The organism is Methanoregula sp. (assembly GCF_028712425.1).
GTDB lineage: Archaea > Halobacteriota > Methanomicrobia > Methanomicrobiales > Methanospirillaceae > Methanoregula.
The window spans coordinates 1-55,727 of record NZ_JAQTQD010000011.1 but is presented as its reverse complement, the minus strand read 5'-3'; the positions used below and the strand labels follow the sequence as shown (position 1 = coordinate 55,727).

At 55.9% G+C, this 55,727-nt stretch carries 57 protein-coding genes and 4 tRNA genes (1 of these 61 running past the window's edge); 27 read left to right on the top strand and 34 right to left on the bottom strand.

What is annotated here, in order from left to right:
- On the top strand, positions 1–258 hold the 3' portion of the coding sequence (locus tag PHF39_RS07695; protein WP_300222545.1) for a CBS domain-containing protein. 876 nt of this gene lie to the left of the window's left edge; only the last 258 of its 1,134 coding nucleotides appear in the window; its start codon lies off the left edge, out of view; it ends in the stop codon at positions 256–258.
- Positions 259–419: 161 nt separating this feature from the next.
- Here PHF39_RS07695 and PHF39_RS07690 read toward each other — a convergent pair whose 3' ends face one another.
- Genes PHF39_RS07690 through PHF39_RS07680 form a run of 3 tightly spaced genes read right to left on the bottom strand, consistent with a single transcriptional unit; the run spans position 420 to position 4,194 of the window.
- On the bottom strand, positions 420–2,063 hold the full coding sequence (locus PHF39_RS07690; protein WP_300222543.1) for a radical SAM protein: 1,644 nt from the start codon (positions 2,061–2,063) through the stop codon (positions 420–422).
- Positions 2,060–2,680, bottom strand: coding sequence for a 6-hydroxymethylpterin diphosphokinase MptE-like protein (locus PHF39_RS07685; protein ID WP_300222541.1), 621 nt, complete (start codon positions 2,678–2,680; stop codon positions 2,060–2,062). The genes PHF39_RS07690 and PHF39_RS07685 overlap by 4 nt, the downstream gene beginning before the upstream one ends.
- A gap of 41 nt (positions 2,681–2,721) precedes the next feature.
- Positions 2,722–4,194 carry a DHH family phosphoesterase gene (locus tag PHF39_RS07680; RefSeq protein WP_300222538.1) on the bottom strand — a complete coding sequence of 491 codons (1,473 nt, stop codon included), beginning with the start codon at positions 4,192–4,194 and terminating at the stop codon, positions 2,722–2,724.
- 163 nt (positions 4,195–4,357) lie between these two features.
- Between PHF39_RS07680 and PHF39_RS07675 the strand changes: the two genes are divergently transcribed.
- Positions 4,358–4,431 (top strand) — tRNA-Lys (locus PHF39_RS07675).
- Between the two features lie 288 nt (positions 4,432–4,719).
- Positions 4,720–9,150 carry a PAS domain S-box protein gene (locus tag PHF39_RS07670; RefSeq protein WP_300222535.1) on the top strand — a complete coding sequence of 1,477 codons (4,431 nt, stop codon included), beginning with the start codon at positions 4,720–4,722 and terminating at the stop codon, positions 9,148–9,150.
- 16 nt (positions 9,151–9,166) lie between these two features.
- Here the strand turns inward: PHF39_RS07670 and PHF39_RS07665 are convergent, their stop codons facing one another.
- Positions 9,167–9,886, bottom strand: a complete 720-nt coding sequence (locus PHF39_RS07665) for a C39 family peptidase (RefSeq protein WP_300222531.1) — start codon at positions 9,884–9,886, stop codon at positions 9,167–9,169.
- A gap of 146 nt (positions 9,887–10,032) precedes the next feature.
- Here PHF39_RS07665 and rbr point away from each other — a divergent pair, with 146 nt between their 5' ends.
- Positions 10,033–10,605, top strand: a complete 573-nt coding sequence (gene rbr, locus PHF39_RS07660) for a rubrerythrin (RefSeq protein ID WP_300222528.1) — start codon at positions 10,033–10,035, stop codon at positions 10,603–10,605.
- Between the two features lie 85 nt (positions 10,606–10,690).
- Here rbr and PHF39_RS07655 read toward each other — a convergent pair whose 3' ends face one another.
- Positions 10,691–11,503, bottom strand: coding sequence for a winged helix-turn-helix transcriptional regulator (locus PHF39_RS07655; RefSeq protein WP_300222525.1), 813 nt, complete (start codon positions 11,501–11,503; stop codon positions 10,691–10,693).
- A 13-nt stretch (positions 11,504–11,516) separates the two neighbouring features.
- Complete coding sequence (locus PHF39_RS07650) at positions 11,517–12,233, bottom strand: hypothetical protein (protein ID WP_300222522.1); 717 nt, start codon at positions 12,231–12,233, stop codon at positions 11,517–11,519.
- Between the two features lie 372 nt (positions 12,234–12,605).
- On the opposite strand from PHF39_RS07650, the gene PHF39_RS07645 reads away from it, so the two are divergent.
- From PHF39_RS07645 to PHF39_RS07635, 3 genes are all read left to right on the top strand, one after another.
- On the top strand, positions 12,606–13,310 hold the full coding sequence (locus tag PHF39_RS07645) for a hypothetical protein (protein ID WP_300222517.1): 705 nt from the start codon (positions 12,606–12,608) through the stop codon (positions 13,308–13,310).
- A 33-nt stretch (positions 13,311–13,343) separates the two neighbouring features.
- Complete coding sequence (locus PHF39_RS07640; RefSeq protein ID WP_300222514.1) at positions 13,344–14,555, top strand: hypothetical protein; 1,212 nt, start codon at positions 13,344–13,346, stop codon at positions 14,553–14,555.
- A 104-nt stretch (positions 14,556–14,659) separates the two neighbouring features.
- Positions 14,660–15,910 (top strand): hypothetical protein, encoded by a 1,251-nt coding sequence (locus tag PHF39_RS07635; RefSeq protein WP_300222511.1) that lies wholly within the window; start codon positions 14,660–14,662, stop codon positions 15,908–15,910.
- Positions 15,911–15,977: 67 nt separating this feature from the next.
- Here PHF39_RS07635 and PHF39_RS07630 read toward each other — a convergent pair whose 3' ends face one another.
- The 4 genes from PHF39_RS07630 to PHF39_RS07615 form a co-directional block, all read right to left on the bottom strand.
- Positions 15,978–16,649, bottom strand: coding sequence for a flavodoxin family protein (locus PHF39_RS07630; RefSeq protein ID WP_300222508.1), 672 nt, complete (start codon positions 16,647–16,649; stop codon positions 15,978–15,980).
- Positions 16,650–16,746: 97 nt separating this feature from the next.
- Positions 16,747–17,028, bottom strand: a complete 282-nt coding sequence (locus PHF39_RS07625; RefSeq protein ID WP_300222505.1) for a hypothetical protein — start codon at positions 17,026–17,028, stop codon at positions 16,747–16,749.
- Between the two features lie 440 nt (positions 17,029–17,468).
- Complete coding sequence (locus PHF39_RS07620; protein WP_300222502.1) at positions 17,469–18,680, bottom strand: hypothetical protein; 1,212 nt, start codon at positions 18,678–18,680, stop codon at positions 17,469–17,471.
- A 127-nt stretch (positions 18,681–18,807) separates the two neighbouring features.
- Entirely contained in the window at positions 18,808–19,503 is a 696-nt protein-coding gene (locus PHF39_RS07615; protein WP_300222498.1) for a hypothetical protein, read from the bottom strand.
- 65 nt (positions 19,504–19,568) lie between these two features.
- On the opposite strand from PHF39_RS07615, the gene PHF39_RS07610 reads away from it, so the two are divergent.
- Entirely contained in the window at positions 19,569–20,411 is an 843-nt protein-coding gene (locus PHF39_RS07610) for a winged helix-turn-helix transcriptional regulator (RefSeq protein ID WP_300222495.1), read from the top strand.
- Here PHF39_RS07610 and PHF39_RS07605 read toward each other — a convergent pair.
- From PHF39_RS07605 to PHF39_RS07595, 3 genes are all read right to left on the bottom strand, one after another.
- Complete coding sequence (locus PHF39_RS07605) at positions 20,376–21,326, bottom strand: hypothetical protein (protein ID WP_300222493.1); 951 nt, start codon at positions 21,324–21,326, stop codon at positions 20,376–20,378. The two genes, PHF39_RS07610 and PHF39_RS07605, sit on opposite strands and share 36 nt — an antisense overlap.
- 104 nt (positions 21,327–21,430) lie before the next feature.
- Complete coding sequence (locus PHF39_RS07600) at positions 21,431–22,633, bottom strand: YcdB/YcdC domain-containing protein (protein ID WP_300222492.1); 1,203 nt, start codon at positions 22,631–22,633, stop codon at positions 21,431–21,433.
- Positions 22,634–22,770: 137 nt separating this feature from the next.
- Positions 22,771–23,100 carry an AN1-type zinc finger protein gene (locus tag PHF39_RS07595; protein WP_300222490.1) on the bottom strand — a complete coding sequence of 110 codons (330 nt, stop codon included), beginning with the start codon at positions 23,098–23,100 and terminating at the stop codon, positions 22,771–22,773.
- Positions 23,101–23,193: 93 nt separating this feature from the next.
- Between PHF39_RS07595 and PHF39_RS07590 the strand changes: the two genes are divergently transcribed.
- Positions 23,194–23,583, top strand: coding sequence for a type II toxin-antitoxin system PemK/MazF family toxin (locus PHF39_RS07590; protein WP_300222488.1), 390 nt, complete (start codon positions 23,194–23,196; stop codon positions 23,581–23,583).
- 79 nt (positions 23,584–23,662) lie between these two features.
- Complete coding sequence (locus PHF39_RS07585) at positions 23,663–25,195, top strand: beta-ribofuranosylaminobenzene 5'-phosphate synthase (protein ID WP_300222484.1); 1,533 nt, start codon at positions 23,663–23,665, stop codon at positions 25,193–25,195.
- A 27-nt stretch (positions 25,196–25,222) separates the two neighbouring features.
- Here the strand turns inward: PHF39_RS07585 and PHF39_RS07580 are convergent, their stop codons facing one another.
- Positions 25,223–26,113 carry an ABC transporter ATP-binding protein gene (locus tag PHF39_RS07580; RefSeq protein WP_300222481.1) on the bottom strand — a complete coding sequence of 297 codons (891 nt, stop codon included), beginning with the start codon at positions 26,111–26,113 and terminating at the stop codon, positions 25,223–25,225.
- Positions 26,114–26,286: 173 nt separating this feature from the next.
- On the opposite strand from PHF39_RS07580, the gene PHF39_RS07575 reads away from it, so the two are divergent.
- Positions 26,287–28,095 (top strand): ABC transporter permease, encoded by a 1,809-nt coding sequence (locus PHF39_RS07575; protein WP_300222608.1) that lies wholly within the window; start codon positions 26,287–26,289, stop codon positions 28,093–28,095.
- Positions 28,092–29,171: an ABC transporter permease gene (locus tag PHF39_RS07570; RefSeq protein WP_300222478.1), complete on the top strand. Its 1,080-nt coding sequence runs from the start codon at positions 28,092–28,094 to the stop codon at positions 29,169–29,171. The genes PHF39_RS07575 and PHF39_RS07570 overlap by 4 nt, the downstream gene beginning before the upstream one ends.
- A gap of 66 nt (positions 29,172–29,237) precedes the next feature.
- Here the strand turns inward: PHF39_RS07570 and PHF39_RS07565 are convergent, their stop codons facing one another.
- Positions 29,238–29,717, bottom strand: a complete 480-nt coding sequence (locus PHF39_RS07565) for a hypothetical protein (RefSeq protein WP_300222475.1) — start codon at positions 29,715–29,717, stop codon at positions 29,238–29,240.
- A gap of 146 nt (positions 29,718–29,863) precedes the next feature.
- Between PHF39_RS07565 and PHF39_RS07560 the strand changes: the two genes are divergently transcribed.
- Positions 29,864–30,487: an RDD family protein gene (locus PHF39_RS07560; RefSeq protein WP_300222472.1), complete on the top strand. Its 624-nt coding sequence runs from the start codon at positions 29,864–29,866 to the stop codon at positions 30,485–30,487.
- Positions 30,488–30,610: 123 nt separating this feature from the next.
- On the opposite strand, the gene PHF39_RS07555 is transcribed toward PHF39_RS07560, so the two are convergent.
- From PHF39_RS07555 to PHF39_RS07530, 6 genes are all read right to left on the bottom strand, one after another.
- Positions 30,611–30,865 (bottom strand): SemiSWEET transporter, encoded by a 255-nt coding sequence (locus tag PHF39_RS07555; protein ID WP_300222469.1) that lies wholly within the window; start codon positions 30,863–30,865, stop codon positions 30,611–30,613.
- A gap of 66 nt (positions 30,866–30,931) precedes the next feature.
- Complete coding sequence (locus PHF39_RS07550) at positions 30,932–31,339, bottom strand: nuclear transport factor 2 family protein (protein ID WP_300222466.1); 408 nt, start codon at positions 31,337–31,339, stop codon at positions 30,932–30,934.
- 81 nt (positions 31,340–31,420) lie between these two features.
- Positions 31,421–32,023 carry an NAD(P)H-dependent oxidoreductase gene (locus tag PHF39_RS07545; RefSeq protein WP_300222463.1) on the bottom strand — a complete coding sequence of 201 codons (603 nt, stop codon included), beginning with the start codon at positions 32,021–32,023 and terminating at the stop codon, positions 31,421–31,423.
- A gap of 13 nt (positions 32,024–32,036) precedes the next feature.
- Positions 32,037–32,843, bottom strand: coding sequence for a class I SAM-dependent methyltransferase (locus PHF39_RS07540; RefSeq protein ID WP_300222460.1), 807 nt, complete (start codon positions 32,841–32,843; stop codon positions 32,037–32,039).
- A 163-nt stretch (positions 32,844–33,006) separates the two neighbouring features.
- Positions 33,007–33,363: a hypothetical protein gene (locus PHF39_RS07535; RefSeq protein ID WP_300222457.1), complete on the bottom strand. Its 357-nt coding sequence runs from the start codon at positions 33,361–33,363 to the stop codon at positions 33,007–33,009.
- 183 nt (positions 33,364–33,546) lie between these two features.
- Positions 33,547–33,619 (bottom strand) — tRNA-His (locus PHF39_RS07530).
- Positions 33,620–33,879: 260 nt separating this feature from the next.
- Here PHF39_RS07530 and infB point away from each other — a divergent pair.
- Positions 33,880–35,658 carry a translation initiation factor IF-2 gene (gene infB, locus PHF39_RS07525; RefSeq protein ID WP_300222605.1) on the top strand — a complete coding sequence of 593 codons (1,779 nt, stop codon included), beginning with the start codon at positions 33,880–33,882 and terminating at the stop codon, positions 35,656–35,658.
- 145 nt (positions 35,659–35,803) lie between these two features.
- Entirely contained in the window at positions 35,804–36,244 is a 441-nt protein-coding gene (locus PHF39_RS07520; protein ID WP_300222454.1) for a 30S ribosomal protein S6e, read from the top strand.
- 38 nt (positions 36,245–36,282) lie between these two features.
- Here PHF39_RS07520 and PHF39_RS07515 read toward each other — a convergent pair whose 3' ends face one another.
- The 5 genes from PHF39_RS07515 to hypB all read right to left on the bottom strand — a co-directional run bounded on the left by PHF39_RS07515 (position 36,283) and on the right by hypB (position 38,992).
- Positions 36,283–36,768: a hypothetical protein gene (locus PHF39_RS07515; RefSeq protein WP_300222451.1), complete on the bottom strand. Its 486-nt coding sequence runs from the start codon at positions 36,766–36,768 to the stop codon at positions 36,283–36,285.
- A gap of 135 nt (positions 36,769–36,903) precedes the next feature.
- Positions 36,904–37,365 (bottom strand): DUF2240 family protein, encoded by a 462-nt coding sequence (locus PHF39_RS07510; RefSeq protein WP_300222448.1) that lies wholly within the window; start codon positions 37,363–37,365, stop codon positions 36,904–36,906.
- Positions 37,362–37,784: a hypothetical protein gene (locus PHF39_RS07505; RefSeq protein ID WP_300222445.1), complete on the bottom strand. Its 423-nt coding sequence runs from the start codon at positions 37,782–37,784 to the stop codon at positions 37,362–37,364. Before PHF39_RS07505 ends, PHF39_RS07510 begins: the two co-directional genes overlap by 4 nt.
- An 87-nt stretch (positions 37,785–37,871) precedes the next feature.
- Positions 37,872–38,249, bottom strand: coding sequence for a 30S ribosomal protein S8e (locus tag PHF39_RS07500; protein ID WP_300222442.1), 378 nt, complete (start codon positions 38,247–38,249; stop codon positions 37,872–37,874).
- Between the two features lie 95 nt (positions 38,250–38,344).
- Positions 38,345–38,992: a hydrogenase nickel incorporation protein HypB gene (gene hypB, locus PHF39_RS07495; protein WP_300222439.1), complete on the bottom strand. Its 648-nt coding sequence runs from the start codon at positions 38,990–38,992 to the stop codon at positions 38,345–38,347.
- Positions 38,993–39,046: 54 nt separating this feature from the next.
- Between hypB and PHF39_RS07490 the strand changes: the two genes are divergently transcribed.
- From PHF39_RS07490 to PHF39_RS07470, 5 genes are all read left to right on the top strand, one after another.
- Positions 39,047–39,322: a signal recognition particle subunit SRP19/SEC65 family protein gene (locus PHF39_RS07490; protein WP_300222436.1), complete on the top strand. Its 276-nt coding sequence runs from the start codon at positions 39,047–39,049 to the stop codon at positions 39,320–39,322.
- Positions 39,319–39,972 (top strand): histidinol phosphate phosphatase domain-containing protein, encoded by a 654-nt coding sequence (locus tag PHF39_RS07485; protein ID WP_300222433.1) that lies wholly within the window; start codon positions 39,319–39,321, stop codon positions 39,970–39,972. The genes PHF39_RS07490 and PHF39_RS07485 overlap by 4 nt, the downstream gene beginning before the upstream one ends.
- Before the next feature lie 99 nt (positions 39,973–40,071).
- Positions 40,072–40,296: a Gar1/Naf1 family protein gene (locus PHF39_RS07480; protein ID WP_300222430.1), complete on the top strand. Its 225-nt coding sequence runs from the start codon at positions 40,072–40,074 to the stop codon at positions 40,294–40,296.
- A gap of 70 nt (positions 40,297–40,366) precedes the next feature.
- Positions 40,367–41,371 carry a transcription initiation factor IIB gene (locus PHF39_RS07475; RefSeq protein ID WP_048111065.1) on the top strand — a complete coding sequence of 335 codons (1,005 nt, stop codon included), beginning with the start codon at positions 40,367–40,369 and terminating at the stop codon, positions 41,369–41,371.
- Between the two features lie 78 nt (positions 41,372–41,449).
- Positions 41,450–41,521 (top strand) — tRNA-Ala (locus PHF39_RS07470).
- A 24-nt stretch (positions 41,522–41,545) separates the two neighbouring features.
- Here PHF39_RS07470 and PHF39_RS07465 read toward each other — a convergent pair.
- Positions 41,546–41,731 carry a hypothetical protein gene (locus tag PHF39_RS07465; RefSeq protein WP_300222425.1) on the bottom strand — a complete coding sequence of 62 codons (186 nt, stop codon included), beginning with the start codon at positions 41,729–41,731 and terminating at the stop codon, positions 41,546–41,548.
- A gap of 114 nt (positions 41,732–41,845) precedes the next feature.
- On the opposite strand from PHF39_RS07465, the gene PHF39_RS07460 reads away from it, so the two are divergent.
- A tRNA-Ala gene (locus tag PHF39_RS07460) sits at positions 41,846–41,917 on the top strand.
- Positions 41,918–42,008: 91 nt separating this feature from the next.
- Here PHF39_RS07460 and PHF39_RS07455 read toward each other — a convergent pair.
- From PHF39_RS07455 to PHF39_RS07440, 4 genes are all read right to left on the bottom strand, one after another.
- The gene (locus tag PHF39_RS07455) at positions 42,009–42,434 is read right to left on the bottom strand and encodes a hypothetical protein (RefSeq protein ID WP_300222422.1); all 426 of its coding nucleotides are present in this window, start codon (positions 42,432–42,434) and stop codon (positions 42,009–42,011) included.
- 96 nt (positions 42,435–42,530) lie between these two features.
- A complete protein-coding gene (gene thiL / locus PHF39_RS07450; RefSeq protein WP_300222419.1) occupies positions 42,531–43,397 on the bottom strand; it encodes a thiamine-phosphate kinase in 867 nt (288 codons plus the stop codon).
- Positions 43,390–45,354: a DUF460 domain-containing protein gene (locus PHF39_RS07445; RefSeq protein ID WP_300222416.1), complete on the bottom strand. Its 1,965-nt coding sequence runs from the start codon at positions 45,352–45,354 to the stop codon at positions 43,390–43,392. Before PHF39_RS07445 ends, thiL begins: the two co-directional genes overlap by 8 nt.
- Positions 45,339–46,193, bottom strand: a complete 855-nt coding sequence (locus PHF39_RS07440) for an RIO1 family regulatory kinase/ATPase (RefSeq protein WP_300222413.1) — start codon at positions 46,191–46,193, stop codon at positions 45,339–45,341. The genes PHF39_RS07445 and PHF39_RS07440 overlap by 16 nt, the downstream gene beginning before the upstream one ends.
- 109 nt (positions 46,194–46,302) lie before the next feature.
- Between PHF39_RS07440 and PHF39_RS07435 the strand changes: the two genes are divergently transcribed.
- Positions 46,303–46,983: a hypothetical protein gene (locus tag PHF39_RS07435; RefSeq protein ID WP_300222410.1), complete on the top strand. Its 681-nt coding sequence runs from the start codon at positions 46,303–46,305 to the stop codon at positions 46,981–46,983.
- Between the two features lie 19 nt (positions 46,984–47,002).
- Complete coding sequence (locus tag PHF39_RS07430) at positions 47,003–47,767, top strand: NAD+ synthase (RefSeq protein ID WP_300222407.1); 765 nt, start codon at positions 47,003–47,005, stop codon at positions 47,765–47,767.
- Here the strand turns inward: PHF39_RS07430 and PHF39_RS07425 are convergent.
- Positions 47,733–48,434 (bottom strand): glucose-6-phosphate isomerase family protein, encoded by a 702-nt coding sequence (locus PHF39_RS07425; RefSeq protein WP_300222404.1) that lies wholly within the window; start codon positions 48,432–48,434, stop codon positions 47,733–47,735. The genes PHF39_RS07430 and PHF39_RS07425 overlap by 35 nt on opposite strands.
- Before the next feature lie 102 nt (positions 48,435–48,536).
- Complete coding sequence (locus PHF39_RS07420; RefSeq protein WP_300222399.1) at positions 48,537–49,283, bottom strand: DUF128 domain-containing protein; 747 nt, start codon at positions 49,281–49,283, stop codon at positions 48,537–48,539.
- Between the two features lie 64 nt (positions 49,284–49,347).
- Here PHF39_RS07420 and PHF39_RS07415 point away from each other — a divergent pair, with 64 nt between their 5' ends.
- The 3 genes from PHF39_RS07415 (at position 49,348) to lysS (ending at position 53,386) form a co-directional block, all read left to right on the top strand.
- On the top strand, positions 49,348–50,298 hold the full coding sequence (locus PHF39_RS07415; RefSeq protein ID WP_300222396.1) for a hypothetical protein: 951 nt from the start codon (positions 49,348–49,350) through the stop codon (positions 50,296–50,298).
- 84 nt (positions 50,299–50,382) lie between these two features.
- Positions 50,383–51,723, top strand: coding sequence for an NAD(P)/FAD-dependent oxidoreductase (locus PHF39_RS07410; RefSeq protein WP_366144205.1), 1,341 nt, complete (start codon positions 50,383–50,385; stop codon positions 51,721–51,723).
- A 118-nt stretch (positions 51,724–51,841) separates the two neighbouring features.
- Positions 51,842–53,386, top strand: a complete 1,545-nt coding sequence (gene lysS / locus PHF39_RS07405; RefSeq protein ID WP_300222393.1) for a lysine--tRNA ligase — start codon at positions 51,842–51,844, stop codon at positions 53,384–53,386.
- Positions 53,387–53,399: 13 nt separating this feature from the next.
- Here lysS and PHF39_RS07400 read toward each other — a convergent pair whose 3' ends face one another.
- The gene (locus tag PHF39_RS07400) at positions 53,400–54,890 is read right to left on the bottom strand and encodes a transglutaminase-like domain-containing protein (RefSeq protein WP_300222390.1); all 1,491 of its coding nucleotides are present in this window, start codon (positions 54,888–54,890) and stop codon (positions 53,400–53,402) included.
- 107 nt (positions 54,891–54,997) lie between these two features.
- On the opposite strand from PHF39_RS07400, the gene PHF39_RS07395 reads away from it, so the two are divergent.
- Positions 54,998–55,582 carry a class I SAM-dependent methyltransferase gene (locus tag PHF39_RS07395; protein ID WP_300222387.1) on the top strand — a complete coding sequence of 195 codons (585 nt, stop codon included), beginning with the start codon at positions 54,998–55,000 and terminating at the stop codon, positions 55,580–55,582.
- Positions 55,583–55,727: the final 145 nt, after the last annotated feature.

The window sequence follows — 55,727 nt, the reverse complement described above, 5'->3', positions numbered from 1 at the left end:
GAGCGGGACACGCTGGTTGGCATGATCACGCTGGCAGACATCAACAAGACCTCGCCCATCGATCGCGAGGCCATGCAGGTGAGGGACATCATGACCCGCGAGATCATCACGCTCCCCCCGGAGGCCCCGGTCATCGACGCCCTCCGGATCATGTCGGCAAAGGATATCGGGCGGATCCCTGTTGTGGCTGACGGGAAGATCCTCGGGATCGTGACCCGGACGGACATCCTGAAGGTTACGGAACTCCGGCAGGTCTGAACTCCAAATACCCTCCCCTCATTTTCTCTCCACATGGTGCACTTCGGACCGGAGGTATGGTTGTGGGGCGCCGGGGGCCCGGCACAAGTACACCGCCCGACCCCCCTTCACCAGTTCAGGGGAACCCGCATGGCAGGGCCGGGGCCGTGCAAGAAAGAAGATCAGAATTTCAGCAGGCCGTCTACCGGAGAGTCCCCTGCGACCTTCCGGTATGCGGCAGGATCGGCAAACGGCCGCTTTGCAATAACGGCTGCCACTTTCTTCTTCCCCACACCCGGCAGCCACTTGATGGCTGACGCAGGCAGGGTATTGATCGCGATCGGGACGGGGAGAGCAGTAACCGACCGCATCCCCCAGTCAACGACAACGGCGTCGGTAACCGTCCTTTCAGGGAGCCGGAGCGGGATGCCGACAAGGATCGGGTAAGAGCCCGGCTGCCTCCCGAACGAGAGGTCCCCCGATACTTCGACCCGCACATCTCTGAGAACCGTGCCAATCGGGAATACCCGCCGGAGCATCGGCAGGTCGATCCGGTTCCGGACAAATTCCTTGAACTGCCGGAACCGGCGCTCGTGCTTCCCGAGCGTGTTGTCTGTATAAGCCCGGGTGCCTTCAAACGGCATCACCTGCCGGATGTTCACCCGCCGCACCGAGAGGCCGGCATCCAGGACTCGGGCGAGGAACTGCTCATTGAGATCATACGTCTCTTCCGTCTCCCCGGCAAGCCCGCAGACGAAGTTGAGGCCCGGGAGGAGTTCGGGGACATTGTTTCGGCGTTTCCCGCCTTCTTCGTTGACAATCCGGATAGCAGAGAATACCTCATCCGGCAGGGCTTTGAGGTTGTTTGCCCGGACAACCGCAGGATCGGCCGTCTCCATGCCGAACGCGGCAACATCACCCGGGGTGTGGTGCCGGATGATCGCCCGGAGCGCTTCCCTTGCCGCGTCCTCGTGCCGGGCAATGGTCTGCGGGTTGGTGTTGTCGATGTGGAGTGTCCTGAGTTCCGGTGCGGCAGAGCGGATCGCGGAGAAGAGGGCATCGAGTTTCTCCGGTTCCGGTGCGGGATACTCTCCCGTCCCGGCCCCGTACGCGAGGATATCCGGTTGCCTACCCACCCGGAAATGCCGGGCACCAGCGGCATGGAGTGCGGCAACCTCCCCGGCAACTGCGGCAATGGTCCGGTAGCGCGGCATGCCGTAGAACGGCTCCGTGCAGAACGAACAGCCGCCCGTTGCCCCGTGCGGACAGCCCCGGGCAGTCTCCAGCTCGCACATCACGAACGGGAAGTCGGGGTGTTGTATGATGATGCTGCTTCCCGCAATGCTCCACGGATCGGTGCGGGAATAATCCAGTACTCCTTCAGGCTCGTTCCCGTCCAGGTAATTGTCCAGCGCAACCGCTGGTTCACCGGAGAGCAGGGCATCAAATCCGCTGATCACCTGCCGGACTGCTTTTTGCCCACCCTCCCCGGCATACCCAAAGCCGATGGGGCCTCCGATCAGTTTCCTTGGCCCCTTCACCATGTGGCCGACCTGCTGGATCTCGGTGAGCGTTGCGGGAGTTCCCCCGAGATATTTCCCCGGTACCGTCACCCCCGCGATCATGACCAGCAGGTCAGCCTTGTTCAGATCACCAGCCCGCAGCGGCTCTTTTCTCAGCTGGTCGATGGTGAGGTACCGGACGGAATACCCGCGGGATACGAGCGCACCTGCCACGGTGCGGATGTAGGGCGAGACATAGGGGGGGACTCCGAGACACGCGGGCTCGTCAACGTACCCGTCGAGGATGAACGCAGTGCGGGTCATGCCGTGATCCCAATCAGGGCAAGAAGTTTCCGTGCCCAGAAGAGTTTCCCGCGTTTTAAGGGGTCAACGTCCGTGTCGTCAAGGTCGAATCCCGCGAGGGTTATCCGTGCTGCCCCGAGCTCGTGAGCCGCAAAGGCTGCCCGGTCGCCGTCCGTGAACCCGCCGAAGTTGTGCACGTGCGGCAGGGGGGCGGCCTGTGTTGTCCCCACGATCCTGCCCGGGAACCGCGGGACCCAGTGTTTCAGGAGCGGGATGTTGTCGCCATGGGCATGGACCACCACGATGGTTCCCTGCCGGTTCATCTCAATGAGCCGGTCGGTTGCCCCGTCAAGGTCCGTGAATACCGCATCCGGCAGGATACCGGCATCGTCCAGCACTTCTGCCGCGGCATCGGCGGCAAAGACAACCCCATGGACTGCGGCGAGGTCCTGTTTCAGGCACGGGGCGTTCCCGCAGACCGTCACCTCGTTTCCGTCAGTTATCGTGACAAGCGAGATGAGGTTGTCGCGGTCGAGGAGCGATGCGAGGATACGGGCAGCCTCTTCATCTCCTGCCCGGTCGAACCCGAAGTATTCGAGGATCTCGCGGTAGTGGGGTTCCCATTCGGAATATTGCATTGGTTTCGCCCGATCCTCCCGGCCCTCCGGCTTGATGCGCCCTATGGGGCGCCGTTCTTCTTCCCCTCGTTCTCGAGGCCAACAAGGGTCCGGAACTTCTGGAGGATTGGCTCGATCACGATTGCGAGGAGTTTCTCCTTGTCCTCCACCTTCCCGAAGTAGTTCAGCGGAAGGCTAGCCGCCCCCATGTTCGGGTGGCCGCCGGCATCGCCTATGTCCCCGAACGCCTCCGCAAGGGCGTTGCCGACGTGGAGCCGGATGTCGCGGTTGCGGGCCGATATGACAATCGCGGAGTCGGTGATGCCGTACACGAGCGCGGTGTTCACGCCCTCGAGCGTGATTAAAAGATCGGCTGCCTGCGGAAGGGAGTCGCGATTCATCACGTAGCCGACGTTCGCGAAGAGGTACCCGCTCTGGATCTTCCGCTCATGGATGGCCTTTCCCATCACATCGAGGGTCTCCTGCGACATGGACGGGGACATGATCTTGTCGAGTAGTTCCGCGTCCGTCAGGGGCAGCAGGAAGCCCGCATAACTCAGGTCCTGCGGGGTGACGTTGCGCTTGAACTCCTTGGTGTCGGTCCGGATACCATAGAGCAGGGCGGTTGCGACACGCTTGTCCACGGGGATGTCCAGCTCCTGCAGGTACTGGGTCATGATGCTTGCGGTTGCGCCGACCCCGGGCCGGATATCGATGAAACAGCCCTGCCCGGCTGGGTGGTTCCCCTCCTTGTGGTGGTCGATGATGATGTTGATCTTGGTCTGGGCGGGGATGTCGTTATTGGCACCGGGGCCCGAGCAGTCCACGAGGGCGAGGTAGGTGCATTGTGCGAGAGCATCCGGCGTCAGGCGCTCCATCTTGATGTCCAGCAGGTTGACAAAGGTCCGGTTCTCCTGGTGCCCGATGTTGCCTTCGTAAAAAATGCGGGGGGTAAGGGACTTGCTGTTCGCCTTCTTTGCAATCTCGGCAAGGGCCATGGCGGAGGAGATGGCATCCGGGTCCGGGTTCTTGTGGGTGATGATCCCCAGCGTCCCCTCCCAGCCGGCAATCATCGTGAAAAGCCGCTGCGCGATCCGGCTCGAGTGCTGTTTTTTGATCTGGAGTACCGCGGACCGGGCCACGACTTCCTGCGGGTAGAGGACGATATCGGCACCGGCAGCCGTCAGTTTCTGCCCGTTCGCCGGGTCCGTTGCACGGGCAACCACCTGGACGGAGGTGTGGCGCTTCTTTATCGCGAGCAACGCAGCAAGGTTCGCGTCGCCATCACCAGTCATGACGAATGCAATCTCGAAGGGGGGGAGCCCGGCAAGCATCTCGGACGAGGCGATGTCGCGCTGGTACGCCTCGAAATTCTGGTCTTTAAGGCTCCGGACCCGGGATTCGTCCCTGTCGACAACCATTGCCCGTTCATGGTCCTTTGCCAGTTCGAGGATGATGTTGAACCCGTTGGTCCCGCACCCGAAGATCCCGTATTTGACCGGCCCCTGTTGTCCAACCGGTGGTTCCAGTGGCATTGTACTGAAGATCTATCTGTTTTGGATAATAAGGAATTGCAACCGGTGTGGGCGGATATTGTATCGCGTTCTTCCGGAAATGGGAAGATGCGGTGATTTTTCCCGGGCATTATCCGCAACCTTTATTCGCAATCATCAACCACATTATTAGGCCTAAGTAAGCGGGTCTGTAGCTTAGTTCGGCATAGCGGCGGACTCTTAATCCGCAGGTCAAGGGTTCAAATCCCTTCAGGCCCGTTCCCTTTTCCTATCCGAGACTTGAGCGAAGCGCAATTCGAGGAGGAGAGGAACGTATCGCTGTTCTTTTTGTTCCGAAGCTTCGACCAGAGCGATAGTCTGTTTCAGAGCCCGATACCATGAGCACATACTATCCCTCTTCCCAATTTTCCTGAATGAAAAGACGACAGAATTCCCATTCGTGCCCTGCGCTGATGGCCCGCATGAGCACGTAACATTCATCTTTCTTCCGGACAATTTTTCATCGGGTCACATTGTACTCAATCTCTCCCTCATGGGACAACCTGCATGCTGTCACTTCTCTATGTCGATGATGAACCGGGACTGCTCGATATCGGAAAAACCTTCCTTGCGACCAGCGGGGACTTTACTGTAACGACTGCCCTGTCCGGCAGGGAAGGTCTTGCGGCGCTGGCGGCGCACTCCTTCGATGCCATTGTCTCGGATTACCAGATGCCGGAGATGAACGGCATTGAGTTTTTAAAAGCCGTGCGGGAGTCCCATGGCTCTATCCCCTTTATCCTCTTTACCGGCCGGGGGCGCGAGGAGGTCGTGATCGAGGCGATCAACAACGGGGCGGACTTCTACATCCAGAAAGGGGGCGATCCCAAAGCACAGTTCGCCGAACTGGCCCACAAGATCCGGCAGGCCGTCAGCAAACGGCAGGCCGAGTACGCCCTCCAGGACTCCGAGAGGCGCCTTTCTGACCTCATCAACTTCCTCCCGGATGCCACCTTTGCTATCGACACGGACGGGAAGGTGATCGCGTGGAACCGTGCAATCGAGGAAATGACCGGTATTGCTGCCTCTGCTATGCTCGGGAAGGGGGAGTACGAGTATGCACTACCGTTCTATAGCGAACGCCGCGCGATCCTGATCGACCTGATCTTCGAGCCGGATGACGAGGTTTCCCGGCGCTATTCCAATATCCGGAGGGACGGGAATACCCTTTCCGCAGAGACCGGCCTGCCGGCACCGAAAGGGAAACGGATCTTTGTCATTGCGAAAGCCAGCCCCCTCTATGACAAGGCCGGAAATATCACTGGCGCAATCGAATCGATCCGGGACATCACTGACCGGAAGAAGGCCGAGGAAGCCCAACGGGAGAGCGAGAGGAGGTTCCGCGAACTTGCCGAACTGCTGCCCCTTGGGATCTATGAATCCGATGCAACCGGGAGACTGATCTATGTCAACCGCCGGGCACTGGACATGTTCGGGTATACGGCAGAGACGTTCTCCCGTGGCGTGGATTTCCGGAGCGCTGTTGCACCTGCGGACCGGGACCGTGCTTCGGAGTTTTTTCAGACGATCCTGGAAACAGGGATCAGCGATAATGCCGGACGCGAATACTCCGCGCTACGAAAAGACGGCACGAGCTTTCCCATCCTGATCTTTTCTTCTCCCGTCATCAGGGGCGGCAGGGTCGCCGGGACACGCGGCATCATCGTCGATATCACCAGCCGGAAAAAGGACGAGGAGAAACTCCGGGCAGTCAACGAGGAACTTGCTGCGTCCGGTGACGAACTCCGGGAGCAGTTCGAGGAACTTGCTGCAAGCGGGCGGAGGATCCGGGAGAGCGAACTGCGCCTCAAGTACATGCTCGGATTCTACGAGCATGCTGAAAAGGGTGATGAAGACCTCCGTTCCTATGCAGTTGAAGGCGCCTGCATCGTCAGCTCGAGCCCGCTTGCATACCTCGCGTTCATGAACGAGGACGAGAGCGAGCTCACCATGTACGCCTGGTCGAGATCGGCGATGGCCGAGTGCGCGATGCAGGAAAAACCGATCGTGTACAAGACCGGGAAGACCGGGTTGTGGGGGGAGGCAGTCCGTCAGCGCAGGCCGGTCATCACGAACGATTATCCGGCCCCGAATCCCGCAAAGAAAGGGTACCCCGAGGGCCATCCCCACATCCTCCGGCACATGAACGTGCCGGTGATCGATGAGGGGCGGGTTGTGCTCGTGGCCGGCGTGGCCAACAGGGCAACCGATTACACCGAGAGCGATGCAAACGAGCTGCTCCTCCTCATGCAGGGCCTCTGGAACCTCTTAAAGGCAAAGCGGATGGAGGAGGAACGCAGGGCAGAAGAAGAGAAGTACCGCACGGTTGTCGAGCACAGCAACGATGCGATCTATATCTACCGGGGCGACCGGCTCCTCTTCGCCAACAGGAGAGCGTCTGAACTCACCGGGTTCAGCGGAGAAGAACTCCTTGCCGGAAACATCTGGGACCATGTCCATCCCGACGACCGTGCACGGTTGCAGGAAGCACGGGACCGGAGAACGGCGGGGGAAGACATCCCGCATTCGTTCTCCGCCCGTGTTGTTACCCGGAACGGGGAGGTCAGGGCCTGCGAGTTTACTGTAACTCTCATCACGTACCAGGACCAGCCGGCGCTGCTCGGGATCATCCGGGATGTGACGGAGAAACAGCAGCTGGAAGCCGAGCGATCTGCCGCGTTCGAGCAGCTTGCTAATGCCGAGGAAGAACTCCGGAAACAGTATGACGAGCTTGCCGATGCTGAGGAGCAGATCCGCACCCGGACGCAGCAGATGGAAGAGATCGCCGCAACGGTGCCGGGAGTCGTCTTCCAGTTCTATGCCCGATCCGAAGGCAGCATAGGATTTTACTATGTGAGCGGGAGATCGCTTGAGATCCTCGGCCTCGACAACAATCCTTTGGAGTTCTTCCCGGCATTCGCAAGCGCGATAGACCCTTCAGACAGGGACCGGTTCATAGATTCGGTTCATACCGCGATTGATTCTGAAACCCTCTGGGATTTTACCGGAAAATTTGTCAAACCTTCAGGAAATGTGATCTGGTTCCGGGGGATGGCAAGCCCGGTCCGGCATGGCGATGAACTGGTCTTTTCCGGGGTTCTCCAGGATATTACGGACCGGATCGAGATCAGCCAGGCCCTCCAGAAAAGCGAGGCAAAGTTCAGGGCGATTACCAACCAGACGTCCCAGTTCATCGGGTTGATCGACCCGGACGGAACGGTGATCATGGCAAACCGCACCGCCCTCGACTTTGCCGGCATTGCGGAATCCGTTGTGGATGGACGCCCCTTCCGGGAGGCCGCCTGGTGGCCCCACTCGGCTGAAATACAGGAGCAGCTGAAAGACGCGATACAGAGGGCTGCATCGGGAGAGACCGTGCGGTTCGAGACAACACATATTGCAGCTGATGGCCACACCGCGTATATCGACTTCTCGATCAAGCCCGTGAAGGGAGCTGATGACAAAATCCCGTTCCTTCTTGCCGAGGGAACGGACATCACCAGGCGTAAGCTCGCTGAGATCGCGTTGAAGGAGAGCGAGGAAAAGTACCGGCTCATTGCCGAGAATTCTCCCGACATGATCTTCTTTTTGGATACCAGCGGTACGGTCCGGTACATTAATCCGCTGGGAGCACGCTCAATGCTCACCATGCCGGAGAACCTCACCGGCAAGAACCTCTACTCCCTTTTCCGGCCGGATATCGCCGAGAAATACATGGTGGAGATCCGCGGTATTGTTGAAAGGCGTATCCCTTACCGGAATGAGGTTATCGAACACCTGCCATCCGGTACGTTCTGGCTGGATGTCCGCCTCATCCCCCTCCTCGACTCCTCCGGTTCTGTCTTTGGGGTTTTGGGCCTCATCCATGACGTCTCGCACCGGAAACAGGCAGAGAACGCCCTCAGGGAATCGGAGGAGAAGTACCGCCTCCTTGTCGAGAACACGTATGATATCATCTACCTGATCAATCCCGATGGTGTATTCACCTTTGTCTCGCCCAGCTTCACGGAACTTCTCGGGTACAGGCCGGAGGATGTAACAGGACAGTTATTCCAGAAGTTCATCCATCCTGACGATGTTGTGCTCTGCGAGGAGGCATTAAGAAAGGTGGTCGCAGGCGGCAAACGGGTGTCAGGAGTTGAGTACCGGATATTCCATGCCGATGGTTCGGTCCGGGTCCATACATCAAGCGTTTCACCGGTTCTCGATAAAACCGGGCGGGTGATGACCTACCTGGGGAACGCCCGGGACATCACGGAGATGAAACAGGTCCAGAACGCAATAAAGGAGAGCAACCGGAAGCTCAACCTCCTCTCCAGCATCACCCGGCACGATGTTGCCAACCAGCTCACGGTCATGCAGGGCTATGCGCAGCTTGCCGCCCTCAAAAAACCAGATCCGGTGGTCGTGGACTTCCTGGAGAAGATCTCCTCGTCGATCGAGACCGTCCAGTACCAGTTGGAATTTGCCAAAACCTACCAGGACATGGGTGCCCACGCACCCGTGTGGGTCAGTGTCCGGGACGTTATCGAGAGCGTGAGGCCCCCGCTCCCGGACCTTGACATACGCTGCGGCTCCTGCGAGATCTTCTCCGATCCGATGATCTCGAAGGTCTTTTTAAACCTCTTTGACAATGCAGCACGGTACGGGGGGACCGTGACGGTTATCACGGTCCGGTGCGGGCTCAATGAAGACGGTGAACTCGTCATCACCTTTGCTGACAATGGCATCGGCATTCCGCTGAACGAGAAACAGAAGATCTTCGAGAAAGGATACGGGAAGCATACCGGCTTCGGGCTCTTTTTAGTCCGGGAGATCCTGGCAATCACCGGTATCACGATCCATGAGATCGGGACGCACGGGAAAGGCGCAATGTTCGAGATCACGGTCCCGAAAGGTGCGTTCCGGTCAGCGGAGAAAGAGATCAAAGAGAAATGAGCAGGGTGCGCGGTTATCAGGCCGGCACAGCGACTACATATACCCTGTCCTGCATCCCCTGCGGGAAATAGTGTGCATCAAACCACATGGCATCGAACTGCCCGTAGTTTGCGTACGTGATGCCGTCCACCCGGTCATCGTGGCAGTCCACGGAATCGGCAAAGATGATGACATCGTCCCAGACCGTCTCCGTTCCCCGTGTGTCGTACCCGACAACAACAACCCAGTGGCCGCCCCAGTCTATCCACTCAACGATCGTCGGGATACCGGCCTTGAGGTTGGAAAGGAGCATGTCCCGGCTTCCCCCGGTATGCCATGTGGCGTTCCACCCGTTCCGGTTGAACCACGCGGTCATCTGTTCCGGGTTGATGCCGGTCTTTTCCGAGACTTCCGGGTACATTTCGTGGGCAAGCAGGACCTCGCCTTCATCCGTGTTGTTGACCGGTTTGTTGTAATAGGACATCACGGTCATTGCTGCAACCGCCCCGCAGCTGTAGTTGGTCACCTGCTGGCGGATACTCTTTAAGGGAATGGCCGTGAGGTGGTCATTTGTCTCCAGCGAATCAAAATCGATGCCGGTATAGTACTGTGGTAGCGGGAGCCGGCTGTCAAGCCCGTAGGTTATCCTGCCGGTATCGCGGCTGTCCTCTCCGGTTGCCGAGAGGGTTGCGGCAAGCAGGATACCACCAGCAACAAAAAAAAGACCGATGAACAGGATAGGATCGGGTCGCTTCATGCGGGATTCTCACCTGTCAGTATATCGCCTGCGGTTATTAAGATCGCGTTTCACAAGGCCCTGCACAACAGCAGTTCTCCTGCCAGTCCCTATGCAGCACCGGAGAGTATTTGAGTTCCGGTGAAAAACATTCAGGTGATCGTATCATGAAGTTCAAGGGAAGCAAGACCGAGAAGAACCTGCTCGCGGCATTTGCCGGCGAGTCGCAGGCACGGAACCGCTACAGTTTCTTTGCCAGCGTTGCACGGAAGGAAGGATACGAACAGATTGCAGCAATCTTTGAGGACACTGCGGCAAACGAGCGGGAGCACGCGAAACTCTTCTTCAAGCAGCTCAAGGGTGGCGAGGTCACCATCACCGCAGGCTATCCCGCCGGTGTGATCGGGACAACAAAGGAGAACCTGAAGGCCGCAGCTGATGGAGAGAAGATGGAATGGGGTACGCTCTACCCGGACTTCTCCGCAACCGCAAAGAAGGAGGGCTTCCCCGAGATTGCCCGCCTCTTTGCCAATGTCGCAAAGGTCGAGGCCCACCACGAGGCCCGGTACCGGAAGCTGTACGAGAATGTGATGAAAGGCAAAGTCTTCAAGTCAGCGTCATCAACCCAGTGGCACTGCCGGAACTGCGGCCATGTCATGAGCGGGAAGAGCGCCCCCGCCAAGTGCCCGGTCTGCGACCACCCGCAGGCGCATTTCGAGCTGCTGGCGGAGAATTACTGAACTCTTTTTTTTATTGCGGCCCTGCGAAGAGAGTGCCTCCGGGGCTATCGTTGAATTTATCCATGCTGTTCGATCTTCAACAAATTTACGGTCGTGAAAGGTTCAGCATATTCTTGACGATACTTTCATACACATTGAGCATGCGATCGGGAAAGTAATGCCGGGAAATCGTTCCTTCTTTTCTCTGTTCAATGATCCGGTCATGCAGCAGAAAATGGATATGCCAGCTCACCGAGGGTCCGGATATCCCCACCCGAGTACTGATCTCGTTACGGGATATGCCGGGATTCTGTGCAATAACCTCCAGGATCTTTCTGTCGCTCTGGTGTTTCAGGTGCAGGATCATTGCCCGCTCCTCGTGGGAAAATTTTCCCGAGTTTTCGAAAAAGCCCGTGGTGTTTTTACATTCAGAGGAAGTGATCTTTCCGAAATTTTTCAGGAGATTGAGATGATAGATCATATTCCGGTAGGTGAATCCTGTCGAGCGCTCGATCTCCGCCAGCCCGGCACCAGGATTTTCTTTGACACACCGGAAAATTTTTTCACGGGATGAATTCTGGAAGAGGTTCTTCTGAGAGATGCGCCTGAAACCCGCAATGAGGGGAGGATGGGCGGCAGAGATGTACTTCACTGCATAGATTATCCCCGGTGTTGCAGCAGTAATTCCCAGAACAACCAGAATCCATGCAGGGAGATCGGCAATACTGATGGGATCCGGTGAAGGATCGTTGAGAAGCACGGTATCCAAAGAATGCTGGGTAAAGTAGAGCTCGCTGTACTCCGGGTAAATCCCATATGCCGGCCCGACCACATACCCACCGGTTTCCATTGCTGCGACAGGAGCAATTATGAGAACGATCAGGAGCGGGATAATAAGACATTGCGTTTTTTCCTTCATCCAAATCCCTCGTTCAGACCACCAGCAGCATGAACTGCTGCGTACCGTTGACCTTATCCCCTTCAACAACTGCATACCAGTCACCCGGCGCTATGCCCTCCGGGCGTGAAACCTGAAGGTAAATCCTGCCGTTTACCATCCCGTCGCTGTCATCATAGAACGGCCCCATCATCCCATCCGGGGCAAAGAGGGTAAGCTTGAGGGAATTCTGCCGGTCCTGCCAGAAGAGGTCGCAGGTAAACCGGTCAAGACGCTCCGGCATCTGGCGGTGAAAGGATCTCTGCCCGCCCTGTTCCACGGACTGGTCCATGTACCCGACAATCCGGCATCCGCTCCTGTCCAGGACTGCATTATCAATTCCCATCTCACGTTTCTGGGAGAGGTTCAGGTTTTTTATATTCAGCGGCCGTGATTCTTCCCACACATTGGCGCCGTATGGGCATTCCGAATTGTTGTCCGTCCCCCACGGGTGCCGGCTGCCCCAGTAGTAGGGCTGGCTCCAGACTTCCTCGAGTAATGCCGAATCAACATTTTCCCGGGTCTTTTCGTAATTTTCTTTTGTATAGGCAATCCGAGCCACATCGCCTATCGTGATGTTTTCTCCCCAGTGTTCGTCCAGCCACTTCTGGCCCTCTTCAGTGTACATTCCCGAGTTTTCGAAAGCGGCTGCTCCCGGAATCAGGATGAGGGATAGCACCAAAGCTCCATAGATCAGGGAATTCCTGTTCATCTGCCTCCCGCCCTCATTCTCATTGTTGTATAATTCATGACTAATCCAGTGTTCCGATTATCGAGATAAATAGATTATTCCAAAACCCTCTACACAGATCTCTTGTTAGGATCAACCAAATGGATCATGCGGTGTGCCAGACGGGTTACAGACAGGGAGTGTTCCCCATCTCACCCGGATAACGACGGAGAATTTTTATAATGGATATATGTAGATTATTTTTGAATAAAACATATTTAATAATATAACTCAGCCTCTGGTTGTTTAGGCTTGGGGAACAGGATTCTTCCCATATTCCCAATCCCGCTCAGACCTAGACACAAGGCCCGGCCGGTCCGGAGATGAGATCGGCCGGGGCGGAAGTGAAACACCATGAATGGATCTCTGAAACTATCGATACTGGCAGGACTGATGGTCCTGTTGGTACTAGTCGTTCCTTCCGTGAGCGCCTTTGAAATCTCAGGTATGTACACGGAGGAAGGACAGAAATGGCTGAATGAACACTGGGGTGAGGATATTACGCTCGGGCAGCTCGAACAGATTGCTTATTCCAAGGAAGACCTTGCGAAAATCGAGGCAAACGTTGATTCAAAACTGCTTGAGAAAGTACGGAGCCAGCCTTATTTCTGGGGAGAGCGCTATCCTCCCAGGGAAGTAACGCCAGGTTCCAAGATCTTTGATGAGAACAACCAGCTTGTCGAGGATCCGGATGGATCGATACTTGCCGGGATCCTGAGCGGTAACAGTAAAGCCCCGCTCTCTGGTATCATTGCCGATGCGGCGGCGGTTGGGTTCGATGGGGCCTATATTACCCATTCCGGCAGCGGAAAGGTATATGGGGCAGCCCATGTTGATTCATTGAGTGTTGAATCAAAGCTCTATGGTGACGGGAACTGGCTGCAAACAGCATACAAAGTAAAGTATGACTACGATAATCCCTCTCCCTACGTAACATTAACTGCGTCCGGCATCCGAACCCCGGTACATGATACCCTGTACCAGTCACAGACCGTTGCACAATCTACCAACCCAACCCACAGTGCAAGCACCTGGTCTTTTTCATACTATTACTCATGAAGAAGATATCCCCCCTTTTTTTGGAATGATCGTATGAGACTTTCTGGTTTTTTTATCACAATCCTCTTCGCATGTATCGTAATTATCGTTCCATGTCAGGCAGCATCCCCGGACATTCAGATATCACAACAGGTTCCCGAAACGATTGCGGGGTATATATCCACTGATGGCACTTTCATCCTGTTTCAGTCCGAAAAAATGGGTCCGGAGATTTTGGTATATACAGCTGAAGGAATCCTTTCTGAGAAAATTCCCCTGTCAACAGAGACAAGTAAACTTGATGCTCTTGCAATCTCAGGTGGACGTATATATTATTCTGAGTATCGGTCTTCCGAGCCGGCATACTGGCGAAACGAAACCGTTTATGAATTTTCCCTTACTACGGGGAAAAAACGGACAATCTATGCCACCACTGCCCCCCAGCAGAGAATCACGAGAATCGCATCTGATGGTGATCATGTGGTATTACGAACGGGAAGCAACGAGCAGTTCATTATCCTGCATACCCTCTCCAACAACTCAAACCGGCTCATCTTTACATCCAGGGATTCGATCCATGATCTCGATATCAGCGGCGATCATATCGTATGGGGGTGTGAGCGGGGCGATCGGGAACCCGGACGGGAGATTCATGTCTATACAATCTCGACCGGAACTGATTACATCATTCCTGAGAGTAAATCGGATAAAACCTACGGTACAGTCGATATTTCCGGCAACAGAGTCACATGGACAATGGCATTACATGCCCCATACTGGGAGGAGGATGGGAAATACCACGGGATGAGAGGAAGTGATATCAGGATTATTGATTTGGACACCAACATTACCCAATCTGTTGAAAAAAATGAGGGATATTCGAAATCTTTCATATCCGGTAAAAATGTTGTTTATATGAAAAGACCTGCTAGTGACAGCAATGAGATTGTCCCTGCAACAATCCGGTATTATAATGTCCTGACCGGAACGGCAAGTGACTTGAAAAACCATGTCCTGAACATTGATGATTTTAAAGGGGATCTGGTCATCTGGGATGGGGAACCCCGATTGTCGTTCTTTGCGACCACGCTCAACGGCACGCTTCCTACGGATGTATCTTCAGAAATTACGCAGAGTACTACACCCATTCCAAGTGTTGTTCCACAAAAATCCTCTACACCCGACAGCCCGGTCGATCCTGTCGTGATCGTTTCGGCACTAATGTGCGGAGTCGCGGGATATGCATTGTTGAAAAAGAGTGAATGACGGGCAATTTTTTTTGTGCAATGTGGGGAAGTCTCTTAACCGCACGGGCATGTGTAGACAGTTCAGGAATAAAACGTTTAAAGCACACCGGAAAATCAAGCACCATGAAAATATCCATTCATCACCCGGTCATTCACATTGTCCTTGTTTTATCAGCCATCATCGGGATGATTCCTGTACCCTGCACCGCTGCATCGTCAGACACACTCATATCTCAGAAGGGATCGATGATGGACTGGACTGATGCCCATATCGATGACAACCTCATCGCAACCTACGTGAGTAGTTCCAGTCCTCCGGCAATCGGGGTGCATCACGCCGATGGAACTTTTTACAAGAGCATCCCCCTCACCAATGATGCAACGGAACTCGAATCCCTGGAAATTTCTGACGGCAGTGTTTATTACACGGAATATGACACATCTGCCACTATGAACTGGCGGAATGAAACCGTCTATGAATATAATCTTGCGACCGGGAAAAAACAGGTGATCTATGTAACCAATGGGCCTATGCAACGGGTCACGAAGATCGTTGCTGACGGGGATCATGTCGTGATGCGGGGCGGTGTGGATGACCGGAAGCTCATTCTCTATACACGGTCCACGGGTTCCCACCAGATCATCATCACGTCTCATAATAATATCCACGGCCTCGCCATTGACGGTGACCGGATCCTGTGGGGATGCGAACGGGTCGACCGTGAGCCCGGTCGGGAGATCCATATTTACACGATTTCCACCGGGGGGGATTATATTATTCCGGAAAGCAAATCAATCCGGACTTATGGGTATGGTGACATCTCCGGGGATAACGTCGCATGGGTCATAAGTGCTAAAGAGCCGAATTATATCAACGGTATACCAGTAAGGAGCGCCGAATCCTATGATATGCGTCTGACAAATCTTATATCCGGGAAGACCCGGTCTGTCGAGACCTCACAAACTGCACCGATAGAGGTTCCATTCATTTCCGGAAATACCATGGTCTGGGTAAAAAAGCCGGGAGTTGATTATAATAACACAGATACCGGGACCATCCGTACTTACGATATTACATCCGGTACATTCAGCAATGTTACATCTGGGGTGGCATCGATCTCCGATTTCAGTAACGGACTGATTGTAAGGCATAAACTCAAACCGATGTCTTTCTGGGTGACATCCGTTACCGGAAATCCTGCTGCAACGCTCCCTTCAACTGCCGCTGTCACGACAACAGGCAAGGGATTGCCCGGCTCACAGAACACACCCGTACCGGAAAGCCCGGTCGGGGCAATCGTGATTATCCTGGCAGTGTCTGTGGGGATCCTGACCAATATCCTCATGAAAAGAAACCGAGCCCGCCAGATATAATGGGATAATGGATTTCTTTTTTAGGTTCCAGCTACGATGATACTATCTGCCGGTACTCTAGAAATCTTCACTTAATCCATCCCAACCGGGCCCACCGCTCGTACTCTTCCGTACGCATATCCCGGTTCTCAACAACGATATCCTTGAAAAATTCCCGGTTGTCCGCGATCTCCGCTTCCTGCTTCGCATTGGAGAATCCATTCGTGATCGCATCCACCAGTTTCCGGCCGCCGAGCGCCCGGGCATCCGCTTCTTTTGCCTCTACAGCAAAAGAGTCCCCACCGGTTGCCACGCTGATCCCACCTACGGAGACAACTGCGAGATAATTCAGGACATGGTTCTGGTAGGCAACAACCTCATCGCCACCGGACGTGTGCGTGCTCACAACCGAACACCCGTACTTTCCTGCGAGGACCTGGTAATGAATCGCGTCAGCGAGCCGGTCAAAGAAAATTTTCATCTGGCCGGAGACGTTGTCGATGTACACGGGAGAGGCAAAGACAATCCCGTCCGCCTCCTTCATACGCTCTACGAGTGCCGGCATGTCGTCATCGAATACGCAGATGCCGTTGAACAAACACCCCTCGCAGGCTGTACAGGGAGTAATCTTCAGGTCGCAGAGATCGATCATCTCCGTTTCTGCACCGGCTTCCGCAGCTCCGTCAAGGACATACTGGGCAAGCTGGCGTGTTGTGCTCCGGAGGGTACGGGGGCTTCCGTTGATGGCAAGGATCTTCATGAGATTTCCTAATCTCCGGTTGGCTGCCGGAAATTATATGCGTACGGCCGGATGCCGATGAAAAAATATTTTGAAAAAAAAGTTCCGGAATAAAAAATTATTTTCTCAGAAATTTTTCGAGCCGGTCGCCGATGAATGTGCCCGCGATCATCAGGATGACAAAGACAAGGATCACAAGAATGGTCCCGAAGGCCCCCAGGAAGTCAAAGCTCAGGCTCGTGCTGCCCGGCGCAAGGAACAGCGAGATGAGGACGGCGAGGACGCCGATGATAATCCCGAGGACAGCACCGTTCCGGAGGATCCCCCAATAGTCTTCCTTTCCCTTGTGAAAAAATCCGAATGCGATACCGATCAGGAATGTCAGCAGTTCGAGCCACATAACAAAATCACCCGGGTTGATGATGCCAATATCCTACCCCCAACGGGAAATAGGTTCCGGATTATTCTGTTCCGGGCAGGAAGATGGGTGTCTTCCTCCTCATGCGGGCTGGATTTACCGTCGGTGAAATGAAAATCCCTGCACAAACGCAGCCGGGCGGGCACAAATGCGGGATATGGCCAATCCACCCCCCTGTTTTTTCTGGCCATCGGGCGCCCGCCATTTTGCAGGTTGAAAAGAGGCAAAAATCAACGCAATTTTGAAACGAAACTCAGAACAAGGTTTTTTCCATCGGCGTGGACCGCATTTCCACTCCACGAAAAAGTGCCCTTCGTCCTTTTGCCAATCCGGGCGTATTACGGGGTTTTTGGAGAGACTCTTTTCCCGGGGAGTGCCAATGGCAGTGTTCCCTCAGGGGATCTGGTTGTTCCGAAAAAGGATCAGGGTCCGGTAGACGGGTACGCAGTCCGCGACCAGATAAAAAAGGCGATGCAGGCAGCCGCAAGCGGGACTGCGACACAGACAGGTGCTGACTGCGAGGGAGCAGGCGACCGCTGATGAGTGGCTTCCCGGGGGAGGTTTTCCTGGCCTGTCACAGGAGCCGGCTGTGTCGTCGCCAGGGATTCCTCCATCGTATCGATCACGAACAGGTGGACGTACCCTTCTTGCAGGGATTTCCCTTCTGAACGATAATACAGAAGCCGGTTCTCCTTGAGATCCAGTAATGTCAAGGGCCGTGTTCCCTGGAGGAACAATTCACGTTCACCGGTGTTGATCCGATAGATCGCGATGGTCCGGGACTTCTCCCGTGTCCTGTCATGGACATCATACTGTGTCCATGCAACATAATTACCGGCAATGTAAGGCATACTTGCCAGCGTCAGGAGATTATCGCCACTGATGCGCTGTTCTGTTTTGGATGTCAGGTTATAGAGATAGATTGCAGGTTTTCCTTCGCGGAGATCTTCCCAGACAACATACTCCCCTGAAATCCGGGGATAATGCTGGAGGTCGCGGGCCGTGCAGAGAGGGATCTCCTCATTCCTGTCAAGATCGAAAAGATAAATATCCCCGCCGCCAGGTTCGTTGCGCTCATCCGACCAGACAATATGGGATCCGTCCGCAGAAAGCGTGCCGATTTTTCCGGGGCCGGAGAAAACGAGCTGGCGATTCTGGCTTGTCAGGTTGAGGAGGGCGATTTCAGATCGTGTTGACGGATAGACCTGATCGCCGATCCAGATGATGCGGTCACTCGTGATGATTGGGTTCCGGTTCTGCCGATAAAGACGGGGGTCGCCCCTGCTTTCATCCGTGGTGAGAGATTTTTCTTTTCCGGTTGTCCGGTCGTACAGGAAGATCATGGAGTTTTCACTCCAGACAACGCGGCCCTCTTCGGCACTGAAGGGTGTATCGAACATGTACTGGTGGTCAGAGGAGGGGGAGGTCGCAATAACCTGCGTTTCCCCATCGGACACGTTCATCATCCGGATGATGCTGGAAATATTCTTCGGAGGTGCTTGTTTCAATCTGTAGGTCATCCATACAATCCAGTTCTGATCAAAGACAAATCCCTTTGAATAGGTGAAATAGGGATCCCCGGATTCATCTTCGATGATATACGGCGAATGGATAAGGACGTCGGTACCAGACATGTTTGCGGTGACGGGGATGGCCAACAGGAAAAAGGAGAGCAGAATTACCCACGTATGCAACAATATTTTCATGGAATTCTTCCGTGATTAATAAATTATCAGCATTATGTAGTCCAGAGAAAAAAAGTTAGGGGATGGTGATTGAGCCGGTATGATCAGAATCTTCATAACCGGGCGTGATGGTATAGCCCCATGCATGAACATGATAACTACCATCATCTGGCCAGAAGTACATCTTGTCTCCAGTATCAACCGAACCTGCTGAGTTGGCAGAGGCAGAGGTTGAATCTACCTGTGAGTCTGCGGCATTCACTAAAAATGCCTCAACGTAGATATAACTGGCAATTCCTGAGGATAACCGTGCTTTCCCTCCATAAATGATTCGGGTGCTGCTGTATTTTTGTATGCGTCCGGTTACCGTCAGGGAGACCAGTTTCGACAGTTCTGAAATTTTATTCTCACCTGTCTCATCAGGCCAGATCATCTTCCGCTGGTTCATCTCCTTCTTCACATCATCCGATACACCAACGAGATGCTCCGGGTGAACTTTCTCCATGTACTCACCGATAGTAATATCCGATCCCCAGAGTTCGTTGATGAGCTTTATCTGCTCCGGTGTTGCATGGGAGATAAGGGGCGCGGAAGTGCCTGCCTCTGCCGCACTGACGACCGGCAGGGCACCGATACAGAGTATGCTTAAAACAATAAGCAATGCTAGTTGCCGATATAATCCTTTTACCATTCTTTCACCTGAAAGCACGTTCGTATTCTGCATGATTGCATGCGAACCGTGTTTCCAACCCGTGGATACGATGACTGCCACCTTAAAATTTCTGTGACGAAATTTTACCAAATATAATAAATATGTTGTTTTGAAAATGGTGGTTGATGGTACGCCTCATAGTACTACTCCGGATCCTCCGGCAGGCAGCATGGTACGGGTTCATCTTTCTCATTGCCCTCATCTGTATCTACGCCTCCCTGAATACCATCACGCTCCTCCTCTGGGGAGATCCTTCCGTGCATGGGGTGCCGCGGATGTTCCATCCTCCGGAGATCATGGTGCTCCATTACGTGGGAATGGTCTCCCCGGCACTGGCAAAGGTCATCGTCACGATCCTTTTCGGGGGCCTGGGCTTCTTTCTCTGGTTCAGGTTCCGCGGGATAACCAGGAAGACACTGCTCGACCACCCCCTGCGGGAACGGATCGCGGAGTTCATCCGCTCCCGTCCCGGGTGCCATTTCAGTTCCCTTGCACGGGAACTCGACATTAACCGCGGCACGCTTTCCTATCACCTCGGCCTGCTCACCTCCTTTCATGTCGTGCAGGAAACAAAAGACGGCGGCCTGACCCGTTATTATATGCACAAGACCGGAATCCCGGAACTCGAACAGAAGATCCTGACACACCGGAATAACGCCCTTCGCAGTCACATCCTTTCCCTGCTGGAAAAAGAAGAGGCCATGCCAAGGACGGAGCTGAAAAAAAGTTTGAATGTCTCGGGCCCCGCGCTCTGGTACCACATGCAGATGCTGGTGGAAGACGGGATCGTGCTTGCCGAACAGGACCGGGAGAAGACCGGCAGGCCCGTGCAGTATTCGCTCACCGGGGATGCCGGGAAAATTATCAGGAATGGCGGGGAAGCCCGTGCCGCTACGGAATTCCCCGCACCAGTGCAGGATCCGGTGAACGGTTTACAGCCTGGCAAAGAGCCCGGAATTCATGAGTGAAAACAGGGTGGGTGCAGAAATCTGCTGGCCTGTTGCTGCCCCCGCATCCGGGACAACGAACAGCGCTGTGTTGCTCCCGCACCACGTCTCCTTATCCCAGCCAACCGTGATAACATATTCCCCGGGCGGGAGCCGCACCGGGTCGAGGCTGTAGTGCCACGTGTTCCAGGAACTGTGCTTCCCCGGCTCCATCCCGTCCGCGGGGGTAATGGCCGGGATGGTATCGGTGAAGACCTCCTTTCCGGACGCAGCATCCCGGATCCGTGCGATCAGGACATTCTCCGGTGCCATGTTGGTGGTCCCGGAAAATACCATCCTGCGGGGATCGCTGCCGTTCAGGATCAGCCGGCCGGTCACCGGATCTCTTTCCTGATCGAAATGAAGGGAAGGGAGCTCAACAAAGAAGTACTCCACCCGGAAGACATCGTCAACCCCCGCCCTCCCCGATGCCGCCATGAGGATTTCAATCTCGGGATCCACCCACGGTTTCAGGTCGGTTGCCGTACCAAGGTCGGCAACCGCAGTGACGCGGTCTGTGACCGTGATGTTCCCGGAGGTGGAGATACGGGTACCGATCTCGTACTGCCCGTTTTCGCCCGGGTCCTGGATCACGAAAGCATACTGGCCGGCGGAGAAGTTCCGGGTCTCTTCCGGTCCAACGGTAATAGAGAAGTCCCCTCGATTATCAGGGTTTGCCGTAAAAGTATGGAAATAGTGCCGGCCAAACACAAGAAGGGTAACGGATCCGTTTGTCGCGCCGGTCCCGCGGATCGTAAACGCGTCCCCTTCTGCAATCGTCTGCGGACAGCTGGACTCAAACGATGTCTCTGCCATGACCGGTACTGCGATGAGGACTGCCAGTACAAGGGCTGCACCAACGCGTACAGCCCTGACACCTGCTGTTGAAGATTTCATTTCAAGATTCTCCTGATGTCAGGTACGTCTGCGGTCTGCATTTAAACTATTTCTGTGCCAATATTTTATCATTCCAATAATCGCCCGGGTCAAAGGGTGCAGGATCAGTGCTCGTGCCGGTAATACAGGTCCAGCAATGTCCCGTTCCGTGCATCGATCCATCCATTTCCCGGGCTCGGATATTGTTGTGCCCGGATCGTCTCGTCATCGAACTGCACCTCCCAGGCAAGCGGGACACTGCCAGGCCCGGGCGTTACCTTGTCCGGGTTGTGGAAGTCCCTCCACCGGAGTTCGGCCGAAATAATCCGGAGGCCGTCAGCCGAGGCCGGGTAGATCTTCTCCGCGTCCTTCCGTACGGTCGCTGTCGCAGTATTCTTTGAGATGACCGGTTCTGCCGGTAGTGCCACGGCATCCTCCGGGAGGGTCCACGATTTCCTATATTCGACAACATTCCCTGCAACGGAATCAACTGTGACAACGATCCCGTCGCTGGCGCAGGGGACCCCGTGGATGACGCGTTTGTACACAAACACGTATTTCCCGGCAATGTCCTCACCGGGCATCCCCAGCGGGTCCAGCCGGGCATCGACAAGGGTAAGCGGGAGTTCGCCGTTGCGTTCCCGGACCTCCCGGTCCGCCGTTTTTTGTGCAGCATCCATCGGGACAGATGGCGTGGCGGGCCGGCCCAGGCGCTTGATCCCGATGAAATATGAGATCAGTTCGCCCGTGTCCGCATCGAGACCGCCCTGGACAAGCTTTTCCTCGTCCTTCATCAGGTCAAAGGACCATCCCCGCAGGTACTGCGACCCGTCGTTAAACCGGATCCTGACCCGGTCTGCGGAAAGTTCCGGGAATGCCCCGCGGGCCTTTGCCTTTGCCTGTTTGATCGTGATCCCTGCCTTGTCCTGCAGGGGGGTGTAGGGATCGCCGGTCTCCGCATCGATGAAGAATGTCGCGTTCGTCTTGCGGGAGTGCGTGCTATCCGGCACCAAAGAGAATTCGTACAGGAGTTTCCCGGGATACCGGTCTGTGAGGGTGATACCGGCAATAGAATACCCGTGGGTTTCCCCTTCATCCAGAAGGGCCGTTGCCTCCTCCTTCGAAATGACAGCTTCCGGCATGGCCGTTGCCGTGATCGCGACTGCCGGGGTTGCTGCGACTGCTGTCGCCCGGGTACCCACAACAGGTTCATGGGGTGGAGGGGTGGATGCACCTTTCCCCGCAAACTGCTCCGCAAGAACAATCGAGACGCCAATCATCACAATAACGACCGCAAAAATCAGAACTGCATTTTTTCTCTGTTTCATACAATCTCCAACTGCCGGGACCTTATCGATCCGTTCAGGTACCGGGGCTGATTAGGAAGTACTGGGTACAGGCTTAAACGAATTCTGTGACAAAAGTTTACCAATCGCGGACGGGTCAGTGGCACTGCCGGGAGCCGCTAACGGAGGTATCCGGCAAGCATGAGCCCGGCAAGTCCGAGTATGATCAGAACGATTACAGCGATCATGATCTTCAGGTACGGGATCCCGGTTTCCGCCTTCTTCGCAACGCCGCGACGGGCGTCCGTGGCAATTCCGCCGGTTGCCCTCACGCCGCTGCCCCTGCTGTAACTCATGCCCACGGCCGGCCGGGGTTTCCTGTTCCAGCTGCCGATGCCCGTGCAGTTGTGGTTGGGAGGGAGCCGGCAGTCAGAACAGAACTTCCCGCCACAGTGCTGGCAGGTGAACGGGAGGGTTGTCTCGTTCCCGCAGTGGTCGCAGCGCGTCATCGATCTTTCTTTGCACCGCTCTGGATAAAGAGTTCCCGTTCCTGCCATGCGAGAACCCCATCGCTTATCCGTTTCCGCGCCGGATACTAATGCATGGGGCAGTATGCTGTTGGCGATGTCCTCCTCGCGGCGGTCGCACTGGATGATCGTACCCCTCCAAAGACCCGGCCGGTCATTGTCATTGGAACTGAAGAGTCCGGCCTAATCCGCATCTGCCCGGTCAGCAGCAAGCCTCCTTCCGATGCACCCTGCCTGCCGCTCTCTATCAATGATTTTGCCACCGGAGGGCTCGACCTCTTTTCCGAGAGTTATATCATGACTTCAAGGGTACTCACGCTCCGGAGCGGGGACATCATCGGTAAGAAGGGCAGGCTGAACGGGGAGGCGCTCGCGGAGATTACCGGATTACTGCCAACAGTCATGTTCCCGGGCATGTCACCAGTAAGAGCAGCACGTTCCGGCAATTCGCGGAAAAAGCGTTGAACGGCAGACAGTTTCCTCCTGCCAGGATGGGAAGCGGTGCATCAGCATCCTTATCTTCCGGTGCGATAACGATGGTTGGATGGATATCAGGGATGCAATCCGGAAGATGGAGGCCGAAGTGGGAAGGATCTCGCCCGTCCAGAAGTTCCTGCTCGGGACGGACGGCTCGGTCACCCAGATTCTCGAGTCAATCACCGGAAAAACAGTTGTCATAAAAACACTTGTGCAGGAGATCGTCCCGGCGGATCGCACTGCCGCAGATCACCTGAGCATTGCCGAGGGCGACCCGGTCAATTTCCGGGTCGTAGAGATAAAGACTGAGGAGAACGGCGAGGTGCTGATCTACGCGGTGTCCCATACGCCCGTGAACCGCCTCTCACCAGAGTTCAAAGACGACCTGATGAAAGCCGACATTCCCATTGGGAAGATCATCCGGCAGCACCATATTGAGGCCCGCAGGGAGATCCTCAATGCCCGGGTCCTCCCCGCATCGGAAGAGGCAGGCAGGGTCTTTGCCATCTGCAAACATGAGCCGCTCCTCTCGCGGCAGTACCAGATCATCCACAGCGGCAAGCCACTCATCTTCATCGAAGAGCAGTTCCCCTACAACCGCTTCCTTGATACCCGGCGGATTGTTGTCAGCACCCCGTCGCGGGTCCATGTCTCGCTCATCGACATGCACGGCGGTTCGGGACGGGTGGACGGTGGCATCGGCATCACACTGGACGAGCCCGGCGTCCTCCTTGAAGCGGAACTCTCGCCGGTTCTTTCCGTGACCGGATGTGACCCGGTCATGCAGGAGCGGATCCGGGAAGTGGCAGCGGATGTGCTGCAGAAACTCGCGCTTGGCGGGAGCATTGCCATCACGGTCAGGAAACACTATCCGGCCCACGTCGGCCTCGGGTGCGGGTCGCAGCTCTCGCTTGCCGTGGCAAAAGCGGTTGCAGAACTCCACGACCGTCACCTCACGACCTTCGAGCTCGCCCGGCTCACGGGAAGGGGCGGAACCTCCGGTATCGGCACTGCTGCATTCGACCAGGGTGGGTTCATTATCGATGGAGGGCACCGGTTCGGGGCCGGTGGCGAGAAGACCGACTTCCGCCCGTCATCTGCATCGCGGGGCGTCAGCCCCCCGCCGGTGATCGCCCGTCACGAGTTTCCGGAGGACTGGAAGGTCCTGCTCGCAATCCCGTCGGTCCCGGCCGGGGCAAGCGGGGGCCACGAAGCAGATATCTTCCGGACAAGGTGTCCCGTCCCGCTCGATAACGTCCGGGCTCTCTCGCACGAAGTGCTGATGCGGATGCTACCAGGGATTGCCGGCCATGACCTCGATCTCTTCGGGTCAGCCATCAATAATGTCCAGGGCCTCGGGTTCAAGAAAGTCGAGCTTAGCATCCAGCCGCCGACCGTGACCGGCCTTTTGCCGGTTCTCCGCGAAGCCGGGGCTGCCGGTGCCGGGATGAGCTCGTTCGGGCCGACTGTCTATGCAATCGGGGATACAGGCATGAAATCACTAGAGAGGGCGGCCCGGTCATTCATGGACGAGTCCCTCGGTGGAACAACAATCATTACTGCCGCACGGAACAGCGGGGCGGCTGTGCGGATTGTATAACGCGGGAGAAAACATCGCGTTCGTTTCTTATTTGCCTATCTTTAATAGCATCTCCTCAAGCGAGGGATACCGTGACTCAATCTTTTCGACCCTCCCGCCGGCTTCCGTTATCGTGGCAGTGCACTCGTTGAGATCCTTCATCTCCTCCGCTTCGCAGACAAAGAAGCCCTCTTCCTGCCGGTACGTCTTGGAATGCCCGACCAGCTTTGCCGGATCATCAATGGAGAAGAAGATCGTGTACGTGAGGGATCCAAACTGGTCGCGGAGTTCCTTCATCGTGCCGAACGCAACGACCTTTCCCCGCCGGAGGATCATCACCTTGTCGCAGATCGCCTCGACCTGGTACAGGTTGTGGGCCGAGAGGACGATCGTCTTCTTGTCCTGCCGGAGCCGGCGGAGGTAATCCGCGATGAAGCGCGACGTCATCGGGTCGAGACCGCTTGTTGCCTCATCATAGACGAGGAAGCCCGGGTTGTGGATGAGCGACCGGGCTATGGCGGCCTTTCGTTTCATGCCCTTGCTGAATTCACCGATCTTCTTGCCATTAGGCTCGAGCGAGAGGGCGGCAAAAAGCTGGCTGGACCGGACTTTGATCTCCTGCGGGGAGAGCCCGTAGATCTCCCCGAAAAATGCAAGATAGTTCTCGGCGGTCATCGTCTCGTACAGCCGGGATTCCTCGGGAAGGTACCCGAGGTTCTGCTTCAGGGCAAGGGGATCTTTGACCACGTCGATGTCATTGACAACAAGCTCGCCCGAAGTCGGGGTGATGAGGCCGGAGATGATCTTCAGGAGCGTTGTCTTGCCTGCCCCGTTGTGGCCGATGATTCCGAAGATCTCGCCGTCTTCAAACGAAAAACTGACATTGTCGAGCGCCAAAAAACCGTCGAAGTCCTTCGTGAGGTTGCGGGCTGTGATCATGGAAGTCGCCTTTCGATCAGACTTGTGTTGTTCTGGTGATATAGATTGGGATGCCGGCACCTGTCATCATGGAGAACTACATATAGAAACCCGGTATTACACTCAACTATCGTTGTCTGCTACCTGCCCTTTTCACCATGGTGATGATGCAGGAGAGATCCAGGGAAGACATGATGGGCACGCTTGCCGATATCACGACCATCGCGCGATGGGAAGTAAAGAAATCCTTCTCCATGATGAGCAGGGACGTCCTCCCGCTCGCAATCGTCCTCTTTGTCCTGCTCGTGGCTGTCACCGGCTTCTCTGCCCAGAGCGGCCTTCATCTCCAGGACGGGATGTACCGGATCGGTGTTGACGATCCGACGATGGCACAGATCCTTTCAGGAGATGCACGGTTCACGGTCTTCCAGCTCGCCGAGAGAGACCTGATCGCCCAGCGGGGTGATTTCGATATTCTTGTCATCAACGGCTACGCGTATACAGGAGCAGGCAGCCGGTCGGTTGCTGCACGCAAAACCCTCGAGCGCGACTACGCGAAATACGTGAACAGCGTGTACAACCGCGAAGAGGACCTCTTTGCTGCGTACCCGCTCTGGATCGACACGCAGAGCGTGAAGAGCGAACTCAGTTTCCTTGCCACCCAGAGCGGCCAGTACGTCAGCGCCGCGCCGGTACGGGCTGCGCCGGTGCCGGAGGGGCCGGTGGAGCAGGTGGAAACGCCGTCGCCGACCCTCTCTGTCACCAAAGAGGAACTCCGCGGACAGCTGGTCCAGTCCAATGCTGAAAATACCCAGATCTCGCGATACACAGAAACGCTTTCATCGTCAACCGTCACGATGGGCACGTTCAAGACCCCGTCCCAGCTCTCGCCCCCGCTCCCGTTCGACTCCATCATTCTCGTCTTCGTCTTCATCTTCCCGCTCTATTTCACGAGCCAGTTCTTCATGATGAGTATTATGAACGAGCGGATCGAGCGGAAGGGAGAGATCCTCCTCTCGGCACCGGTAAAGACCGTATCCATTATCATCGGGAAGATGCTCCCTTACCTCCTGGGCATGCTTGCGATCTGTGCTGCTCTCACGCTCTGGATCCAGGCTTCTCCGCTGATCATCCTTCCGCTTGTCCCGGTGATCTTCTTTTTCCTTGCAAACGCGCTCCTCATCGGGATGCTCTCGCGGAGCTTCAAGGAGCTCTCGTTTATCTCGATCTTCTTCTCAACGGTCGCCACCTCGTACCTCTTCTTCCCGAGCATCTTTGCCAATGTCCACGTCATCAGCCTCATCTCGCCCCTGACACTCATCGTCCTCACCCTCCAGGGAACCCCGTGGACTGTCACCGATTACCTGTACTCGACCTCGCTCTTCTGGCTCACAAGCGCAGTCCTCTTCTATATTGCGGCAAAAAACTTCAAGGAGGAGCGGCTCTTCTCGGAGAAAGGGCTCGTGACACGGATGAGGGAGTTCCTCTCGGAGATCCTCTCACGGAAGCACCCGTTCCTCTCGCTCTTCCTCCTCACGGGGTTCTCTATCCCGTTCGTCTTCATGGTCCAGATGATGTGTCTTGTCCTCTTCTTCAACCTCCCGATGCCGGCTTCGCTTGTCTTCCTCCTGCTCTTTGCCGCGCTGATTGAAGAGACAGCAAAAGGAATCGGGATCTACACCCTGTACAATAGGGACCCCGGGTTTTTGACGTGGAAGAACCTCATCCTTGCCAGCGGGGCAACTGCCATAGGGTTCCTTGTCGGGGAGAAACTCCTCCTCTTCGTCACCCTTGCCCAGATCTCGGACTCGGTATTCGGCAGCATCCTCTTCCTCTCCCTCGGTTCGCTCTGGCTCCCGCTCCTCCTCCACTTCGCAGGAGTCTTGATCGTTGCCTGCTTCATAAAAAAATGGGGGGCAAAAGGATTTGTCCCGGGCCTTGCCCTCGCCATGGTTGTCCACTGTCTCTATAACCTCTATTTCATCCTGGGGTGGTTGTTATGAAGGCAAAGCACCTGTCTATCATTGCAAAGAAAGAGTTCCGCGGTCTCCTCTCAGAGCGGACGATCCTTTTAGCTATCCTGCTCCAGCTCTTCGTTGCCCTCTTCTCCTCGTTCCTGATGGTTGGGCTTACCTCGATGTACGATCCCACGTCGCTCTCAAAGTACTCCCGGTTCAAGTACAATATCGGCTACGCGGGGGATGAATCGGACCTGTCCCGCTATCTCTATGCCAGCCCGGACTTCCGGGTCTTCCAGATGGACCTCTCGACCGGGGTGACGGCCCTGAAGGAACGGAAACTTGCCGCCGTTATATGGGTTCCGGACACGGCCCCGGATGCCGATGATCCGATCAAGATCACGCTCTACACCCTGCAAAACGATCTCCAGAGTGCCATCGTGGATGTCAAGCTCAAGGATATCTTCCTGCGATACGAGAAGGACCTGCGGGAGGTCAGGGTAGATCGGCTGAACGAACAACCGCTGCCGCTCCGGTTTCCCCCGGCATCCGGGGGAGGTGACTTCTACGAATTCGTGTACGGGCTTTTGATCCCGCTCCTGGTCTTCATGCCGGCGATCATCGCCTCAGCGCTCGTCATCGACCTGATTACTGAAGAATACCAGCACGACACGCTGGAGACACTGGTCTCGACACCGGTCACGTTCTCCGAGATGGTCTGGGGGAAAGTCCTTGCCTGCGAGGTCCTCGTCCCCGCCCAGGCAGCAGTCTGGCTGGTGCTCCTTATGATCAACGGTATCGCGATCGAGAATGCCGGCCTGATCCTGCTGCACGTTACCATAAGTTCCTTTGTCCTGGTCCTTCTGGGTGCATTGACTGCCCTCCATTACCGCGAACGGACCGCTGCCCAGTTCATCTTCTCAACAGCGCTTGTTGTCGTGATCCTTTTTGCCCTCTCCCTGCCGGCAAACCCGATGAACCTCCTGACACGGCTCGCGGTGGGCACGGCAGGTACAGAACAATGGGCGGTACTGGCGGCTGTCCTTGCGGTTGCCGCCCTGCTCGGGTATGCAACACAGAAGTACGCGGAGCGGATCAGCAGGATCAGCTACACTGGTTGAATTCAGGTACAAACGAGAAATACGAAAAAAGGTGTTCGGGGATTTACCCGGTTTTTTCAAGAGAGGTCAGAGACGGTTGACCTGCAGTTCCTTGTCAATGACCTTGTAAGTCTGGCCTACGCTCGTGATATAGACCTCGACACGGTCGCTGCCCCATGTGCCCTTGATGATGATCTCATCGCCCCTTCTCGGCTGCCGCTGGTTGTCGTTCATGTATTGTTCAATAACCTGCCCGTCCGACAGTGTAGCCTTCAGGAAGATATTCTGGACACTCACCTCGCCCTTGCCGCCATTGTACAGGAGGTGAATCGTGTAATCCGGGCGCTCCTTTGTGAGCTGCACATCGACATACTGTTCGGGGGGCAGGGTCTGCACGGGCAGGAAAGCTCCCGACGTGGGGGAGGGGATATCGGGCGATACCGTCACCGCGGGGGAAGGTGTGGCTGTACCACTGTTCATCAACACACCTGTCGGGCTCGTACAGCCGGCGGCGAGAGCACAGAGTACGACCCCGGCAAGGACTATCAGGATCCGGGCAATCTTCATGCAGATCCCTTGCATGTGCTCGTATTACTGATTTGTGCCGGAAACGGTGCGGCAGGTCACGAATTCGCGAAGCGGGCCAGAATCCGGAAAAGAACGATACATTAAAAAGGACTCCTGATGAAGTTTACTTATCAGGAGTCTATCGAATGTTCTGTCCGAAATGTGGAAAAGAGACGGATGCCTCCGGAAAATTCTGCCAGTGGTGCGGAGCCGATATCGAGTCGGTCCAGTCGCAACCGGTCGCCACCCCTGCGCCGGAAGAGGACGAAAGGCCCGATGTCGGCGTGTATGCCGGCCTTGGGAGGCGTCTTGTTGCTTTCATCGTAGATCTCATCCTCATCCTGCTCATCGACCTTGTCGTAGCCGGTGCACTGGGCCTCTTCCGGGGTTTTCAGAACCTCTTCTTCTATGCCGTGCAGCGTATCCCCGTTGAACAACTGACGGTCGAAGGCACAACAGCTGCCCTGTTCGGGTCGATCATTGCGGCTTACGGTATCACCCTTATCGTCGTCCCCTGGGCCTACTATGCAGGATTTGAATCCTCCCGAAGCCAGGCAACACCGGGCAAGGTGCTGATGAAACTGGTAGTGACAGACCTTGAGGGGAACAAGCCGAGCTTTGCCCGCACAACACTCCGGTTCTTCTGGAAGTACATCTCTGCCCTGATCATCTTCATCGGCTTCATCATGATCGCGTTCACAAGGAAGCACCAGGGACTCCATGACATCCTCTCGGGATGCCTCGTGCTCCTGCAGCAGGATTCCCAATAACCCGATATTATTCTCTTTTTTCGTGCTTTCCGACAGTCCGGGTTAACCGGCTTACGTGTCTGCCTGCAAAACGGGAATTGGTCGTTTGTCAGGAGATCCGGGCTCTTTCCCGGACAGCCGAATTCACTTGTACCACAATTTCAGGCCGAGCAGAACAAGGATCAGGGAGAACGTGATCACGTTGGCAGCGATGATAGGCAAAGATCCGACCCAGGTCCCGTACAGGGTCCAGAGGATCACGCCAACAGCGAAGAGGACGAGCATGGCAAGCGAGAGGTCGCGGGTCTCCCTCATCTTCCAGGCCTTGACCACCTGCGGCACGAACGAGAGAGTGGTGAGGGCCCCGGCAACGTAACCGACAATGACAATGGTGTCCATGATATGTCTCTCAATGAATTCACTGGACAACAATTTATACTGGTCGTGTCCCGTTCATTCCTGTAATCATGATACTGCAGGTTCGGGAGAGTACTGGTCAGCAGCAACCAGCCACCCCTTTCCTTCTTTCGCCAGGAAGAACATGTCCTGGCCCCGCAGGATCTGCCGCACGCCGCCCAGCATAACATCAATCGTGAAAAAATATGTTACCACACTGCACCGCCCGCCGGCAAATATCTCCACCTTATGATCGGACTCCTGCCAGGAATGGATCGTTGCAGCCAGGGCGAATCCTCTCCAGCCGGCGACATACGCATCCCTGCCTTCAAGCCGTCCGGGTTCCGACGGTACAATAGCAACTGCATTCTCGTGGATATACTGACGGAATTCTGCTTCATGCCATCCGGTTGTCCAGGCCCTGTTCATTGCCCTTATCGTTGCGAGAATATCTGTCGTGATCTTTATGGTATCCATTTCCTGTCTCCATCAGGATCGTGTCTGGACGAGGAGATAAACAGGGAGCATGCACGGGGCGAAAATGGCCTGAGGTGATTGTTACGCGGATTTACCAGGGAATGTCTTTGTTACCAGGCGGCTCACCTCTTCCAGCCACGCTTTCCGCTGGGCATCCGTACTGGTCACCACGACCCCGAACATCCGGCGGTGGACAACCGGGACGCCGCAGAATGTTAGGACGCAGTCCTTCCAGAGCCGTTCGAGTGGGTCCCCGAAGACCTCAATCTCCCGCTGCCGGGGGGTGTTGGATGTGTTGAAGACAATGGCGGTTTTCGCTTTCAGGAGCCCTGCGGGAATCCCTTCACCGGAATCGGTCTCCGCGAACTGGTAGGCAACTCCCGGGCGGAGAACACGGTCAATCCAGCCTTTCAGGATCGCAGGGGGCATCCCCCACCAGTCAGGATGGACGATGATGATCCCGTCGGCAGTAGTAATCTCTGAGCAATGCTGTACGATATCATCGGGAAGTTGTACATCACGGGGGGTCTCTTCAGACAGGAGAAGAGGGTCGAACGCTTCCGCATAGAGATCATGGACGGAGACACTATGACCGGCTTCATGAAGCACACGCGCTGCTGTCGAGGCGATAGCATGATTGAAACTTCCCGGACGGGGATGTGCGAGGATAAGGGAGATTTTCATGGCGTTCATCCTGTCATTTCCGTGCGGTTGCCTTGAAGAACGTATAACAGAAGACACCATCCTCATCGGCCGTACGGTACAGTGCCTCAATTCCGCGATTCCATTCATCAAGGGCCATCAGGCCCTTCTCAAGAACCGTGGCCCCGACACCTTCAACCATGGCCGTGAAAGTCAGTTTCGTGAAACCTTCTACAAGGACAGGGCGTGAAGAGTCGACATAGACCATCCGGGGGGATATCTGGACATCGCGGAACCCTGCACGGCTGACGAGCGGGTAGAGTTCCCTCCCGATCAGGGCGTTCCCACCCATCTCCCGCTGGAGGGTGACAAGACATTGCACCGCCTTCCTTGCATCTGCATTATCGGGATGGAAAAAGGTAGAGCCGTGATCGCCTTCAATCACCGTGATCGTCCCACCTTCTTTGAGGAGCGGGCGGAGTTGTTCAAGGGCCTGCTTGGGATTGGGGAGATGTTCGAGCACGAAACAGAGGAAGATGTGATCGAAGCTGGCAGGGGTAAAAGGGAGGTGGAAGATATCTGCCTGCCGAAAGGTCACATTCGTAATTGCGGCCTCCCGCATGGACTGTTCTGCCTTCCTGAGAGATTCTTCCGAGATGTCAATGGATGTGATTACCGCGCCCGGGCTGTTTCCTGCAAGAATTACTGTCTGGGCACCAATCCCGCAGCCAGCTTCCAGTACAAGAGAACCCGCAGGGTACCGGGTGTCGTGGTGAAGGAGATCGGTGAGTGTCTCTGCCTGGTCAGAAAGACGTTCTGATTCCCGGGATGAATACCCGTGGACATAGGTATGTTCGGCCATAATGGGATGTGCTCCAGAGACGATCCGTAGGACGGATCGGATTTCTATGTACATATTTGAGTTATGTTGTACAAAAAAGTGCTGCAATGTCAAGCGTGCGAGGGGATCATTTCTCACTATCATCAAAAACAAAGGCCGAAAACCGGAAGCGGCGTGATCCGCTTCAGGTGCTCATAAATACCTTGGTCGGATACCGTGCCTCGAATTCCTGGCAGGGCATCGTGCCGGTTCCTTCAAGGATTTGGAGCGTGCCGGCGCTGGCGTTGACAACTACCGGTTGATACGAATAGAACTCCCGGTATGCATCATAACCAGTCACAATTACCACCTGCGAAGCGTCCTCTGACTGTATTATATCACCCACCGCATAAGGAACCGGGGATTCAAGAGGGGCAAGATTCGGAGGTGGCTGGGGGGGAAGAGCGGAATCCCCTGACAGGTACATAACCCCGAGTGCGGCACCGAACACGATAAACGCAACGCCAATTACTGCTGCGGGGACTACCAGGGTATTCTCCATATCCAATCTAATATTTCTGCTAGTTCTATTAATTGAGACAATAAAGCTTGTTGTTTGTAATCTCATGTCTTTGGAACCTGCAGGAGCCAGGCGTGGATAACAAACGGATAGCCGTCTGGTTGCGGATTACAGATCTGACTGTATTCGTGTCAGTTTTGCACATAGTGCGGAACACAAAAAGAAGGCCAGGGCCGAGACTCGAACCCGGGTCGGGGGATCCACAGTCCCCTAGGATAACCAACTACCCCACCCTGGCAAATTGCCCTTTAATTTTTGCACTGTTCTTTGATTAATGTATCCTTGCCAATGCGTCGATACCACTGGCAACAGGCATTACCTTTATGGGACGCCATCCCCGTCCGCGGGGTGACAATTAATATTGTCAGGAGTCCATTACATATCAGGTGGCCCGAAATACACTTCCCTGACGGTGATACGTGCCGGATACATCTTCCGGGCATGAGGGTACGGTTTTTTCCCGTGTTTCTGGCTTGAACAATAATGGAGGATCGGACTATGGCGGAGAACCCGAAGATAAGGACACCGATTGTCTGCGTGATGGGGCACGTGGACCATGGCAAGACCTCACTGCTCGACCGGATCCGGGGCTCTTCGGTCGTCAGCTCAGAAGCAGGTGCCATAACCCAGCATATCGGCGCTACCATCGTCCCGATCGATGCAATCCGGACCATGAGCGGGACTATGGGCAAGGTCCCGATCAATATCCCGGGCCTTCTCTTTATTGACACACCGGGACACCATGCTTTTACAACGCTCCGTGCACGCGGCGGGGCGCTTGCCGATATGGCAATTCTGGTCGTTGACATCAACCAGGGATTCCAGCCCCAGACTATTGAGGCGCTCCAGATCCTCAGGAACTGCAAAACTCCGTTTGTCATTGCAGCGACCAAGATCGACCGCATTCACGGGTGGCGGGTGAACGAGAACGAGTCGTTCATCTCATCATTCAATAACCAGAACGAGCGGGTCAAAGGTGATGTCGAGAACAAGACCTACGAGATTGTGGGAAAACTCTCGGAACTTGACTTCTCCGCGGACCGTTTTGACCGGGTAGCGGACTTCCAGAGAAACCTCGCGATTGTTCCGTTGAGCGCCCATACCGGCGAAGGGATCCCGGACCTCCTTCTTATCATGATCGGGCTTGCCCAGCGTTACATGAGCGACGAACTGAAACTCCTGGTCGAGGGCCCGGGAGCGGGCACGGTTGTTGAGGTAAAGGAGGAACGCGGTCTTGGGACAACCCTCGATGTAATCCTCTACGATGGGACGCTCGCGGTTGGGGACGAGATTGCTGTTGCATCGCAGGGAGACGTTGTCGTGACCAAGGTGAGGTCGCTTCTGAAACCCCGGCCTATGCAGGAGATCCTCACCGAGGAGCGCTTCGAGCGGGTGAAGGTAGTTGCCGCTGCCGCAGGGATCAAGGTTACCGCCCCGAACCTTGAGGGTGTAATTGCCGGGTCCCCCTTCTTTGTCATCCGGGGGAACCGGGATGAGGTCATTACGAGAATCAAGAAAGAGATGACCGAGATCCACGTCAACCTGGCCGAGGAGGGGATCGTTATCAAGGCCGACACGATCGGCGCTCTTGAGGCCCTCTGCAAGGAGCTCGAGTCCAAGGGGATCGGAGTGATGCGGGCGGAGGTCGGGCCGGTCAGCCGGCTCGATCTCATCGAGACCGAGACCATCAAGAATCCCGCGTTCCGCGTCCTTCTCTCCTTCAATACGCCACTCCTGCCGGACGCGGCAGAGATCATCAAAGATCCGCTGTACACGCAGGTGAAGGTCTTTGAAGGGAGGGTCATCTACCAGCTCATCGACCAGTACGTGGAATGGCGGGATGAGCAGAAGCGCCTCATGGAGAAGCAGCGGTTCGAGCATGTGGTGATGCCGGCAAAGATTCGTCTCCTTCCGGACTGTGTCTTCCGGCAGAGCAACCCGGCCGTTGTCGGTGTGCGGGTGCTGGGAGGGAAACTCCGGAGTGATGTCAACCTGATCAAGCTTGACGGGAAGAAAGTGGGGCACCTCAAGACCATGCAGCTCCGGCAGGAATCCATCCGCGAAGCCGATGAAGGTCTCGAAGTTGCGATATCCATCGAGGGGGCAACGGTCGGGCGACAGGTGAGTGTGGGAGACGACCTCTTGGTGGACATTCCGGAGCGCCATGTCAAAGTGCTGGAGAAAGAGATGCTAAAGACGCTCAACACCAGCACGCAGGAAGTACTGGCAGAGTTTACCTCCATGCGCCGAAAGACCGATCCCTTCTGGGGCAAGTGATGACCCCTTGTTTGTGTACGCGAGGATTTAATAGCGTACCGGTATAATAACATGGGTACTTCTCATGTGTGGGCGGATCTGCCGGCATCCGGAGACGTGAAACCCCAAGGAAAAGGGGAACCAGATATTACAGGAAGAATCAGGTATGGTTGAGTTCAAAGTCGTTGTATCAGACCCCAAGACCGGCCGCGCCTACAATGTTGACGCCACAGGCGGTGCAGCAGGTGCGATCGTAGGGAAACGTATCGGTGATGAAATCGAAGCAGGCTCGCTCGGGCTTGCCGGATACAAGATCCAGATCACCGGTGCATCCGACCGGACCGGGATCGCTGCAAAGAAGAATGTCCCAGGAACCGGGCGCAAGAAACTCCTCCTTGCCGGGGGCATCGGGTTCCACCCGGTCATGGACGGGGAACGCCGCAGGAAGATGGTCCGCGCAAGCGAGATCACCGCGGAGTTCGTGCAGATCAACGCCCGCGTAACGGCGTATGGAGAGAAGTCCCTTGACGAGATATTCCCCAAGGTAGAGGGCGAAAAGAAAGAAGAGAAGAAGTCCGCACCCAAGGCCCGGGTCGGCAAAAAGTAATACTTTTTTTGCGTTTTTCGTTCGCAGGTGCGAAAAAGTTACGGGTATTGGATGGTGACAATACCGTAGGCGGAACTGTTCTTTGCAAACTTTACCGCCTTTCCATCCTGGTATATGGTCACTGTGAGGTCGTGCTTCGTTGAGCTGTCCTTCTTCTGGAACTCTGCCTTGACCGTACCTGTTGCATTCACGACTTCATACAACCGGATCCCCGAGTTTTCGGCATTCTGGATATCGGAAGGCATGCCATAGCTTCCCTTGAAGCTTCCAATGTATTCAACCATCACCCAGGTACCGGTTGCCGGGACTGCAGGTGCCGTTGTTTCGCGAACCGTGATAGAGGCTACCCCCTGGGTGACTTGCACGGTACCCTGCGGTACAGGAGTGCTGCTCACGGGGGGTGCTGCGGGAGAACTTTCCCCCCCGAATCCTCCGCCAAGGAAAAACAACGCTGCAATGATCACAACAGCAACCACACCAATGATGGCGGCAATGGGGAGCCACGGCAGATCGCCGAGGTCCATTCCTCTTCTTCTTCTTCCATGTCTCATTGTCTGACTCCTGTATGATTCTATGTTAGATATTGAATATTTTAAGGAAATACTTTGTGTAGTACAGTGTCTGGTGAAACCGGACACGCATTCGAATAGTTTAGCAGATTACGACTTCCGCAGGGCCTGCCGGAGGGAATCGCGAAGGTCATCGCTGGAAACCTGGTATTTTTTCGCAAGGATCGTCAGGGCTGCCGGGGGGAGGAGATTGGTGTCGAATCCTTCCCGGATAACCTTGTTCATCTCTGCAACAATCTCTGTCTCCTCGACCTTCCGTTCCCGTGCTATGCGGCCGATAAGCTCCTGCATGGGATCGTTCCGCTCGAAAATGGCAGAGGTAGGCTTGAAGCCGACCGGAATGGTGACTGTCGCGGTATCGAATGCCGGCAGGAAAAGCCCGTTCTCCTGCTTCAGGAGCCCGTCCTCTTCAGCCCTTCGGAGCAGCTGGTTGGCCTGCTCGGTACTCATCCATTTCCGGTCAAGGGCGTAATAATAGACCAGCTCGTTCTTCTTCATCCCGCTCTTCCGGGTATGCCGGAACGGGGCTGCGATCGTTGTCTTCAGGGTCACTTTCCTGCACCGAGAAGGATATTTTTCATATCAAGGGCATCCAGCCCTTCCCCGCGACCTTCCTTTGCTATGTCAATGTCCGTGCGGGAGACCTGGTCGATGAGCCTGAGGTAGAAGATATCGTTTGCTATCGGCACCTTGCCACCCCCGCGCAGGGCCAGTGCGAGAACCGAGACACGGAGATCTACAGCTTCCGTGATAGCCCCCGGGCGGAGCAAATCCGGAGTAATCTCGCCAAACGTGGCCCGGTCAATGGCAATCTCCACCCGTGTCTTGACCTTGACCAGTTCTTTTCCGGTAGTCTTGGTCGATTCCGTATTGTCCAGCTCTGCAATATACCTGAGCGTGTCGATGAACGGCATACCCATGGCAAACGAGAGATCCACCCGCTGCGGGAAACGATAATAGATCCTTCGCATGAGAAAGAATTGTACACAATAGTGATAAAAGATTGCGGAAAATACGGATACGAAACCGTTGTAACGAAAAAAAGAAGAGAATATTGGTTATTCGAGTAACACTGCGTTGATGATGCCGTTCTGGCCGGGACGGCTGGTGATCCGGGCAGACCCGAGTTCGGTCCTGATGACCGCACCCTTGGTGACAAGGTTCCGCCGGACATAGTTCGGGTTGGCCGTGTTCTGCTCGACCTTCTCGATCTTCACTTTCTTTGTCTCGCCGTTCTTCGGGTTGGTCACGTTGGCATAATTTGCACGGAGGGCCATGGTGATATGGTTGCCACCATATGTCCGCACAACACGGCTGCGGGGCTCACCGAGGTGGGTGTCTGCTGCCGCACGGCCGATCTCTGCTCTCCTCTTCATGGCTGCCGGGCGGCGCCTGCCACCGGTAACCTTCCTGACTGATTCTCCCTGCCACTGCATGGTGTCACTCTCTTATTTCCCCGGGACCGTATCCCGAAGGTGGTGCTCTATATATTCACTTCCGGGTTATTTATAGTACTTCTTTATCAGGCATTTCATGCCAGGATTTCATCAAGGAGTGCTGCCACACCGTCCCCGGTCTTCAGGTTGGTCCGGAATACCGGCATGCCCGGGTTGTACCGGGCAATGTCTGCCTGCATGCGGTCCAGGTTCGCGCCAACAAGCGGTGCAAGATCGACCTTGTTGATGACTCCAATCGTACAGTCGCGGAACATCATCGGGTGCTTGTTCACGACATCATCCCCCTCTGTTGAGCTTACCACGACGATCCGTTTTTCCGCACCGAGCCGGAAGTCCGTCGGGCAGACCATGTTGCCGACATTCTCGATAAAAAGGATATCAATTTCGTCAAGCGGGAGGTGGTCGATTGCATGCTCCACCAGATGAGCGTCAAGATGGCATTCCTTTCCCGTGTTTGCATTATACGCAGGGATGCCTGTGGCAACGATCCGCCGGAAATCGTCATCACCGTACACATCACCAGCGATTGCACCAGCCTTCAGTCCTTTCTTCTCCAGAAGGGGTACAAGACGCACGATCAGCGCGGTCTTGCCAGACCCGATTGCGCCCAGCAGATCGAATGCACGCACCCCGTGGGCTTTTAAGTGCGCCGCATTATGGTCGGCCAGAGTGTTGTTTGCGTCGTACACGTCCTTTTCCAGCCTGACGTCGATATGATGCATGTTAAAAGGTGGGAGCGTACAGTGTTTATACCTTGACCCACAAACGATCTGGCAATGGCAGCTGGCGAGTGCATCATCTATCCCTGCTACTTCAATGCGGCATATTCGCGTGCTGAAGGGAGGAGGGTCCCGCGCAGTACCGGGGTCAAGGCACCGGTCCTGACGGATCTTGAGCGGGCCCTGAAAAAAGCGGGCATACCGTTCCGCGCAGAGGACAAGCACCACCCGGCCCACTGGACACGGCGCGAGGGCCGGCTCGTTGTTGAATGGAAGGAGAAGAAGGAGCTGCTGATCCGGAAGGTTGCCCAGAGACTGGAGGCGCGGAAATGAGCGGCATGTATGACCTCCATACCCATTCGATCCTGTCGGACGGGGAGATGCTGCCGATCGAGCTGGTCCGCCGCATGGCAGTAACAGGATACACGACTGTTGCGGTCACCGACCATGCGGATCTGTCCAATGCCGAATCTCTGCTTACTACCCTTGCGCGGGTCAGGGAATCAGCGGACCTGTTCGGGATCCGCCTGCTCTGTGGCATCGAGATCACCCATGTTCCCCCGCAACAGATCGCTTCCCTGGCAAAGGCAGCGAAAACACGGGGGGCAGATATCGTGGTTGTCCACGGCGAGACGCCGGTCGAGCCGGTTGCCGAGGGCACCAACCATGCAGCCTGCGGATGTAAATATGTGGATGTTCTTGCCCACCCGGGTCTCATCACGTTGAAGGACGCAAAAACTGCCGTAAAGAACGGTATCGCGCTTGAACTGACCGGACGCGGGGGGCATAACCGGACCAACGGCCATGTGGCACAGGTTGCCCGGCAGGCTGGCTGCCAGATGGTCGTGAATTCGGATGCGCACGCACCCCATGACATCATGAACGAGCGCGCGAAATTTATTGTTGCAAAAGGAGCCGGGCTGAGCGACCGGGAGTGCAGGGAAGTACTATCTTTAAATATCGACGATTTCCTCGGGCTCTGAATTTTCTATTTATACTTTCACGCAACATTTAAATACCGTGCCGTCGCACATATATAGATTACTAAAAGAATCAGCATTATTGTACCCCCGAGGTTATTCGTGAAAGTTGTTGGCCGAGCGATGAGCACTATTGGCAGCCGGATGCTCATCATCCAGTGCGATGCCGCCCAGCTTCCCCCGCTGTACAGCGAGGTAAGCGATCGGCGGATGAAGCCCGTGGGAAAGATCCTGGATCTCTTCGGGAACGTCAAAGCCCCGTATGCCGCTGTTCTCTGCCGGGAAAAATGCACTGTCCAGCCCAATGAGAAACTCTTCACAAAGTAACTCCCGCTAAGGGATACCGGTAAAAACCCCGTGATCAAAATACCCGCTTATCAGGATAAGGTGAACGTGGATGCAGGAAATCGAGAAACTCAAAGTCCTCCAGTCCGAGCGTGAAGCGCTCAAGGCGAGGACGAAACAGAAAGAGCAGGAGAAGAAAGCCGAGAACCACACGGAAACCGTGTGCCCCGAGTGTGGCGGCAGGCAGCTTGTCCACGACTACGAACGTGCAGAACTTGTCTGCCAGAGCTGCGGGCTTGTCATCGATGACGACTTCATCGACCGCGGCCCGGAATGGCGTGCATTCGACCACGACCAGAGGATGAAGCGTTCCCGTGTCGGTGCACCGATGACCTTCACGATCCACGACAAGGGTCTCTCGACCATGATCGACTGGCGCAACCGGGACTCCTATGGCCGGGCCATCTCCTCCAAGAACCGGGCCCAGCTGTACCGTCTCCGCAAGTGGCAGCGCCGGATCCGTGTCAGCAATGCAACCGAGCGCAACCTCGCGTTCGCACTCTCCGAGCTGGACCGTATGGCCTCGGCACTGGGCCTCCCGCGAAACGTCCGTGAGACCGCAGCCGTTGTCTACCGTGACGCTGTTGACAAGAACCTGATCCGCGGCCGGAGCATCGAAGGTGTTGCAGCAGCTGCACTCTACGCAGCCTGCCGGCAGTGCAGCGTCCCGAGAACCCTCGATGAGATCGCGGAAGTCTCCCGGGTCTCAAGAAAGGAAATCGGCAGGACCTACCGGTTCATCTCCCGCGAGCTCGGCCTCAAGCTCCTCCCAACCTCCCCGATCGATTACGTGCCCCGGTTCTGCTCGGGCCTCACCCTGAAGGGCGAGGTGCAGAGCCGTGCCGTGGAGATCCTCCGGCAGGCCGGCGAGCGTGAACTGACCAGCGGCCGCGGCCCGACCGGCGTTGCCGCAGCAGCCATCTACATTTCCTCTATCCTGGGCGGAGAGCGGCGCACCCAGCGCGAAGTAGCAGAGGTCGCCGGTGTGACCGAGGTCACCATCCGGAACCGGTACAAGGAACTGGCAGAGAAGCTCGATATCGAGATCATCCTCTGATAACCTTTTTTTACAGTCTTAAGCAGGACACCAAGAACTATATCCCAAAGACTCGAAAATATACAGAACATATCAAGCGGGCTCGTAGATCAGGGGTAGATCGTTACGTTCGCAACGTAAAGGCCGCGGGTTCAAATCCCGCCGGGTCCATCTCGGGTAAAAAATAAAAAAAATCTACTTTTTCTGCTGCATAGCCTGAACTTCACTTTCGAGCATGGTCTTTACCTTCTCAATAGCATCATTGAGATCGGTAGTCGTTTTGATGGTGAACGAGTTATCGCTCTTATTCTCGTGATGGTTCACGATATACTCGATCTGCCCATCCTTTCCCTTCTTCGGCTCGATGATCAGTTGCGCCACAGGTCAACGCACCGATCGTAGGAACCCGCGATACATCTTCCTTGAAGTATGAGGATCAGTAACAACTATATGGAATCCGCAGAAAAATAGTATGCCGCAAAGACAGGCGCACGCGGGCTCGTAGATCAGGGGTAGATCGTCACGTTTGCAACGTGAAGGCCACGGGTTCAAATCCCGTCGAGTCCATTCTGATTTTCTGAAAACTACTTTGAACCTCAAGGTATTCGGGCTCGATTCCGGATCTATCACTCGATGTAAGAGTTTGACAGGGGCCGGTTCAGTCCACCCATTCGAGCAGGTGGCGGGACTTCTCTTCAGCCTCCCGTGCAATAACCTTCCGTTTTGTGCTTTTTTCGGGTATTGCAGCAGGGATAGCAGCCTGCTCATACATACCATAGTCCATATACCCGTCCTCACAAGAACCGGCAATCTCCTGGATTGAGGAAGGTTCTGGATCATAACTGCCTTCCGTCAGGTGTGGTTCTTCATGAATGAGCGGAGGCGACATCTGCATTGCCGGTACTGCAGGAACCGGCTCAGCAGAGAGGACCGGCGGGGCGTTCATCAGGATTGGCGCCGGAGACGGGACTGCTGGTGGATTCTGGCGGAAATTATTCTTCAGGAGGAGGAAATCAACAAAATCTTCAACTTCCATCCGCTGTGCCGGGGTGAGCCTCTCCATCCTGCTCTCCAGTGATTCCATGCCTGTCTTCCTGCCTGTTTTCTCTGAGAAATGTCTCTTGCACATTGTATATAAGGAGACTGCGAGAGGCCCAAGGGAGGTTGCCAAAAAAAAGAGTTATTCCCAGCGGTGCTGGTAGCCCCGCTTTTCCAGGGGGATGCCGTCAACGGTGACAGCTTTCTTTTCGGTAACCGTACCAATAACGGTCGCAGATACGCCTTCAACGGGGAACCTGTCCGGGGCAATGGTAAAGATCAGCTCATAGTCACCGCCGCCATAGAGTGCAAGTTCGCGTGCCTGTTCTGCAGGGATGCCGGCAGGCATGGGGAGTTTCAACGAATCGAGCGCAAAACCGCAATTCTCGTTCACACTCATCAGGTCGTAGAGCGAGAGGGCAATCCCGTCGCTGTTGTCCATCATTGCGCTCACACCGGCCTTCCCGAGGAGCTGTCCCTCCGTTACCCGGGGCTGCGGCTCGAATAAAAACTTCTCGAACTGGTGGTACCCGTCAAGCCATGCCTGCGCCTGTCCCGGCGTGCCGGTGATACAGATAAGGTCGCCCGGCCATGCACCGGTCCTCCGGATGATATCCCGCCGGTCAACGAGGCCAAGGCCGGTTGTCACGACCGTAAGCTCGTTGTGCCGGTCGATGTCACCACCGATGATCTCCGCACCGTATTTCACACAGCAGTCCTTTGCCCCCTGCATGACTCCTTCAAGGCTCTTCCAGTCGTCAAGGCCGACTGCGATCAGGAGATATTTCGGCACAGCACCCATGCTCGCTATGTCAGAGAGGGTGACTGCCGCGCTCATCCAACCTGCCTGCCAGTCGGTCATCCCCTGGACAAAATCGGTTGACCGGTGGAGCATGTCGGTTGTCGCCACCATGACCTGCTCCCCGCAGGAAAACTCGGCGCAGTCGTCGGCGCATTTCTCCTTCCCGACAATGCCCATGACGGTTTTCAGAAGATCCCGGTCATCCACCTTTCTTCACCACCTTACCCCGTTCGCTCTTGTACTCCATGAAGATGTGCTCGATCAATTCTGTTTTCTTCTCGCGCTCGTGCCGCTCCTGATCCCCCTTCCAGCGGGAGAGTGCGGACTCAAGGGCATCCTTGCCGCAGAGCCCCTGTTTTCCGCGGACCTGCGTGATCGTCTCCTTTTCGGAGAGGAGCGGGACACCGGCATCATGGAACGAGTGGGTGAGGTTCGGGTCCCCGCTGGTGATGTTTTTTTCTGCCACAATGACAGCACGCACGCGGAGATCGGCAATATCCCGGACAATGCTCCTCCCCCACCCGTCAGTCCTGGTAACGTATATGATATCTCCCTCATCCGCACCAACATCGTCTGCAAGCCTGCGAAGCCCCTCCTTTGTGAGGGTGTCCATGACCTTCACCGGCACGACATCGCCTTCCATCGAGAGCTCGGCGAATTTCCGGATCCGGGCAAGGCGCTTTACCAGGTTACGGTTGTGCCGCTCCTCCTTATGCAGGCGTTTTTTCAGGCTCTGGATGACAGCGTCCCGTTTTACCACTTCGGCATCCTTTGCAAGCGCGGCATCCCTTGTTGTGCAGACCTTCCTCAGGCGTGAGGACATGCGGTGGATCTCGTAGTCTTTTGCCTTGATCTCCTCCTGCAGTTCAGCCACGTATGCCCTGAGGCGTTTGACCATCCCATCCAGCACCCGCACCCGCTCATCATGCTTCTCATCGACTGTGACCGGTGCGGTATCCTGAACCAAAACCGGAGCAACCGTGTTCATCTCCCCGATGACCTGTTCAAGCGACTGCCCCCGAAGGACCCGCGCCCTCACCTCGTCGAGGTCATGTCCGGGCGGGATCCGTTTCATCAGGTTCTGGAACCGGTGGCGGTACTGGCGATACGCATCAAGGGCTGCGGAGAGTGCGTCACGCTCATGGTCGTTGGCGTATTCAAACGAGGCAGTGAGCTCCAACTTGGTCTCGACACTGGTGTCCTGTTTCGGGGTGAACGCGATCGCCGAGAACGCACGGCGGATCTTCTCGACCGAAAACGGCATCTCCTCGACATCAGAGGCGATGATGAGCGGTTTACCCACCTTATAGAGCGCCTCAATTACATCAGACATCGTCATCTGGCGCGAGCTCTTCAGGTGGAGAAGGTTGCCATCAAGGTCCAGCGCGGCAAAGGCTGTCGTTGTCCCGGGATCGATACCCACGATCAGGTACCGGGGTTTCGCGGAGAGCGGGCGGAACCGGATCCGTTCGAGCCGCTTGCCACTGATCCGGACCTGCACATCAGCACCCCTGTACGTGGAGACCGGTACCTGGTCACGGACGGAAAAGACCCGGAACGCCACCCTGCTGCACCCGCCAAACGCCCGGGTTTCCTTCTTCTCGTACCGTAACCCGGCGCTAACTAGCGCCTGTTCAATCTCCCTCCCCTTGAGCTGCACGGCTCCATGCATCTTCCTCACGTACCGGTTCTGGCTCCACCCGCCCTTGCCCGGGGAACGGTGACGGCTGACCACGATCTCGCTCTCGTCCTCGAACGCGATCACTTCAGCCCCGGCGCCCAGCGTGGCAACCTGTGCCGTTGTCCGTGCTTCCGAAAAGGGATCGAACTTGTTGAAACTGATATTGTACCGGCCGGCAACCTTCTGGAGCGACTCCTTGTGTTCACCGCCCGTTACCTGGACAAGGCGGGTTTTGGGAGGAAGCCCCTGCAGGAAAAAAAAGAGTTCGTGCTGGTCTGCCGCAATCTCCTGAAGGCTGTCAACGGCAAGGATATCCGGTTGTTCTGCGGTAAGGAGGCGGAAGAGGCGGAACAGGGAGACCTCAGTCTCGCTCTCGATCCGTGAACCGTCCATCCGGACAAGCGCGTACATAGGCCGCCGGGAGCGGGAGCGGACTGATCCTTTGACGATGTCAATACCGAAAACCTTCAGCCGATCACCCATTGCAACGCAACCTCCCGGTCACGCCGGATCTTATATTTCCGTCTGAAGAATGCGAGAATATTGTCGATGTCCCGTCCCGCGATGGCCTCAGCATTGGGGTGATCGGTCCCGATCCACTGGGGCCAGTCGATGAGGACACAGCGCCCGTTTTCAACAAGGATATTGTATTCTGAGAGATCCGAGTGGATGACCCCTGCCGCGTATGCCTTCCGAACGTTTTCCAGGATCTCGTCAAGGGTTTTTTCCGGAGTTTCCAGCGGGGTCCGGTTGAGGACCCCCCCATCAACCAGAGACATCACCACGGCATGCCGGTTCTGGGCAATGGGAAGCGGAACACTTACCACCGGGTGCAGCGTTTTTAAGGCCAGGTATTCACGCTCAGCCGATTTTTTCGAGGCAACAAGCCAGGGACAGTGACCCTCTTCCATATATTCGCGGTTGATCCGCGCCGATGAGAATGAACGCTGGCCCACGCGATGAAACTTGATGGCGACAGGGCCAAGGCTGAGGGCTTCGTATACCACAGACTCCTTACCCTCTCCGATGAGGGATCCCAGAGCCGAGAGTGTACCTTTCTGGGTCAGCGCAGTGAGGGCCAGGGTATCGTATCCGCCAAAGACAAGGGCATACCCGTCGTACGGCACCGGGTTGAAGCGGACCATCCCCCAGGCAATGAGCCGGGAGAGCCGGTAATTGACTTCTGATTCAGAGAGTTTTGTCGCTGCCCGGAGGTGTTCAAGCGGCACCCAGGAGTACCGTTTCATCCCGCGTTCAAGGGCAAGCAGGATCGATCTCTCGTATTTATTCAGGTTGCGGATCTGTTCCGCGGCGACGACCATATCCGTTAGAGTGGTTATGTGCGAGAGTATAAAACCTTCAGCACCCGCGCATTCCGTGCTGCATAACCTTAAACATCTTGCATTGTCCAGAAATGATCGGGTCAGACGGATGCAGTGCAGCAAGTGCAGGCAGGAGGCCATCCATTACCAGCCCTATTCCGGGCAGTATCTCTGCAGGGAGCACCTTGTTGCCGATATCGAGACAAAGGCCAAGCGCACGATCCGCCAGCGTAAAGGATTGTGCAGAAGCGATCATATCGCTGTGATCCTCACAGGAGATCCCGCCGAAAGGGCCCTCCTCTTCTTTCTCCACAAACTGACCGGAAAGCGGAGGGATATCAGGGTATCTGGGATTTCGGGGGGAGGTCACGAGAGTCCTGGTTCCGTTGCACTACGTGCCGGAGCAACACGGATCGCGCTGGCAATCACACTCGAAGACAGTTCTGCAGCAATCCTTACCGGAATCCTGAGGGGGGAGCCGATCACCGGCATCCATGGGGGAGGTGAAAATGCAGGCACTCTTCCTGTAATCGCTCCCTTCTGCCATATCCCCTCCTGCGAGATCGCCCTCTATTCACAAATTTTCGGACTGGATGAGAGCAAAATGCCTGCCGCACAGGAGAATGACACCTTGTATGATGATGTGAAGAACCTGCTTGGAGCATATGCGCAACGTCACCCGGCAGCACCTCACGCGATCCTGAATCTTGGCGAGATGCTCGCTGCTGCTGCACGGGAAACAGATGCAGGACAAAACAAGCACCGAACAGTTGATGAAGAAACCCGGTAACAATTAGAGGCAGAAAGCTATGGACGCAGACGACGGCCTCGGGTGCCGGTTGGGCAGGATTGAGCAGATGGTCCGGTATGCCTACTGGCAGGCCGGGTGCAAAGGGATTGTCATAGGTTTGAGCGGGGGGATTGACTCGGCAGTAGCAGCGGTATTCTGCTGCCGTGCAGTGGGGCCAGAAAACGTGCTGGGCCTCCTGATGCCATCATCGGTGAGCAGCCCGGAGGATCTCCGCGATGCGGCGGACCTGTGCAGCCTGTTTAGAATCCCGCATGAAGTTGTCAGTATCGATCCAATGCTCGAAGGCTTCCAGACCCTTCCCGGCTTTACAGAAACACCCTATCTCTTCGGGAACCTGATGGCCCGGATACGGATGGTCACCCTGTACTATTACGCGAACCGGGACCACCGGATCGTCTGTGGCACCTCGAACCGGAGCGAGTACATGCTGGGCTACAGCACAAAATACGGTGATAGTGCAGCCGATATCCAGCCCCTCCTTCATCTCTACAAGACCGACATTTACGTGGCTGCACGGGAACTGGGAATCCCGGAGCCCATTATCACGAAGGTCCCGTCTGCCGGGTTATGGGCGGGGCAGAGCGATGAGAAGGAGATCGGGCTTTCCTATACCGAGATCGATTCTGCGCTTCAGGCGCTTGAAGAGAATTCATGGAAGGCAGACAATCCCACGGAAGAGAAGGTGCTCGCACTGGTGAAAAAGAGCGGGCACAAGCGGATGCCTGCCCCTAGTCTCTTAACAGGTTCTCAAAGAGAGGGGTGAACCGTTCGGGATAATTCAGGAATGAAAGGGCCTTCTCGTCCCCGACAAGGCTGTACAGGGGGCCTTTTGGGACACCTTCGCGGCGGGAGCCTGGGCTCGCCGATCGCACCGGGGGCACGCGGGGGTAGCGGGCGTTCTTTTTTATCTCGCCGTTACAGAGAGCGAAATACGCTGCCCCGTGGCGGGAGATATACTCCCCGTATTCGCTCTCGAATTCCGTTGAAACGATATTGGCCATGGCCAGCGTCTCATCCGCGGTCGGATTAATGGTGACATGACCGTACCCGGGCGGGATGACGACAAGATCACCGGCACGTGCATCGATCATGACAATATCGAGAAGGTCAAGGGACTGCAGGAGATACCGGGCCCTTCCTTCCAGGACCTCGTATATCTCCGGGTAGCCGACGCCGGCCGGGTTCCTCGGGTGGTAATGGCCTTTGGTCTTCACCCACTCCCCGCAGAGATTGTTGGGGGGGATGACCGTCAGGTCGTACCGCAGCTTGTGGGCATGGAGCCACGTCCAGTCTGCATCGGACTGTGCAAGGTCGCGGTACATGCAATATAGCGGACCCTCATGCTCACATTTCGGATCGGCAAGGACCGGGCGCATTTCGTCGATAGTCCGAACCGTTGGGGGAGGCAGCTCCCCGTCCCACCCAAACATAACCACATCGTTCACCTTTCAAGTAAATAATACCGGGTGTCAGGGTTTTTTGGACAAAACCCAGAGACGTTCTGAAAAAATATTCAGCAACGAAGACGTTCGTTAGTAGTCCCGGATCTCATCCATTTCCGAGACATTGATGAGACCTTTCATAGCCTGAATTTGAATCCAGCGGTCAGATTCCCGGATTGCTGCGAGGGGATTTGTCCCGCCAATGGCTGCTATACCGATGAACTGCGGGCTGACCGGAACACCAAGAAGGGGGACATTCGGCATACCAACGTCGAGAACTATGGAGAAGCCGCTCCCGGACAGTTCATCGAGCACCTGGCCGACAAGGGACTCGGCTTCCATGTGGAATTCCCGTATATTGGCAAGGATATTGCCGCTGCCCCTGCGCATCACATCCATCACAGAAGTAGTCTTCTGGGACATCAGGACCTGGAGCGGGTCGATGGTGGTGTGTTCATAGAGGATAATGTGGGTGAACCGCACCGGTGTCCGGTTCACAATTTCCACAATCCCTCCCCCGATGGGCTGCACCGGAATGCCATGCCGGATCAGGATCCCGTCTAACGTGATGCTGCACATGGTGCAGATTCCCGTACAGTCAGGTGGGATCGTAAATCCTGAGATCTTCTGTCCCGGTTCAAGGAACCTGACAAGCCCGCTTATACTGATGCCGGACCGGTAAGCATCCTTAAGCACCGAGATGGCAAATTCCAGGTCCCCGGTTTTTACCAGGGACAGGTTATAAACAATGCTCCCCTCATGTTTCGCCGGATCGTAGGTCGTCTGGATGGAATAATCCTCAATTGAGTTATTCATAAATTTTAGAGGGGGGTTCATTAACTGTATTTTCGGGCATTTCAATAGAAAAATTGTTCTATAAGACCACGAAAATGTATTCTTAATGGAACACGACATGCGGGAAAAAGCCAAGAATGCAATGAGACTCATTCTTGAAGCGGCTCGTTTTGAGGTGGAAGAGGTCGACGACCCGCTCGACCTTTCAGCGGTTCATGACAACACATGCATCCTTGTGCTCTGTTCAAACGACCGGAACATGATCGCCCAGTTCGACAAGACCAACTACAGTCTCATGATCGACGACCATGAGATGACCTGCAAGAAACTCCTCTTCACCCTTGAAAAGAGTATCACCACGGAGAACTGCATCCAGTGGGGAGTGGAGGAATTTGTCCGGTACACCGGTGAAGCCGTGCTTGCGGACATTGTCGGTCGCGAACTGGCCCTTGATCTCACCGCATCACGGGCAAAGGCTGTGGCTGTTGCAGCAGCTGAGGCAGCAAAGGATGAGCCTTCCGGGATCACGCTCCTCCATTTCCCGGTCAAGGTTTCTGAACAGGCTGCAATCCGTACCGGGGGTGTCCAGGGACAGGCCAAGCTCCGGTTCATGCCCTACTTCCTCTTCCACTTCACCAGCACCGGGGAGCAGGTGTACAAAGACCGCCGCATCCCGTTCGATGCCGACGGGTGGGGAGCCATCAATGCCATCAACGGGATCAAGATCGACCTTGACGGGAAACAGGCAGAGGAGAAAGAGATCCCCGGAGGGGCTGAAGTGTGCGATCCTCATATCCGGAAAGAGGAGGCAACGGAACGGATCGTCAGCGAGCTGATCGACCGGCTGACCCAGAAGGTCCGGATCAAGCAGGAGAAGGGGGACGCAATCTTCTACGAGGAAAAGGTCTTAAAACCCGACCGGAAGAATATCACCGTGGAGACGAAGCAGGTCTACATCCCGGTCTGGCAGATCAAGGGCAAGAAGATCGTGGAAGTGAATGCATTTACCGGTGAACTGCTCTCAGAGCCTATGGACGAGGGCGTCGAAGTCTTCTGACGCGCACATGATCCCGCATTTTCCTTTTTTTATTCGTCTTCCAAGGGGCATACCCTGCAATAATTCCCGCTTCAGCCGCATGGGATGGCGCTCATGATCGTGATCCTTGGCGGTGGCCCTGCAGGACGGCTCGCCGCGATACGGCTGGCATCTGCCGGCAGGGAGGTCACGCTGGTCGAGAAAGGCGGTATCGGCGGACAGTGCCTCCATTACGGGTGCATGCCGGTCTGTGCCATGAACGATGTTGCACGGCATATCCAGGCCGCGGGTACGTTCAGCGAGCTCGGGATCCTCAGGAAAGCTCCGGATCTCGATTTTGAGGCGCTCCTGCGCGAGATGGCAAAGGTGCAGGAGACCATCACGGGTGTTCTTGACAAAGAGACACGGGATGCCGGCGTTGAAATTCTCTACGGGCAGGAAGGGAGGTTTGATGGCAGGGAGGTTGTTGTCGGCAGCGAAAGACTGATAGGCGATGCCGTCATCCTTTGCACCGGATCGCGCCCGGCACTGCCGGACATCGAGGGGATCCGGAATGAACGCGTCTACACTCCGCATTCCCTTAAGACCATGAAAGCCCTGCCAGAGAGGCTTGCCATCATCGGCGGGGGGATCATGGCAGCGGAATTCGCCTACATCTTCTCCCGGTTCGGAAGCAGGGTCACGGTTATTTCCCGGAGCGGTTTTTTGAAAAATCTTGATGAGACCATTCGGAAACGGGCGGTGCGCGAGCTTGCCGGTGTTGAGATCCGGGAGGGCACCGATGTTCTTGCTGTCCGGGATTCGAAAGAAAACCTTGAGATTCTCGTGAAAAATGGCGGAAAAGAGGGAGTACTTGCATGCGACGCGGTCCTGGTTGCAGCAGGGCTTACGCCCAATTCCGGGATGCTCGATGGGGTTACAAAACGGCCCAACGGCGAGGTGATCGTGGATGATTACATGCGGACGAACCTCCCCGGTATTTATGCTGCAGGTGATATCACAGGCCCGCCGTTCCTGACCCCTGTTGCCCGTTTGCAGGGGATCGTGGCAGCGGATAATATCCTCGGGCAGCACCGGAAGATGGACTATTCGGCCATCCCACAGGCTCTCAACCTCGGGTACGAACTTGCCTTCTGTTCCGATAACAACCCGCGGGCAAAACCGCTGGTCATCCCGGGTGTGGCCGGGCCCGGGACGTTCTGGGCTGTCCCGGCTTCAGATACCGGCTTTGCAAAGATCCTCGTTGCACCGGATGGCGCACTCAGCGGGATGGCAACGGCTTCGCCCGGGGGCGGTCTGATTGCCGGCTATATGGCACTTTTAATGAGGCGCCACTTCTCGGTTCACGACTTTTCCGACTTCATCGAGGTCCACCCGTCCACCGACGGTGTCTACGGGCTGGCAAAGTACGCCTCTGAATTACTGAAGAAACACGAAAAACGCTGATCCCCCATCCCCCAGAGCTGGCAGGGCCCCAGACCCTGACGGGGGATTATTATGGTATTATTACGCCCGGAGTCCCATAGATAGGATACACACCGTCCTCTACCGTGGTGCATCTACAATGACCGACCCCACCGAGAATACCGCATTCGACCAGACCCGGCTCGACAAGATCGCAGCCCTCCGTGACAAAGGGCACTGCCTGTTCCCCCCGACATTCGATCGCAGGAACACTGTCTCCGAAATCAAGACAAAGTACGCGGAGATCACGCACGACAAGAGCGCAGAAGTCGTCTCCACGGCAGGACGCATCCACATCGTGCGAAACCACGGGAAGACGATCTTTGCCGATCTTGCGGACGAGAGCGGCAAGATCCAGCTCTACATACGGAAGAACGATCTCGGCGAGGAGCAGTTCGAGCTCTTCAACCAGTATGTTGAGCGGGGGGACATCATCGGGGTTGAGGGGCACGTCTTCCGGACGAAACTGGGGGAGATCACCGTCTGGGTGGACAAATTCTGCATCCTCTGTAAAGCGGTCTGCTCCCTTCCCGAGAAGTTCCACGGGTTAAAGGACGTGGAGAAGCGGTACCGCCAGCGGTACGTTGACCTGATTGTAAACGAGGAGAACCGGCAGACGTTCCGGAACCGGAGCCGGATCATCTCTCTCCTCCGCAGGTATCTCGACGACCACGGCTTCCTTGAATTCGAGACGCCCATCCTCCAGCCGGTGTACGGTGGCGCCAATGCCCGGCCCTTCACCACCTACCACAACTTCCTCGACCAGAAACTCTTCCTCCGGATCGCTCCTGAGCTCTACCTGAAACGGCTGATCGTCGGAGGGTTCGAGCAGGTCTTCGAGATCTCCCGGAACTTCCGGAACGAGGGCGTGGACGCGGACCACAACCCCGAGTTCACCATGGTCGAGATCTACTGGGTGTACCGCGACTTCCGGGACATGATGGAGCTCACCGAGAACATTGTCACGTATATCATCGACAAGATCCACGGGAAGTACGAGCTCCCGTTCGGCGATGTGACGTTGAACTTCACCAAACCGTGGAGGAAACTTTCGATGGCGGATGCCGTGAAGGAGATCGGCGGCATCGACATCTTCGCCCACTCTGTTGAAGAGCTGCGGAAGCTCGCCCACGAGCACCGGATCGAAGATCCGGACAAGCCGAAGTCCCAGCGCGAGTACCTCATCGCCTTCTTTGAGGGGCTTGTCGAGGAGAAACTCATCCAGCCGACCTTCATCTACGATTATCCGGTCGAGAACTCACCGCTCGCCAAGCGCCACCGCGAGAAAGAGGGTTTCACCGAGCGCTTCGAGCTCTTCATCGCCGGCATGGAAGTGGGCAACGGGTTCTCGGAGCTGAACGACCCGGTAGACCAGAAGGAGCGGTTCGAGGAGCAGGACAAGAAGCGCCAGCTGGGCGATGTCGAGGCCCAGATGATCGACTACGACTTCATCAACGCCATCGGCTACGGCATGCCCCCCACCGGCGGGGTCGGGATCGGCATCGACCGGCTCGTGATGCTCCTGACCAACAACAACTCCATCAAGGAAGTCATCCTCTTCCCCTCGATGAAGACCCTCAAAGCGGGCGAAGGGGATGATGTGGAAGAGGAAGAGCCTTCACCCAAAAAAGAGGGGACGGAATAAGCCTCGTACGGGTTTAGCCCACTTTTTTCACAACTACCTTCCAGTCTTCGAGCATCCCGAACTCCGGGTCGGTATCGCAGGTGTCGCAGACTGCCTTGGGCGACTGAACAACCATGTCGAACATCACCGTATCGCCCGAAAAAGGAGTGAGCGGGACGTCCACGTCCTTCTGGATGATGTAGCGGTACGGGTCGAGATTTCTTGCATAGAAGTCCTTGTACTGGTGACGGTCGTCATCCGATGCCTCGTACGACCATTCCGCACCCTCGGCAATGGTCACGTCGTTCGGTATCCAGCCATAGCCCGGCAGGTAATACTCCGACCAGAAGTGGGGCCCCTCGTAGCCGGGCACGAGCTGGTAGCCGCCGATAGCCCGGGCAGGGATGCCAAGCGACCGGCAGAGTGCTGCAAAGTACATGCTCTGCGTGCCGCAGTCACCAAAACCGGTCTCGTGCATATAGACCGATTCCGGGGTATTTGTTGCACTGAGCCGGACATGCGGGACATTGCTGTAGGGGTGCGAGACCACATACCAGTACAGCTTCTCCGCCTGCAGGTACGGGTTGGTCTCGTTCCCCACAATCTCAAGCGCCTTTGCCTTCATCGCGGGGCTGACAACGATGTTCCGGCCGGACGCGGTGTACTTTTTGTATTCCGGGTCTTCGGCATTATAGTTCCCGACCTTTGCCGGGTCGACGATGTGGCGTACCTCGTACTGGGTAAAATGGAACCGGGCTGTGACGGTCAGGGAATCTCCTTTCACGGAATCCAGCGGTACCTCAAGATAGGCAAGGCCCATGTCTGCTCCCGTCCCGGTCTGTGACTTCACATACTGCGCCGGTTCGATGGAGACGATGGTGACGTTGTGCTGGGAAGGGGTCTCGACCGGCAGGGGGATCCAGAGACGGAAGGTGCCGGTCTTCGGGAGCATGGCAGCCGGTATGGTCAGGGCTTCCGTGCCTTCCCACCGGGTGGGATTGACATAGGTGCCCGCGCTCCCATCATACGGGGCAAGGGCGATCTCCTTCACCTGGTCGTAAAACGGTGTCTCGCCTTTCTTTGCGGTGGCCTCCCGCATCAGGTCCAGGTTGTGGGATTTGATATTGTTGATGGTGTTCGCGAAGTACCACGTCTCACCGTCGCTCTCAATGCACTGGCTCGCATTGCAGGGGAGCCAGCCTGCTTTGCGCTCTGCCGGAACTGACGGGAACTCCTCATCGATCATGGCGATCATGACCGACCGGTTATACGGGAACTCGGCATACATCCGGGCCGACAGCGATCCTTTATTCAGGGCATCCCGTGCCCGATCCGCGTTCCCTTCGGTCCGGTACTGCCGGGATGCATTCTCGTACAGGTCAGCTGCAGCATGATAGTTCGTCAGTGCAAACTGGCTTTCTGCCTGTGCATAGAGGGCATCCCCCTGCGACGGGGATGCTTTCTGGGATGTGCACCCGGCGGCAAGGATTGCCACGAACAGGATGAGGAGAATAATGCGTTTCATGAGTATCTGCCCTTTTTACCATATAACAGGATTTCAGGATATTAACATTGGGATCTGGTCAGAATACTGTCGGAACAGTTATCCCCGAAATGCACGCAGATCACACTATGTCTCCGGGTGAGAATTCCCGCCACCAGCACGAGGTCTTTTCAGCAAAGAATGCCGTTCACCTCGATACCGCGTTCCGCCGGTTCCTCTACCGTCCCGACCGGCTCGCGGAACGGTATGTGAAGTACGGCGACCGTGTGCTCGACTTCGGCTGCGGGCCGGGTTTCTTCACCCGCGAATTCGCCCGTCGGATGGGGGAGATCGGGCAGGTCTGGTCTGCCGATTTACAGGAGGAGATGCTTGACATCCTCCGGAAAAAACTGGACCGCGAGGAGCTGATGTCGCGGGTACGGACGCACCGGTGCTTTCCTGACCATATTGGTCTTCCCGCGGAGCTGCACGGGACGTTCGATGTGGCGTTTGCCATCTTTGTCCTGCACGAAGTGCCGGACCTGGAACAGTATTTCCGTGAGATCGCACTGCTCCTTAAGCCGGGGGGTACCTTCTTTTACACTGAACCACTGTTTATCGTCCCAGGGAAAGAGTTCTCGGAAAACCTTGCGTTTTTAGAGAACGCCGGGTTCAGGGTTGAGGACCGGTACTGGTATTTCCTGAACCGGGCTTCTGTGCTCAGGAAAGAGTGAGGGGGTCTCCCGCATACCCCCCCACCTCTTTTTTTCACAATCCATGTAACCCCCCCTGCCTTGTGGGGGGGAGGTATCCGGTATACCCCCTCCCCCTTGAGGTCGGGATCCACCCCCGTCCTCATTTCAGGCAACATCCCCGGTT

Coding starts and splice junctions, on each gene's coding strand:
- PHF39_RS07690 (WP_300222543.1), bottom strand. CDS start 2,063: ATGACCCGCACTGCGTTCATCCTCGACGGGTACGTTGACGAGCCCGCG.
- PHF39_RS07685 (WP_300222541.1), bottom strand. CDS start 2,680: ATGCAATATTCCGAATGGGAACCCCACTACCGCGAGATCCTCGAATAC.
- PHF39_RS07680 (WP_300222538.1), bottom strand. CDS start 4,194: ATGCCACTGGAACCACCGGTTGGACAACAGGGGCCGGTCAAATACGGG.
- PHF39_RS07670 (WP_300222535.1), top strand. CDS start 4,720: ATGCTGTCACTTCTCTATGTCGATGATGAACCGGGACTGCTCGATATC.
- PHF39_RS07665 (WP_300222531.1), bottom strand. CDS start 9,886: ATGAAGCGACCCGATCCTATCCTGTTCATCGGTCTTTTTTTTGTTGCT.
- rbr (WP_300222528.1), top strand. CDS start 10,033: ATGAAGTTCAAGGGAAGCAAGACCGAGAAGAACCTGCTCGCGGCATTT.
- PHF39_RS07655 (WP_300222525.1), bottom strand. CDS start 11,503: ATGAAGGAAAAAACGCAATGTCTTATTATCCCGCTCCTGATCGTTCTC.
- PHF39_RS07650 (WP_300222522.1), bottom strand. CDS start 12,233: ATGAACAGGAATTCCCTGATCTATGGAGCTTTGGTGCTATCCCTCATC.
- PHF39_RS07645 (WP_300222517.1), top strand. CDS start 12,606: ATGAATGGATCTCTGAAACTATCGATACTGGCAGGACTGATGGTCCTG.
- PHF39_RS07640 (WP_300222514.1), top strand. CDS start 13,344: ATGAGACTTTCTGGTTTTTTTATCACAATCCTCTTCGCATGTATCGTA.
- PHF39_RS07635 (WP_300222511.1), top strand. CDS start 14,660: ATGAAAATATCCATTCATCACCCGGTCATTCACATTGTCCTTGTTTTA.
- PHF39_RS07630 (WP_300222508.1), bottom strand. CDS start 16,649: ATGAAGATCCTTGCCATCAACGGAAGCCCCCGTACCCTCCGGAGCACA.
- PHF39_RS07625 (WP_300222505.1), bottom strand. CDS start 17,028: ATGTGGCTCGAACTGCTGACATTCCTGATCGGTATCGCATTCGGATTT.
- PHF39_RS07620 (WP_300222502.1), bottom strand. CDS start 18,680: ATGTCTGGTACCGACGTCCTTATCCATTCGCCGTATATCATCGAAGAT.
- PHF39_RS07610 (WP_300222495.1), top strand. CDS start 19,569: ATGGTACGCCTCATAGTACTACTCCGGATCCTCCGGCAGGCAGCATGG.
- PHF39_RS07605 (WP_300222493.1), bottom strand. CDS start 21,326: ATGAAATCTTCAACAGCAGGTGTCAGGGCTGTACGCGTTGGTGCAGCC.
- PHF39_RS07600 (WP_300222492.1), bottom strand. CDS start 22,633: ATGAAACAGAGAAAAAATGCAGTTCTGATTTTTGCGGTCGTTATTGTG.
- PHF39_RS07595 (WP_300222490.1), bottom strand. CDS start 23,100: ATGACGCGCTGCGACCACTGCGGGAACGAGACAACCCTCCCGTTCACC.
- PHF39_RS07590 (WP_300222488.1), top strand. CDS start 23,194: ATGGGGCAGTATGCTGTTGGCGATGTCCTCCTCGCGGCGGTCGCACTG.
- PHF39_RS07585 (WP_300222484.1), top strand. CDS start 23,663: ATGGATATCAGGGATGCAATCCGGAAGATGGAGGCCGAAGTGGGAAGG.
- PHF39_RS07580 (WP_300222481.1), bottom strand. CDS start 26,113: ATGATCACAGCCCGCAACCTCACGAAGGACTTCGACGGTTTTTTGGCG.
- PHF39_RS07575 (WP_300222608.1), top strand. CDS start 26,287: ATGGGCACGCTTGCCGATATCACGACCATCGCGCGATGGGAAGTAAAG.
- PHF39_RS07570 (WP_300222478.1), top strand. CDS start 28,092: ATGAAGGCAAAGCACCTGTCTATCATTGCAAAGAAAGAGTTCCGCGGT.
- PHF39_RS07565 (WP_300222475.1), bottom strand. CDS start 29,717: ATGAAGATTGCCCGGATCCTGATAGTCCTTGCCGGGGTCGTACTCTGT.
- PHF39_RS07560 (WP_300222472.1), top strand. CDS start 29,864: ATGTTCTGTCCGAAATGTGGAAAAGAGACGGATGCCTCCGGAAAATTC.
- PHF39_RS07555 (WP_300222469.1), bottom strand. CDS start 30,865: ATGGACACCATTGTCATTGTCGGTTACGTTGCCGGGGCCCTCACCACT.
- PHF39_RS07550 (WP_300222466.1), bottom strand. CDS start 31,339: ATGGATACCATAAAGATCACGACAGATATTCTCGCAACGATAAGGGCA.
- PHF39_RS07545 (WP_300222463.1), bottom strand. CDS start 32,023: ATGAAAATCTCCCTTATCCTCGCACATCCCCGTCCGGGAAGTTTCAAT.
- PHF39_RS07540 (WP_300222460.1), bottom strand. CDS start 32,843: ATGGCCGAACATACCTATGTCCACGGGTATTCATCCCGGGAATCAGAA.
- PHF39_RS07535 (WP_300222457.1), bottom strand. CDS start 33,363: ATGGAGAATACCCTGGTAGTCCCCGCAGCAGTAATTGGCGTTGCGTTT.
- infB (WP_300222605.1), top strand. CDS start 33,880: ATGGCGGAGAACCCGAAGATAAGGACACCGATTGTCTGCGTGATGGGG.
- PHF39_RS07520 (WP_300222454.1), top strand. CDS start 35,804: ATGGTTGAGTTCAAAGTCGTTGTATCAGACCCCAAGACCGGCCGCGCC.
- PHF39_RS07515 (WP_300222451.1), bottom strand. CDS start 36,768: ATGGACCTCGGCGATCTGCCGTGGCTCCCCATTGCCGCCATCATTGGT.
- PHF39_RS07505 (WP_300222445.1), bottom strand. CDS start 37,784: ATGCGAAGGATCTATTATCGTTTCCCGCAGCGGGTGGATCTCTCGTTT.
- PHF39_RS07500 (WP_300222442.1), bottom strand. CDS start 38,249: ATGCAGTGGCAGGGAGAATCAGTCAGGAAGGTTACCGGTGGCAGGCGC.
- hypB (WP_300222439.1), bottom strand. CDS start 38,992: ATGCATCATATCGACGTCAGGCTGGAAAAGGACGTGTACGACGCAAAC.
- PHF39_RS07490 (WP_300222436.1), top strand. CDS start 39,047: ATGGCAGCTGGCGAGTGCATCATCTATCCCTGCTACTTCAATGCGGCA.
- PHF39_RS07485 (WP_300222433.1), top strand. CDS start 39,319: ATGAGCGGCATGTATGACCTCCATACCCATTCGATCCTGTCGGACGGG.
- PHF39_RS07475 (WP_048111065.1), top strand. CDS start 40,367: ATGCAGGAAATCGAGAAACTCAAAGTCCTCCAGTCCGAGCGTGAAGCG.
- PHF39_RS07455 (WP_300222422.1), bottom strand. CDS start 42,434: ATGGAATCACTGGAGAGCAGGATGGAGAGGCTCACCCCGGCACAGCGG.
- PHF39_RS07445 (WP_300222416.1), bottom strand. CDS start 45,354: ATGGGTGATCGGCTGAAGGTTTTCGGTATTGACATCGTCAAAGGATCA.
- PHF39_RS07440 (WP_300222413.1), bottom strand. CDS start 46,193: ATGGTCGTCGCCGCGGAACAGATCCGCAACCTGAATAAATACGAGAGA.
- PHF39_RS07435 (WP_300222410.1), top strand. CDS start 46,303: ATGCAGTGCAGCAAGTGCAGGCAGGAGGCCATCCATTACCAGCCCTAT.
- PHF39_RS07430 (WP_300222407.1), top strand. CDS start 47,003: ATGGACGCAGACGACGGCCTCGGGTGCCGGTTGGGCAGGATTGAGCAG.
- PHF39_RS07425 (WP_300222404.1), bottom strand. CDS start 48,434: ATGTTTGGGTGGGACGGGGAGCTGCCTCCCCCAACGGTTCGGACTATC.
- PHF39_RS07420 (WP_300222399.1), bottom strand. CDS start 49,283: ATGAACCCCCCTCTAAAATTTATGAATAACTCAATTGAGGATTATTCC.
- PHF39_RS07415 (WP_300222396.1), top strand. CDS start 49,348: ATGGAACACGACATGCGGGAAAAAGCCAAGAATGCAATGAGACTCATT.
- PHF39_RS07410 (WP_366144205.1), top strand. CDS start 50,383: ATGGCGCTCATGATCGTGATCCTTGGCGGTGGCCCTGCAGGACGGCTC.
- lysS (WP_300222393.1), top strand. CDS start 51,842: ATGACCGACCCCACCGAGAATACCGCATTCGACCAGACCCGGCTCGAC.
- PHF39_RS07400 (WP_300222390.1), bottom strand. CDS start 54,890: ATGAAACGCATTATTCTCCTCATCCTGTTCGTGGCAATCCTTGCCGCC.
- PHF39_RS07395 (WP_300222387.1), top strand. CDS start 54,998: ATGTCTCCGGGTGAGAATTCCCGCCACCAGCACGAGGTCTTTTCAGCA.